52 protein-coding genes and 2 tRNA genes (1 of these 54 running past the window's edge) are annotated in these 57,671 nt (G+C 42.8%); 14 read left to right on the top strand and 40 right to left on the bottom strand.

The window, feature by feature from the left end:
• The first annotated feature begins 43 nt into the window (after positions 1–43).
• The 7 genes from rsxA to nth are packed head-to-tail and all read left to right on the top strand — an operon-like array spanning position 44 to position 5,863.
• Positions 44–625, top strand: coding sequence for an electron transport complex subunit RsxA (gene rsxA / locus HUJ19_RS00265; RefSeq protein WP_018625604.1), 582 nt, complete (start codon positions 44–46; stop codon positions 623–625).
• An 8-nt stretch (positions 626–633) separates the two neighbouring features.
• Positions 634–1,221, top strand: coding sequence for an electron transport complex subunit RsxB (gene rsxB / locus HUJ19_RS00270; protein ID WP_290621572.1), 588 nt, complete (start codon positions 634–636; stop codon positions 1,219–1,221).
• Positions 1,221–2,837, top strand: a complete 1,617-nt coding sequence (gene rsxC, locus HUJ19_RS00275) for an electron transport complex subunit RsxC (RefSeq protein WP_290621573.1) — start codon at positions 1,221–1,223, stop codon at positions 2,835–2,837. The genes rsxB and rsxC overlap by 1 nt, the downstream gene beginning before the upstream one ends.
• A complete protein-coding gene (gene rsxD, locus HUJ19_RS00280) occupies positions 2,834–3,910 on the top strand; it encodes an electron transport complex subunit RsxD (RefSeq protein WP_290621574.1) in 1,077 nt (358 codons plus the stop codon). Before rsxC ends, rsxD begins: the two co-directional genes overlap by 4 nt.
• Positions 3,900–4,541: an electron transport complex subunit RsxG gene (gene rsxG, locus HUJ19_RS00285; RefSeq protein WP_290621575.1), complete on the top strand. Its 642-nt coding sequence runs from the start codon at positions 3,900–3,902 to the stop codon at positions 4,539–4,541. The genes rsxD and rsxG overlap by 11 nt, the downstream gene beginning before the upstream one ends.
• Positions 4,534–5,235, top strand: coding sequence for an electron transport complex subunit E (locus HUJ19_RS00290; protein WP_290621576.1), 702 nt, complete (start codon positions 4,534–4,536; stop codon positions 5,233–5,235). Before rsxG ends, HUJ19_RS00290 begins: the two co-directional genes overlap by 8 nt.
• Positions 5,228–5,863 carry an endonuclease III gene (gene nth, locus HUJ19_RS00295; protein ID WP_290621577.1) on the top strand — a complete coding sequence of 212 codons (636 nt, stop codon included), beginning with the start codon at positions 5,228–5,230 and terminating at the stop codon, positions 5,861–5,863. Before HUJ19_RS00290 ends, nth begins: the two co-directional genes overlap by 8 nt.
• A 355-nt stretch (positions 5,864–6,218) precedes the next feature.
• On the opposite strand, the gene HUJ19_RS00300 is transcribed toward nth, so the two are convergent.
• From HUJ19_RS00300 to uvrB, 26 genes are all read right to left on the bottom strand, one after another.
• Positions 6,219–6,295 (bottom strand) — tRNA-Val (locus HUJ19_RS00300).
• Positions 6,296–6,347: 52 nt separating this feature from the next.
• Positions 6,348–6,944, bottom strand: a complete 597-nt coding sequence (gene cysC / locus HUJ19_RS00305; RefSeq protein ID WP_290621578.1) for an adenylyl-sulfate kinase — start codon at positions 6,942–6,944, stop codon at positions 6,348–6,350.
• Positions 6,945–6,959: 15 nt separating this feature from the next.
• On the bottom strand, positions 6,960–8,378 hold the full coding sequence (gene cysN / locus HUJ19_RS00310; RefSeq protein ID WP_290621579.1) for a sulfate adenylyltransferase subunit CysN: 1,419 nt from the start codon (positions 8,376–8,378) through the stop codon (positions 6,960–6,962).
• The gene (gene cysD / locus HUJ19_RS00315; RefSeq protein WP_290621580.1) at positions 8,378–9,283 is read right to left on the bottom strand and encodes a sulfate adenylyltransferase subunit CysD; all 906 of its coding nucleotides are present in this window, start codon (positions 9,281–9,283) and stop codon (positions 8,378–8,380) included. The genes cysN and cysD overlap by 1 nt, the downstream gene beginning before the upstream one ends.
• A gap of 179 nt (positions 9,284–9,462) precedes the next feature.
• Positions 9,463–11,406 (bottom strand): nucleoside-diphosphate sugar epimerase/dehydratase, encoded by a 1,944-nt coding sequence (locus HUJ19_RS00320; RefSeq protein ID WP_290621581.1) that lies wholly within the window; start codon positions 11,404–11,406, stop codon positions 9,463–9,465.
• 74 nt (positions 11,407–11,480) lie between these two features.
• Positions 11,481–12,032: a sugar transferase gene (locus HUJ19_RS00325; protein WP_290621582.1), complete on the bottom strand. Its 552-nt coding sequence runs from the start codon at positions 12,030–12,032 to the stop codon at positions 11,481–11,483.
• Positions 12,026–12,955, bottom strand: coding sequence for an NAD-dependent epimerase/dehydratase family protein (locus HUJ19_RS00330; protein ID WP_290621583.1), 930 nt, complete (start codon positions 12,953–12,955; stop codon positions 12,026–12,028). Before HUJ19_RS00330 ends, HUJ19_RS00325 begins: the two co-directional genes overlap by 7 nt.
• Before the next feature lie 6 nt (positions 12,956–12,961).
• A complete protein-coding gene (locus HUJ19_RS00335; RefSeq protein ID WP_290621584.1) occupies positions 12,962–14,164 on the bottom strand; it encodes a glycosyltransferase family 4 protein in 1,203 nt (400 codons plus the stop codon).
• 1 nt (position 14,165) lies between these two features.
• Complete coding sequence (wecB, locus tag HUJ19_RS00340; RefSeq protein ID WP_290621585.1) at positions 14,166–15,302, bottom strand: non-hydrolyzing UDP-N-acetylglucosamine 2-epimerase; 1,137 nt, start codon at positions 15,300–15,302, stop codon at positions 14,166–14,168.
• Positions 15,299–16,405 (bottom strand): NAD-dependent epimerase/dehydratase family protein, encoded by a 1,107-nt coding sequence (locus HUJ19_RS00345; RefSeq protein ID WP_290621586.1) that lies wholly within the window; start codon positions 16,403–16,405, stop codon positions 15,299–15,301. Before HUJ19_RS00345 ends, wecB begins: the two co-directional genes overlap by 4 nt.
• Before the next feature lies 1 nt (position 16,406).
• The gene (locus HUJ19_RS00350) at positions 16,407–17,441 is read right to left on the bottom strand and encodes a polysaccharide biosynthesis protein (protein WP_290621587.1); all 1,035 of its coding nucleotides are present in this window, start codon (positions 17,439–17,441) and stop codon (positions 16,407–16,409) included.
• An 8-nt stretch (positions 17,442–17,449) separates the two neighbouring features.
• Positions 17,450–18,016 carry a CatB-related O-acetyltransferase gene (locus HUJ19_RS00355; RefSeq protein WP_290621588.1) on the bottom strand — a complete coding sequence of 189 codons (567 nt, stop codon included), beginning with the start codon at positions 18,014–18,016 and terminating at the stop codon, positions 17,450–17,452.
• On the bottom strand, positions 18,013–19,179 hold the full coding sequence (locus HUJ19_RS00360; RefSeq protein ID WP_290621589.1) for a glycosyltransferase family 4 protein: 1,167 nt from the start codon (positions 19,177–19,179) through the stop codon (positions 18,013–18,015). Before HUJ19_RS00360 ends, HUJ19_RS00355 begins: the two co-directional genes overlap by 4 nt.
• Positions 19,176–20,465 carry a hypothetical protein gene (locus HUJ19_RS00365; protein ID WP_290621590.1) on the bottom strand — a complete coding sequence of 430 codons (1,290 nt, stop codon included), beginning with the start codon at positions 20,463–20,465 and terminating at the stop codon, positions 19,176–19,178. Before HUJ19_RS00365 ends, HUJ19_RS00360 begins: the two co-directional genes overlap by 4 nt.
• Positions 20,462–21,667, bottom strand: coding sequence for a lipopolysaccharide biosynthesis protein (locus tag HUJ19_RS00370; protein ID WP_290621591.1), 1,206 nt, complete (start codon positions 21,665–21,667; stop codon positions 20,462–20,464). The genes HUJ19_RS00365 and HUJ19_RS00370 overlap by 4 nt, the downstream gene beginning before the upstream one ends.
• Positions 21,664–22,740, bottom strand: coding sequence for a DegT/DnrJ/EryC1/StrS family aminotransferase (locus HUJ19_RS00375; protein WP_367273944.1), 1,077 nt, complete (start codon positions 22,738–22,740; stop codon positions 21,664–21,666). The genes HUJ19_RS00370 and HUJ19_RS00375 overlap by 4 nt, the downstream gene beginning before the upstream one ends.
• Positions 22,741–22,749: 9 nt before the next feature.
• Entirely contained in the window at positions 22,750–23,337 is a 588-nt protein-coding gene (locus tag HUJ19_RS00380; protein ID WP_290621593.1) for a DapH/DapD/GlmU-related protein, read from the bottom strand.
• Complete coding sequence (locus tag HUJ19_RS00385; RefSeq protein ID WP_290621594.1) at positions 23,334–24,284, bottom strand: Gfo/Idh/MocA family oxidoreductase; 951 nt, start codon at positions 24,282–24,284, stop codon at positions 23,334–23,336. The genes HUJ19_RS00380 and HUJ19_RS00385 overlap by 4 nt, the downstream gene beginning before the upstream one ends.
• A gap of 2 nt (positions 24,285–24,286) precedes the next feature.
• Complete coding sequence (tviB, locus tag HUJ19_RS00390; RefSeq protein WP_290621595.1) at positions 24,287–25,564, bottom strand: Vi polysaccharide biosynthesis UDP-N-acetylglucosamine C-6 dehydrogenase TviB; 1,278 nt, start codon at positions 25,562–25,564, stop codon at positions 24,287–24,289.
• 10 nt (positions 25,565–25,574) lie between these two features.
• Positions 25,575–26,546 (bottom strand): Wzz/FepE/Etk N-terminal domain-containing protein, encoded by a 972-nt coding sequence (locus HUJ19_RS00395; protein WP_290621596.1) that lies wholly within the window; start codon positions 26,544–26,546, stop codon positions 25,575–25,577.
• Positions 26,547–26,756: 210 nt separating this feature from the next.
• Entirely contained in the window at positions 26,757–28,211 is a 1,455-nt protein-coding gene (locus HUJ19_RS00400; protein WP_290621597.1) for a capsule assembly Wzi family protein, read from the bottom strand.
• 52 nt (positions 28,212–28,263) lie between these two features.
• On the bottom strand, positions 28,264–30,861 hold the full coding sequence (locus HUJ19_RS00405; protein WP_290621598.1) for an SLBB domain-containing protein: 2,598 nt from the start codon (positions 30,859–30,861) through the stop codon (positions 28,264–28,266).
• A complete protein-coding gene (cysQ, locus tag HUJ19_RS00410) occupies positions 30,854–31,660 on the bottom strand; it encodes a 3'(2'),5'-bisphosphate nucleotidase CysQ (RefSeq protein WP_367273945.1) in 807 nt (268 codons plus the stop codon). Before cysQ ends, HUJ19_RS00405 begins: the two co-directional genes overlap by 8 nt.
• Positions 31,661–31,836: 176 nt before the next feature.
• A complete protein-coding gene (gene rfaH, locus HUJ19_RS00415; RefSeq protein WP_290621600.1) occupies positions 31,837–32,340 on the bottom strand; it encodes a transcription/translation regulatory transformer protein RfaH in 504 nt (167 codons plus the stop codon).
• Positions 32,337–32,975: a phospholipid-binding protein MlaC gene (locus tag HUJ19_RS00420; protein WP_290621601.1), complete on the bottom strand. Its 639-nt coding sequence runs from the start codon at positions 32,973–32,975 to the stop codon at positions 32,337–32,339. The genes rfaH and HUJ19_RS00420 overlap by 4 nt, the downstream gene beginning before the upstream one ends.
• 845 nt (positions 32,976–33,820) lie before the next feature.
• Positions 33,821–35,809 carry an excinuclease ABC subunit UvrB gene (uvrB, locus tag HUJ19_RS00425; RefSeq protein WP_290621602.1) on the bottom strand — a complete coding sequence of 663 codons (1,989 nt, stop codon included), beginning with the start codon at positions 35,807–35,809 and terminating at the stop codon, positions 33,821–33,823.
• A 124-nt stretch (positions 35,810–35,933) separates the two neighbouring features.
• On the opposite strand from uvrB, the gene HUJ19_RS00430 reads away from it, so the two are divergent.
• Together HUJ19_RS00430 and HUJ19_RS00435 are read left to right on the top strand one after the other, a co-directional pair.
• The gene (locus HUJ19_RS00430; RefSeq protein ID WP_290621603.1) at positions 35,934–37,112 is read left to right on the top strand and encodes a pyridoxal phosphate-dependent aminotransferase; all 1,179 of its coding nucleotides are present in this window, start codon (positions 35,934–35,936) and stop codon (positions 37,110–37,112) included.
• 92 nt (positions 37,113–37,204) lie between these two features.
• Positions 37,205–37,280 (top strand) — tRNA-Asn (locus tag HUJ19_RS00435).
• A gap of 176 nt (positions 37,281–37,456) precedes the next feature.
• Here HUJ19_RS00435 and HUJ19_RS00440 read toward each other — a convergent pair.
• Together HUJ19_RS00440 and HUJ19_RS00445 are read right to left on the bottom strand one after the other, a co-directional pair.
• Entirely contained in the window at positions 37,457–38,308 is an 852-nt protein-coding gene (locus tag HUJ19_RS00440; RefSeq protein WP_290621604.1) for a universal stress protein, read from the bottom strand.
• 21 nt (positions 38,309–38,329) lie between these two features.
• Positions 38,330–39,820 (bottom strand): SulP family inorganic anion transporter, encoded by a 1,491-nt coding sequence (locus HUJ19_RS00445; protein WP_290621605.1) that lies wholly within the window; start codon positions 39,818–39,820, stop codon positions 38,330–38,332.
• A gap of 647 nt (positions 39,821–40,467) precedes the next feature.
• Here HUJ19_RS00445 and HUJ19_RS00450 point away from each other — a divergent pair.
• Positions 40,468–40,857, top strand: coding sequence for a helix-turn-helix domain-containing protein (locus tag HUJ19_RS00450; RefSeq protein ID WP_290621606.1), 390 nt, complete (start codon positions 40,468–40,470; stop codon positions 40,855–40,857).
• Positions 40,858–40,956: 99 nt separating this feature from the next.
• On the opposite strand, the gene HUJ19_RS00455 is transcribed toward HUJ19_RS00450, so the two are convergent.
• Both HUJ19_RS00455 and HUJ19_RS00460 read right to left on the bottom strand, forming a co-directional pair.
• On the bottom strand, positions 40,957–41,343 hold the full coding sequence (locus HUJ19_RS00455) for a hypothetical protein (RefSeq protein WP_290621607.1): 387 nt from the start codon (positions 41,341–41,343) through the stop codon (positions 40,957–40,959).
• A 486-nt stretch (positions 41,344–41,829) separates the two neighbouring features.
• On the bottom strand, positions 41,830–41,985 hold the full coding sequence (locus HUJ19_RS00460) for a hypothetical protein (protein WP_290621608.1): 156 nt from the start codon (positions 41,983–41,985) through the stop codon (positions 41,830–41,832).
• A gap of 296 nt (positions 41,986–42,281) precedes the next feature.
• Between HUJ19_RS00460 and rrtA the strand changes: the two genes are divergently transcribed.
• Positions 42,282–42,827: a rhombosortase gene (rrtA, locus tag HUJ19_RS00465; protein WP_290621609.1), complete on the top strand. Its 546-nt coding sequence runs from the start codon at positions 42,282–42,284 to the stop codon at positions 42,825–42,827.
• Positions 42,828–42,898: 71 nt separating this feature from the next.
• Here rrtA and HUJ19_RS00470 read toward each other — a convergent pair whose 3' ends face one another.
• The 8 genes from HUJ19_RS00470 to hisC form a co-directional block, all read right to left on the bottom strand.
• Positions 42,899–43,210 carry a helix-hairpin-helix domain-containing protein gene (locus HUJ19_RS00470; protein ID WP_290621610.1) on the bottom strand — a complete coding sequence of 104 codons (312 nt, stop codon included), beginning with the start codon at positions 43,208–43,210 and terminating at the stop codon, positions 42,899–42,901.
• Between the two features lie 81 nt (positions 43,211–43,291).
• Positions 43,292–43,987: an orotidine-5'-phosphate decarboxylase gene (pyrF, locus tag HUJ19_RS00475; RefSeq protein WP_290621611.1), complete on the bottom strand. Its 696-nt coding sequence runs from the start codon at positions 43,985–43,987 to the stop codon at positions 43,292–43,294.
• 4 nt (positions 43,988–43,991) lie between these two features.
• Positions 43,992–45,167, bottom strand: a complete 1,176-nt coding sequence (lapB, locus tag HUJ19_RS00480; RefSeq protein ID WP_290621612.1) for a lipopolysaccharide assembly protein LapB — start codon at positions 45,165–45,167, stop codon at positions 43,992–43,994.
• Position 45,168: 1 nt separating this feature from the next.
• A complete protein-coding gene (locus HUJ19_RS00485; protein WP_290621613.1) occupies positions 45,169–45,462 on the bottom strand; it encodes a LapA family protein in 294 nt (97 codons plus the stop codon).
• Positions 45,463–45,503: 41 nt separating this feature from the next.
• Entirely contained in the window at positions 45,504–45,806 is a 303-nt protein-coding gene (gene ihfB, locus HUJ19_RS00490; RefSeq protein WP_290621614.1) for an integration host factor subunit beta, read from the bottom strand.
• 174 nt (positions 45,807–45,980) lie between these two features.
• Positions 45,981–47,648: a 30S ribosomal protein S1 gene (gene rpsA, locus HUJ19_RS00495; protein ID WP_290621615.1), complete on the bottom strand. Its 1,668-nt coding sequence runs from the start codon at positions 47,646–47,648 to the stop codon at positions 45,981–45,983.
• Positions 47,649–47,780: 132 nt separating this feature from the next.
• Positions 47,781–48,467 (bottom strand): (d)CMP kinase, encoded by a 687-nt coding sequence (cmk, locus tag HUJ19_RS00500; RefSeq protein ID WP_290621616.1) that lies wholly within the window; start codon positions 48,465–48,467, stop codon positions 47,781–47,783.
• 7 nt (positions 48,468–48,474) lie between these two features.
• Positions 48,475–49,575, bottom strand: a complete 1,101-nt coding sequence (gene hisC, locus HUJ19_RS00505; protein ID WP_290621617.1) for a histidinol-phosphate transaminase — start codon at positions 49,573–49,575, stop codon at positions 48,475–48,477.
• A gap of 220 nt (positions 49,576–49,795) precedes the next feature.
• Between hisC and HUJ19_RS00510 the strand changes: the two genes are divergently transcribed.
• Entirely contained in the window at positions 49,796–51,994 is a 2,199-nt protein-coding gene (locus HUJ19_RS00510; RefSeq protein ID WP_290621618.1) for a S9 family peptidase, read from the top strand.
• A gap of 67 nt (positions 51,995–52,061) precedes the next feature.
• Here HUJ19_RS00510 and serC read toward each other — a convergent pair whose 3' ends face one another.
• Both serC and gyrA read right to left on the bottom strand, forming a co-directional pair.
• Positions 52,062–53,147 carry a 3-phosphoserine/phosphohydroxythreonine transaminase gene (gene serC, locus HUJ19_RS00515; protein WP_290621619.1) on the bottom strand — a complete coding sequence of 362 codons (1,086 nt, stop codon included), beginning with the start codon at positions 53,145–53,147 and terminating at the stop codon, positions 52,062–52,064.
• 53 nt (positions 53,148–53,200) lie between these two features.
• Complete coding sequence (gyrA, locus tag HUJ19_RS00520) at positions 53,201–55,852, bottom strand: DNA gyrase subunit A (protein WP_290621620.1); 2,652 nt, start codon at positions 55,850–55,852, stop codon at positions 53,201–53,203.
• Positions 55,853–56,112: 260 nt separating this feature from the next.
• Here gyrA and HUJ19_RS00525 point away from each other — a divergent pair, with 260 nt between their 5' ends.
• Together HUJ19_RS00525 and ubiG are read left to right on the top strand one after the other, a co-directional pair.
• Positions 56,113–57,453 (top strand): TRZ/ATZ family hydrolase, encoded by a 1,341-nt coding sequence (locus tag HUJ19_RS00525; protein WP_290621621.1) that lies wholly within the window; start codon positions 56,113–56,115, stop codon positions 57,451–57,453.
• Positions 57,450–57,671 carry the 5' portion of a bifunctional 2-polyprenyl-6-hydroxyphenol methylase/3-demethylubiquinol 3-O-methyltransferase UbiG gene (ubiG, locus tag HUJ19_RS00530; RefSeq protein ID WP_290621622.1) on the top strand. It continues 498 nt past the right edge of the window, so the window shows 222 of its 720 coding nt (coding positions 1–222); the start codon lies at positions 57,450–57,452; its stop codon lies off the right edge, out of view. The genes HUJ19_RS00525 and ubiG overlap by 4 nt, the downstream gene beginning before the upstream one ends.

The following is a 57,671-nucleotide window of genomic DNA, read 5'->3' on the forward strand; positions in this document are numbered from 1 at the left end:
ACTCCGTCGCGAAAATTGCGCAAAAACAAGGTGTTATCAGCTGATGGGCGAGTATCTGCTACTCTTTATCGGTACCGTTTTGGTCAATAATTTTGTTCTGGTGAAGTTCCTCGGGCTTTGTCCGTTCATGGGTGTCTCCGGAAAACTGGAAACAGCCATTGGTATGTCGGTGGCGACCACCTTTGTTTTAACGCTGGCTTCAGCGCTGAGCTATATCGTTAATACCTTTATCCTTGCCCCTCTTGGCATGGAGTACTTGCAAACACTTTCCTTTATTTTGGTCATTGCTGTAATGGTGCAATTGACGGAAATGATTATTCATAAGACCAGTCCTATTCTGTATCGACTGTTGGGTATTTTCCTGCCTTTAATCACCACTAACTGCGCGGTACTCGGTGTCGCACTACTCAACGTTAACGAAGCCCATAACTTTGTACAGTCGGTAATTTATGGTTTCGGTGCTGCGGTGGGCTTTTCACTAGTTCTAATCTTATTTGCCGCTATGCGTGAACGTTTAGCAGCAGCGGATGTGCCACTCCCCTTCAAGGGCGCGTCCATTGCAATGATCACTGCGGGATTGATGTCACTCGCCTTTATGGGCTTTTCTGGCCTCGTTAAGCTGTAAGGTAGCGCATGGATTTATTGGTAGCAGTTATTATTCTTGCTGTGCTTGGTCTGATTTTCGGCGCTATTCTTGGCTTCGCCTCGGTGAAATTCAAAGTTGAAGGCGATCCGATTGTTGATCAGATCAATGACATATTGCCACAGACTCAATGTGGCCAATGCGGCTATCCGGGCTGTAAGCCTTATGCAGAAGCCATTGCCAATGGCGATGCTATTAATAAGTGCCCTCCAGGTGGCGAAGCGGGTGTAAAAGCTCTCGCAGACCTTCTGGGTCGAGAAGTGATTCCACTCGATGAAGAACGCGGTGAAGAAAAACCTCCACGCGTTGCCTACATTCGCGAAGACGAGTGTATTGGCTGCACCAAATGTATTCAGGCCTGCCCTGTCGATGCCATTCTGGGCGCTCCGAAATTAATGCATACCGTTATTATCGACGAATGCACCGGCTGTGATTTATGCGTTGAACCCTGCCCTGTGGATTGCATTGATATGATCGAAATCCCGCAGACAGTTGCCACCTGGAAATGGCAACAGCCTGAACAGATGGAGTTAAACCAGATTCCAATCAAGCAGATTTTTAGTAAGGAGAGCTCATAATGGAACGCTCCAACTACAAATCTGAAATTCCAATTTTTGAGTTCCACGGCGGCATTCACCCGAAAGAACACAAACTTGAATCGAATCAGACCCCGATTCAAAATATTCCACTACCAAAACAGCTGATCATTAATCTCAAAGGTCAGGCTGGCAACCGATCACTGCCAGTTGTGAACGTTGGTGATAAGGTCTTAAAAGGCCAGGTCATCGCCGAAAGCGATGGTATTTTCAGCACATTCCAGCATGCTCCGAGTTCAGGTACTGTGGTTGCCATTGAAAAACGGCCCATTGCCCATCCATCGGGCCTTGATGATTTATGCGTGGTGATTGAAACCGACGGCAAAGATCAGTGGTGCGACTTAAAACCAAAATCTAATGTTATAGATTTAGAGCGCAACGAAATTCTCGCACATATTTGTGAAAGTGGCATCGTAGGGCTTGGCGGCGCTTCCTTCCCGACACATATCAAACTGAAAAAAGAATCAGGCATTCACACCCTTATCATTAATGCAGCTGAGTGCGAACCCTATATCACCTGTGACGATCGCCTGCTGCAGGAACATGCAGTCGAAGTTCTAAAAGGCGCGGACATTATTAGTCAGCTCTATGATGACCTTAATATCATTATTGGTATTGAAGACAACAAACCTAATGCCATTGATGCCTTAGTCGCTGCGCGCAAAGAGCTGGGAATGGATGCGGTTAAAATTGCAGTGGTACCAACCAAGTACCCTAGCGGCGGTGAAAAGCAACTCATTCAACTCTTAACCGGCAAGGAAGTTCCACATGGTGGCTTACCCGCTGATTTAGGTTTGGTCATGCACAATGTCGGCACCTGTTTCGCTATTTACGAAGCCTTCGAGTTTGGTATGCCATTGATATCTCGCGTTGTCACCCTGACCGGTGAAGCATGCCAGAAGCCCGGCAATTACAAAGTTCCTTTTGGAGCTCCTGTTGAGCACCTGATGACTTTCTGCGATGCCCAAAACCCAGGTGTTCTGGTGATGGGCGGCCCCATGATGGGTTTTGAATTGCCGAATCCCAGCGTTGGTATTGTCAAAGCCACCAACTGCATCATCATGGCTGCGCCTAAAGAATTAAAGCATGATCATCTGGCTCTGCCCTGCATACGATGTGGTGCCTGTATGGATGCCTGCCCTGCCTCATTACTGCCGCAGCAACTTTATTGGCACGCCAAGGCTGATGAGTTTGAAAAAGCGGAAGAGTACGACTTATTTGATTGCATCGAGTGTGGCGCCTGTGCTTATGTTTGCCCTAGCGATATCCCATTGGTGCAATATTATCGCTACGCCAAATCGACCATTCGCAACCAGAAAGTCGAAAAGACCAAAGCAGACAAGGCTCGCTTACGCCATGAAGCACGACAGGAACGACTGGAGCGTGTGAAGCGTGAGAAAGCTGAGAAACACCGCAAAGCGGCAGAAGCCAGACGCAAAGCAGCCGAAGCGGCTGGCGAAGATGATGCCAAGAAAGCAGCAGTTGCCGCAGCGCTGGCACGAGTCAAAGCGAAAAAAGCGCAGCAGGACGACGAGCCAGCAAGTGCCGACAACAAAGCTGACAACAGCACCACCGACAATAAGGACTCTGACGCATGAGCCTGATTTCCTCGCCATTTGCTAAGAAGCCAACTTCTGTCACGGAGATGATGTTATGGGTGATTGGCGCAACCTTGCCGGGCCTGTTCGCGCTGGTCTATTTCTTTGGTATGGGCGTTATCGTCAATCTCATTATTGCCAGCATCACGGCATTAGTGACCGAAGCACTTATCTTAAAAGTTCGTCAGCGCCCCATTCTGCCCATACTCTTTGATGGTAGCGCTCTAGTGACCGCCTGGCTATTGGCTCTTGCGCTACCACCGCTTCTGCCCTGGTGGATGACAGTTGTGGGCGTATCATTTGCCATCGTTTTTGCCAAACATGTTTATGGGGGCCTGGGTAATAATCTGTTTAACCCGGCAATGGTGGGTTATGTTCTATTGCTGATTTCCTTCCCATTAGAAATGACCTCATGGCTGCCGCCTGCAGAACTGGCGCAGAACCCGGTCAGCTTAATGGATGCGATATCCTACATTTTCACTGGCACCAGCATGAGTGGCGAACCAATCACTGCCGCACGCATGGGAGTTGATGGATTTACCATGGCTACTCCTCTCGATCACGTAAAAACCGAGTTGGCTCAAGGCTATCGTCTGGCGGAGATTGAGTCGCATGCGGTCATTAACGGTTTGTCTGGCTCTGGCTGGCAGTGGGTTAACATTGGCTTCCTAGCCGGTGGGTTATTTTTGATGTTCCGTAAAGTTATCGGCTGGCAACTTCCAGCTGGTGTACTTCTAGGCATGATGCTGATGTCATTCATCATGTTTGCCATGGATTCCGATCATTACCTGTCACCCAGCTTTCATCTGTTTGCGGGTGCAACAATGTTAGGAGCCTTCTTTATTGCCACTGACCCGGTAACCGCCTCTACTACTCCAAAAGGTCGCTGGATATTTGGGCTGGGCATTGGTGTGATAACTGTCATCATCCGAACCTTTGGTGGCTACCCCGATGCAATTGCTTTCGCTGTCTTGCTTATGAACATGACAGTGCCGATGCTCGACTACTACACCAAGCCCAAAGTCTATGGGCACAAGGCAAAACGCTCGCAAGGAGACTCTGATGCTCACTAAAATGATCAGTAGGAACGGATTGATTCTGGCGATTTTTGCTGCAGTGTGCGTAGGCCTTATTGCCGTAACTTACTACATTACACGCGATACCATAGCTGGCGAGATGGAAGCTGCTCTGGCACGCACCTTGAACCAGCTGGTGGCACAAGAGGAATACAACAATGACGTTTATCATGACTGTACTCTGATAGCCGATGCCAGCGAACTTGGTTCGGATAGACCTTTGAAGGCTTATCGTATGCGTCAGGATGGAGAGCCAGTTGCAGTGGTCATGGAATCAGTGGCACCCAATGGCTACAGTGGCAAAATCGCCATGGTAGTCGGCATTTATGAGGATGGAACAATCGCTGGAGTCCGCGTGACCGATCACAAAGAAACACCAGGACTCGGCGATAAAGTTGACGCCAAGAAAAGTGACTGGATATTAAACTTTGCAGGAAAGTCATTGAGCAACCCAGAGATAGAAGAATGGGCAGTTAGCAAAGACGGCGGCCAGTTTGACGCTTTTACCGGCGCAACTATTACCCCGCGAGCCGTTATCCAGCAAGTGGCAAAAACATTGGTCTTCTTCGAAAACAACAGGCAACAGCTGTTCGAAGGGCCGCAAAACTGTGGAGGAACGAATGATTAATTCCGAACACAAAACCATCATTAAAAATGGTCTTTGGGACAATAACCCAGCACTGGTTCAATTACTTGGCCTGTGCCCATTACTGGCCGTCAGCAATACCTTCATTAACGGTCTTGCGCTAGGTCTTGCCACCACCTGGGTATTGGCTGGCTCGAACGGCTCAGTGTCACTAGTTCGTAATTATATTCCCAAAGAAATTCGAATTCCGATTTTCGTGATGATGATTGCTAGCTTTGTGACCAATGTTGGGCTTATCATGAATGCCTTTACTTACGATCTGTATTTGACACTCGGCATCTTCATTCCGCTGATCGTCACCAACTGCGCCATCATTGGACGCGCTGAAGCCTTCGCATCTAAAAATAAATTTTTCCCATCACTGCTTGATGGCGTCATGCAAGGCTTAGGCTTTACTGCTGTATTGTGTACCCTGGGCGCGCTACGCGAAATGATTGGTCAGGGCACCCTCTTCTCAGGTGCCGAACAATTGTTTGGCGAATGGGCCAGTGATTTAACGATTTCGTTTTACCTGACTGACTCAACATTCTTGTTCGCCATCTTGCCGCCAGGTGCATTTGTCGGGCTCGGAATTTTAATCGCCATCAAAAACGGCATTGATAACAAACGCGCCGAACAGGCAAAAGCCAGAAAAACCTCACCCATACACAGTGGAGAAGCTTTGAGTCATGAATAAAGCAAAGCGCCAGGAAATATTCGAGCGACTGCGAGACAATAACCCCAATCCAACCACCGAACTGGAATATAACTCAACCTTTGAACTGTTAATTGCAGTAATACTCTCTGCCCAGGCAACTGATGTTGGCGTAAACAAAGCCACCCGCAAGCTGTTCCCGGTCGCCAATACCCCTGAAGCTATTTACGCACTCGGTGAAGAAGGTCTCAAGGAATACATTAAAACTATCGGCCTGTTTAATAGCAAAGCAAAAAACGTCATCTCCTGCTGCAAAGACCTCATTGAAAAACACAACTCAGTAGTACCAGACAACCGCAAAGATCTTGAAGCACTGGCAGGCGTAGGCCGCAAAACCGCCAACGTAGTGCTCAACACAGCTTTCAGACAACCCGCCATGGCCGTAGATACCCACATATTCCGAGTATCCAACCGTACCAAAATCGCCCCCGGTAAAAATGTCCGCCAGGTCGAAGAAAAGCTCCTCAAATTCGTCCCCAAGGAGTTCCTGCTCGACGCCCACCACTGGCTAATCCTACATGGACGCTATACCTGTCTCGCCAGAAACCCCCGCTGCGGTAGCTGCATCATCGAAGACTTGTGTGAGTTTAAGGATAAAACTAGTGACTAATATCTAACTAGTCATTAAGAGGAGCTTAGCGACACGGTAACCTCGTTACTTTTCCCCCCCTGTACGGACAACTCACTCAACCTCACGTACGGACAACTCATGAGTTGTCCCTACAGCCACAACCCTACAAAGCCACATGAATTTATTACAAGCACAAAAAATGCCGCATCAAGCGGCATTCTTTTGAATTTGGTAGTCGCGAGTGGACTACTCGGGCTATCCTGCCCTCGCCCTTCGGGCCAGACTGAAGTCTGTTCAAAATTGCTCCCGGCAATTTTGTCAAACCACCTTCGGTGGTTCTTGTCCAAGTCTTTCAAATACAAAAAAACCGTGACAAGCACGGTTTTTTTATATTTGGTAGTCGCGAGTGGACTCGAACCACCGACCCCCACCATGTCAAGGTGGTGCTCTAACCAACTGAGCTACGCGACTATTTTGAGAGCGGGAATTCTACCATATTCTTTTTGCGGTTCAAGCAATTATTTTAGGATATGAAGCCGTTATCTCTTAAATGCTGAAGAACCTGATGTGCAAGCTCATCAATTGAATGTTCGTCTGTCTTGAGGTGAATTTCTGGGGTTTGAGGTGCTTCGTAGGGCGAATCCAGTCCCGTAAAGTTCTTGATGTCCCCAGCTCGTGCTTTTTTATACAGCCCTTTGGGATCTCTTTTTTCACAGACTTCTAAAGGCGTATCGACAAACACCTCAATAAATTTTCCGGACTCATGTAGATCACGGACTTGTTGTCGGTCAGCGTTAAAAGGGGAAATAAAAGCGGATAATACGATTAAGCCAGAGTCAGTAAAAAGCTTGGTTACTTCACCAATGCGGCGAATATTCTCAACACGATCCTCTTCACTGAATAACAAGTCTTTATTAAGCCCATGACGAACATTATCCCCATCTAACAGGTAAGAGTGGTTACCATTTTCGAATAAAAGAGACTCAACAGCATTGGCCACTGTCGACTTACCTGAACCAGATAAACCAGTAAACCAAAGTACACAAGGTTTTTGATTTTTCTGCTTGCAGCGGTCTTCATGAGTCACATTGTGATGGTGCCAAACGATATTCGAGTTCATATAAATCTCTATCACTTATTGTTTCGAAATATCCTTAACGTTCCAATGAGGGTAAAGCTTTCTTATCATCTTGTTAAGCATCTTTTCAATACTACTTACTTTATTCTTACCTAGCCCCTCGACACTTTCAACAAGAGGTTGCTCAACCATTCCAGCACCAACAGTATTATTAGTGAGCTTATCAATAATTATAAAAGCCCCAGTTTTATCAATAAATTTGTAACTATCGTATATAACTGGTTCATTCATATATATATCAACCAGACCAATTTCATTAAGCTCCAGTTGACCAGCTGGATGCTCAACCATTGTATTCACATCTATGCGGTGATGAATCTTGTCAAACTCACCAGTGGTCAGCTTACTGTTGAACTTAATATAGTATTCTTTGTGCTCGGTTAATGGCTGCTCGTGCATCCAGACAACCTTGGCACGCATCCGAGACGACACGTGTGGTAGGTTGTCTTTCTTAACGATCATGTCACCACGGCTGATATCAATTTCATCATTCAGCGTTATAGTGACAGCCATTGGCGCAGAAGCTTCCTCAATCTCGCCTTCGAAAGTAACGATTGATTTCACCGTTGATAACTTGCCGGAAGGCAAAGCACGAATAGTGTCTCCGACTTTAATGGAGCCCGATGCAATAGTTCCCGCATAACCTCTGAAATCCAGGTTAGGTCGGTTGACGTATTGAACAGGGAAGCGGAAATCTTCGGTATTAATATCGTGAGCAATCTCGGTGATTTCAAGATAATGCATCAATGGTGAGCCGCGGAACCATTTCATGTTCTCGCTTGGATTCACCACGTTATCGCCATCCAATGCCGAAATAGGCACAAAGCGAATATCAGGAATATCCAGAGTTCCAGCTAATTTTAAATAATCGGCCTGAATGGATTTATAGACATCTTGTGAATAATCTACCAAGTCCATTTTATTCACTGCAACGATGACATGCTTGATGCCTAGCAAGGAACAGATAAAGCTGTGGCGTCGTGTTTGAGTTTGAACGCCATAACGCGCATCAATCAGAATAATGGCCAAGTCCGAAGTCGAAGCTCCGGTCGCCATGTTGCGCGTGTACTGCTCGTGTCCAGGAGTATCTGCAATAATGAACTTGCGCTTATCGGTTGAGAAATAACGATAGGCAACATCGATAGTAATGCCCTGCTCCCGCTCCGACTGCAAACCGTCAACCAATAATGCCAAGTCAACTTTATCGCCGGTGGTTCCTGACTTCTTACTATCTTCGGTAATGGCCGCTAACTGATCTTCAAAGATCATTTTGCTGTCATGCAACAAACGACCAATTAAAGTACTCTTTCCATCGTCAACGCTACCGCATGTGATAAAGCGCAGTAGCTCTTTATTTTCGTGCTGCTCAAGGTAGCTTAGGATATCTTCTTGAATCAAAGGTGATGCGTGTGACATTAGAAGTACCCCTCAATTTTTTTCTTTTCCATCGAGCCTGAGCTGTCACGATCAATAACACGCCCCTGACGCTCTGAGGTTTTAGATAGTAACATTTCCTGAATAATCGCTGGCAGAGTATCGGCTTCTGATTCAACCGCACCAGTTAATGGGTAACAGCCTAAAGTGCGGAAGCGTACTTTTTTCATTATGGGCTTTTCGCCCTCTTCCAATGGCATGCGGTCATCATCGACCATAATCAATGTACCATCACGCTCAACTACAGGGCGCTCCTTGGAGAAATATAAATCAGGAATTTGGATATTCTCCAAATAGATATATTGCCAAATATCCAGCTCTGTCCAATTAGATAAAGGGAAGACTCGAATGCTTTCGCCTTTATGCACTTTACCGTTATAGATATTCCAAAGTTCAGGTCTTTGATTTTTAGGATCCCAGCGGTGCTTTTTGTCACGGAATGAATAGACGCGCTCTTTGGCACGAGACTTCTCTTCATCACGACGTGCTCCACCAAATGCGGCATCAAACTGATAGTGGTCAAGAGCCTGCTTTAAGGCTTGGGTCTTCATGATATCCGTATGAGTCGCACTGCCATGAGTGAAAGGCCCTACGTTCATCGCCAGACCTTCTGGGTTTTGATGAACCAGCAGCTCAAAGTCATATTCCTTAGCCATGCGATCGCGAAACTCAATCATTTCACGAAATTTCCAAGTGGTATCAACATGCAATAATGGGAATGGAATTTTACCCGGCGCAAAAGCTTTACGCGCCAGATGAAGAAGAACTGATGAATCTTTACCCACAGAATAAAGCATTACCGGTTTATCAAACTCGGCAACAACTTCTCGCATAATGTGGATTGACTCATATTCGAGTTGACGGAGGTGAGATAACGAAATGGTCATAATGAATGCTTAGCCCTATCTGGAATAGATACTAAAACACCCCTATAGAGGGGTGTCAACAAACATTAAATTATAATGGAGTGGTTTGTGTCAATTAAATAACTAGAAGTGATACCTACTTAATGGCTGGATATGAAAAATCAATCTTGTATGTGTAAGACTCTAATAAAGGCATATGCTTACTGCTTTAGTTTTACAACTTTTGAATCTGCTAAAAGGGGTTCTGTTGGATTCTCCCATAAAAAATCCTCAATCTCAGAACTAGGGTTATAATCAGCTGGTGCCTCTAAAAGTATATCTCTTATTCCTTGAATATCACCTTTCATACAGCAGGTCTCAAGTTTACTGATAATAGATGACATTTCATCCCATAAGAGATACTTTTCGCTAGCTGTCATGATCCTTGGATGAACCGTACCTTGAACGTTATTACCTATTAATAACTCCTCATATAATTTTTCACCCGGTCTTAACCCTGAGTATACGATCTCAATATCACCATCAGGATTAGTTTCACTTTTGACTTCTAAACCCATTAGCAGAATTAGCTTTTTTGCCAGTTCAACAATTTTTACAGGATCACCCATATCCAATACAAAAACATCACCGCCTTTTGCCATCGCACCAGCTTGAATAACAAGTTGAGCGGCTTCGGGTATTGTCATGAAATATCGAATAATATCGGGATGAGTAACAGTAACTGGACCACCATTTTTTATCTGCTTTTTAAATGCAGGGATCACTGAACCAGAAGAGCCCAAAACATTACCAAATCTAACCATGCTAAAGCATGTCTCACAGCTTTTGGTTGCAATAGCTTGGCAAACCAACTCTGCAAAACGTTTAGTTGCCCCCATAACATTTGTTGGTCTGACTGCTTTATCGGTCGATATCAGAACAAAACTTTCAACATCAGCCTCCTCTGCCGAGCAAGCAACATTAAGAGTACCAAAAATATTATTCTTAATACCTTCAATGACATTATGCTCAACCATAGGCACGTGCTTATAGGCGGCAGCATGATAGACGGTTTGAACCCTAAAATGCCTTATAACTTTACTAACTTTATTTTTGTCTAATACAGTGCCAAGAATTGGCTTGATTACTACATTCAACTTTCCACTTACAATCGTCTCATTTAGCTCTTTATCAATTTGATAGAGTGCAAACTCTGATACATCAAATAGAATTAATGCCTTGGGTTTAAGCATTACAATTTGTCTGCATAATTCAGAACCAATAGAGCCGCCAGCACCAGTTACCAGAATGACCTTATTAGAAATATTCTTTTTAAATAGCTTTTTAACTGGAGGAACAGGATCCCTTCCTAAGAGGTCTTCAATTTCAACATCTTGAAATTCGTCAATTTTCATTTTCCCTGCAACAATATCTGCCATACCGGGAATTGTTTGAACTGCAACACCTGCTTCTTCTACTCTACCAATGATAATCTTCCGTTGAGCACGCGAAATACTAGGCAATGCTAACAAAACTTTTTCAACATCATAGTTTTGAACCAAATTATTAAGCGCATATGAGCTATAAACCTTAAGCCCTTGAATTACAACCCCATCAATAGATTTATCATCATCAACAAAAGCAACGGGATAATATTCTGTACCATTAAATAAACTAGTGGCTAACTGTCTCCCGGCTGACCCCGCTCCATATATTACGACACGTTTCTTTTGCGTATTGTACCTTGTGCTAAAATATGATCTTACTAAAAGCCTGGAAGCTCCTAGTAGAATGCATAAAACTGTACCATAAAGCACTGCCGATGAAACAACAACATAGTCAACATCTAAGAACGAGCCGAGCAGATAATAACTCCCACCGGATAAACTTGATGCAAGAGATACTGCAATTAAAATCTTCAAACTAATATATCGATTTACAGCCCTATAAAACCCTAATGTAGCCAAGAATGTAATCGATATAAAAATCGTAATTGTTGAGTGAATGTAAAAATTGTTATCTATAGTGCTAATATTAAAGCTTCTGAATGTCAAATACAGTGCTAAAAAATAGGAAAAAATGTGGATGCCAAAATCAACCACATAAGTAATTATTCTCTTTACTGGCCTTGGTGCTGAGAGTAATTTTTCTAATATACCTTCCATTTTCTATCTCCTATTGTAGTCAGAATATCACCAATAAAAAGACCATCGGAATAACGATAAAATATCCTATACTTTTATTTAACTCTATCACCAGAGCCTTTGCCCACTACAGTCATAAAAATAAACTTAAAATAATTAGCCAAAGTTAGATTTTGTATCATTTCTGCATCTGTTTTGGCCAGTAATTCGGGGGTAGACATATCGATCTCTTTCACCTGTGCTAAGCCGGTAATGCCTGGTCGAGCTTTATAAACATTATACCTGTCTCTGGCCTCCGTCAATTCCTGCTGATTAAACAACCCAGGTCTTGGCCCAACAAGACTCATTTCCCCTTTTAATACATTCCAAAGCTGAGGTAACTCATCCAATTTTGTGCTACGCAAAAAACGACCAAATGGAGTGATCGAGCTAGCACTTGCTAAATGGCTGGCTACGCTTATTGTATCGACTTTCATAGTTCTAAACTTAACAAGTGTAAATAGCTTTTTATTATACCCCACCCGTACCTGTCGAAAAATTGGTGAACCAGTATCAAAAAAACCAATAACAGTAATAATAATCAACACTGGCAATCCGAGTACTAAACCGCACAAGGCAAAAATAACATCTATAAAACGAATCAACATAATTCCTCTTCAATAAAGCAGCGCTTAATTCCCTCATCAAGGCTTATAGGAGGCCTCCAGTTAAGCGTTTCTTTGGTATGCGTTATGTCTACCTCTAAGTTTCCACACAACCTATCTATGACTGCTTGTTTCCCAATTAGCTTTGCAGCAAACCTCAACCAGCTTACTGACACCGGCAACAGTCTGGGCTTATGTCCTGCTGCACGTGTTAACATTTTAAGTAAGTCGGTAGTCGAAACATCATGACCGTCGCTGACTAAAAAAGTTTGGTTTGCTGCATTGGGGTGCTCAATGCAGGTAACTATTAAGTCAATTAAATTATCAATCGCAACTAGACTGCGTTTATTATCAATTGCACCAAATGGTAACGGTAGATTTTTCTTAGCAAGCTTTATCAGCTTTCCAAAGTTTCCAGGAGCATTTGGCCCATAAACAAGCGGAGGTCGGATAATAACTACTTCCATACCAGTTTCTTTTGCAATTGCCTTTAACCTTCTTTCAGCTTCAAACTTTGAAAAAGCATAAGGCTCCACAGGAGAGGGCTTATCTAGATATGTGAACGGAGATTTATTACAGACACCATTAACCCCAACCGTACTCAAAAAAATAAATCTTCTTGCTCCTGCAGCTGCAGCTTCATATGCAACTGAAACAGTAAAATCAGAGTTTGCTTTTATTAAATCTGACAAAGGTTCATGTTTCCCACCATTTAACACATGGGCCCTAGCTGCAAGATGCACTACAACATCAATGTTATTATCTTTTATCTCATTAATATAAATTGAATTTTCAACAGAAGCCGCTTTATCTCTTGTTAATCGAATACAAGAAGAACCATGATTGACTAAAGATCTCACAAGATGTCGGCCTATAAAACCACTTGCACCTGATATTAATAAATTTTCTGAAGACCTATTTGACATTCTCTCTCAACTTTTAAACATTTTTTCTGCTAACTTCAAATACTGTCCGAGTGAATTTTTTTCAGAAAAATTCTCAATCAGGGTTGCTCTTGGAGAGTAGAGTACTTTAGTTCTGCTAAATTGCTCACAAATCTCATCAATTTTAGTTGCCAAAAGCGATGCAGAACCACTTTTGCAAAACCAGCCTAAATTATAATCTCTAAGCAGTAATTCGAGCTCTGAGCCCTCATCCGCAACCAACAAAATAGGTTTGTCGGCGGCCATTGAAAAGTATGCCTTGCTAGGGACGCCGAGTCCGAACATTCCTTTATTCAAGGTAACAAGGGCAACATCTCCAGAGCCCAGCCCCAAGTCGTTATCTTGCAAAGATAATTCACCATAATAGTATGTATTATAGTTATCCGAGTCTGAAACAAACTTTCCGACTAAATCCTGTTCAGCTCCGCCACCAATAAATAAAAACCGCGCATTCTTCGATTTAACTTTTCTTATCGCTTCTAGTAACATAGGCACACCCTGCAGTCGACCTATATTTCCAAAGTAACAAAATACTACGTCGTTCTCCCAACCGAGGTCTTTTATGATTGGGTTATTCACTTTTGAACAAACCTCTATTTTTTCATGATCAGCCCAGTTTGGGATAACATGCACTCTGTCTTCGGCCACTCCTATATCCACTAATATTTTTGCCATATCCCTACCTATTGGAGCAATAGCATCGGGTTTTGTATAAACCACTTTAAAAATTTTCTTCAAAAATTCATACAGGAGATTAGGTCGCATTACGCCCGAAGGAATAAGATTGTTAGGGAAAATATCATGGCATAGTACTAACCACTTAAACCCTTTATACTTCTTCAACAAAGCCATAAATAAAGCCCCAATAATGGGGTTCGTCCCACTAAAGACTAGATCATCTTTCGTTACTAAAGAAACAACTGTTCTATTTAGCGACCAACTGTAGTTAAGTTGACCCATTACTCTAGTTAGCAACCTATTTTTGTTGAATTTATTACCTTTAACATAAGCGACCTTGATACCAGTTTCTTCAAAAAAAACTTCAGTGTAAGAGTTTTTTGGGCAAATTACTTGTAAATCAAATGTTGAATCGAAGTACTGTGCTATTTTTGCCCAATAATAAGCGGTTGAATTATGGTTAAGACCAATATATTCGGTAACAATAAACACCTTTTGTTTAGCGACGGACACTTTAATACTGTTTCCAAACAACACGCATTATATAATCACGATAACTGTGTAGAATTCTGACAACTTTATCTGACACATTTGGCATACTATAGTCATAGACAGGTCTTAACAAACGAACTTCACCACATGGCTGGCTTTCTAAGACCTCAAGAGCCTGCAATACTCTCTCCACTTCTAACCCCACCATCATGACAGAGGCCTCCTCAAAAGCCTCTGGCCGTTCATGCGCCTCCCGGATGTTCAACGCTGGGAAATTCATAATAGAAGACTCTTCACTAATTGTACCGCTATCTGACAATACTGCTTTAGCTGATTTTTGAAGCTTGTTGTAATCGTGAAAACCTAGAGGCTTTAATAACTGGACAAGTGGATGAAAACTTAGTCCTTGTTCTTCAATTCGTTTTCGTGTACGAGGATGCGTAGATACGATTACAGGTAGTTGATATTTATCAGCTAGCTCATTTAGAACTACGGCAAGCTTATGCATGTTCTTTGGTGAATCTACATTTTCTTCTCTATGTGCACTAACCACATAAAACTTTCCACTTTGTAATTCAAGGCGGTCCAAAACGTCTGATGCATCAATCTGTCGCATATAGTAGTTCAGTACCTCAAACATTGGACTACCTGTTTTAATTACTCTATCGGCAGGTATTCCTTCTGATAGTAAATAATCACGAGCTATCGTGCTATAGGTTAAATTTACATCGGCAGTGTGGTCGACAATACGACGGTTTATCTCTTCCGGCACACGCATATCAAAACAACGATTACCGGCTTCCATATGAAAAGTCGGAATTTTACGCCGCTTTGCAGGAATAACCCCCATACAGCTATTTGTATCACCCAGTACCAACATAGCGTCTGGATTAACATCTGCCAGAACTTTATCAACCGCAATAATGACATTGCCAATGGTTTCAGCACCAGTGCTACCAGCTGCATTTAAAAAATAATCTGGTTTACGCACGCCTAAATCGTCAAAAAAAACCTGATTTAATTCAAAATCGTAGTTCTGACCAGTATGAACAATAATATGTTCGCAGTGGCTATCCAGCGCAGCGATCACACGCGATAGTCTGATAATCTCAGGTCTAGTGCCTACTACCGTCATTACTTTTAACTTTTTACTACTCATACTAAAGGACTCGCTATAGTATCTGGGTTATTTCGATCAAAGATTTCATTCGCCCACAACATAACTATTAACACTTCGTCTCCCACGTTAGTAATATCATGGCTCCAACCTGGAATAGTCTCAATAATGCGATGTTCGGTTGAGTCAGTTGTGAGCTCAAAAAACTCATCCGTGATAATGTGTTTAAAACGATAACTAGCTTTACCTTTTATAACTAAGAATTTCTCGTTTTTACTATGATGATAATGACCACCGCGTGTTACTCCCGGGTGTGCAGTAAAAAATGAAAACTGACCTGTATTTGGGGTTTTAAGCATTTCCACAAAGGTACCACGTGGATCTGTATAACCAGGTATAAGATAAGAGAACTGCTCAGGTGAGAAATAACTTAGATAAGTCGAGTACAACGCCCTAGTTAAACCCACACCAACATCTTCAATAACGAGATTATCTCTGCTTTGTTTAAATTTCTGTAGCGTTTCTACTACACCACCAACTGTAGTCTGGTAAACAGGGGTAACATTCTTATAACCACCGTTCTCTTTATCACCCAGCAAGCTTATAATGGCATCGCAAACATCATCAATATAGACTAATGATAACGCAGCGTTTTTATCATGGACAGTGATAGGTAAGCCCTTGACGATGTTATGGCAAAAGGTTGCTACAGCCGAGTTGTAGTTAGGCTTACACCACTTACCAAATACGTTTGGTAATCGGTACACGTATGCTGGAGCATCAGTATCTTGCATGTAACCTAACACCAATTTTTCAGCTTCCAGCTTGCTACGACCATAAGCATTGTCTCGTTCTGCTTGAATAGAAGATGTAAACACCAGCGGAATTCGTCGTTGTGTTTTCTTAAGAGCGTCTACTAAGTGCGCGGTGAGGTCAGTATTGCCCTGTAAAAACTCCTTGTCATCTTTAGGTCGATTTACACCTGCAAGGTGAAAAACAAATGCAACATCAGATAAAATACTTTGTAGGTCGTTTATGGAATGGCTCCTATCAAAGCGAACGATATCGGTATAGCCATGCTCTGCTAAACGTACAATCAAGTTTTTTGCAATAAATCCCTGTGCACCCGTAACTAAAATTTTCATGCTAATCGTCCAGTTCGAATTCTTCGCCAGCCACTATCGCTCGTATAAAATCAAGCTTTAACAATAATTTTTGCATTCCATCAACATCAAGCCGCTCAGTATTGTGTGAATTATAATCTTCCAGTTCGTTTATCTTCTTATCTCCCTGCTCAAAAAACTTGTCGTAGTTTAAATCGCGGTTATCTGGGGGGACACGATAGTAGTCGCCCATATCAATAGCGCACGCACGCTCTTCGCGGCTAAGCAACGCTTCAAATAATTTTTCTCCATGGCGGGTGCCAATTACATTTACAGGGTGCTCAGGCTTCTGCATTAACTTCAGTAGCGCTTGAGTAAGTATGTCTATGGTTGCTGCTGGTGCTTTTTGTACGAAAATATCTCCATTATTACCATGCTCAAAAGCGTATAACACTAGATCTACTGCGTTTTGCAGTGTCATCATAAATCGAGTCATGTTGGGATCAGTAATGGTTATGGGCTTACCTGCCCTAACTAAATCAACAAATAGGGGAATAACAGAACCACGCGAAGCCATGACATTACCATAGCGGGTGCCACAAATAACTGTTTTGGTAGAGTTTAAATTGCGGGCTTTTGCAACCATCACTTTTTCCATCATGGCTTTTGAAATACCCATCGCATTAATTGGATAAACAGCTTTATCTGTACTTAAACAAACAATGCGTGACACACCATTAATTATCGCAGCTTCAAGCACATTCTCGGTTCCTTGAACATTGGTTTTCACCGCTTCCATCGGATAGAACTCGCAACTTGGTACCTGCTTGAGTGCCGCTGCATGAAAAATAAAATTCACACCACGGGTCGCATTAAGAATGCTGTTATAATCGCGAACATCACCAATATAGAACTTTAATTTAGGATGATTGTATTTTTTGCGCATATCATCCTGTTTCTTCTCATCTCTACTGAAAATTCTGATTTCTTCAATATCACTCTCTAAGAATCGGTTAAGAACAGCATTTCCGAATGAGCCTGTTCCACCGGTTATTAGTAAAATTTTACCTTTAAACATTATTTGCACTACTCTTTTTTATCACAAAATTTTCCACGGAAAATCTTTCCAGCAAGCATCTCATCGTGAATCTCTCTTTCATCTTCACCAAACCTAAACTTCAATACTCTCGCCGGAATACCTGCACATATTGAATACGGAGGAACATCCTTTGTTACAACTGATGATGCTGCAATGACTGCACCTCTTCCAATCGTTACACCTGCCATAATCACAGCACCAAAACCTATCCAAACATCATCTTCAATAATGGTTTGACCTAATTCGGGCCGCCCTGAAAAGATTATAGGAACCCCTGGTATTGTGAACTCATGATCACCACCAACAATACTGACTTTAGGTCCGAACATAACATAATTACCTATTATTACCTTAGGCCCAATCCTACAATCTTCAGCAACAAAACTATACTCGCCAGCCTTGAAGTCCTTTGATATTATGCTTTTGCCTGACATAAAGAAAGTGTTAGCAACACTACTTAAACCATACCTCTTTCTTTTATACCACATGACAAGTCGTCGATATCCAGCATACAGCTTATCATTACTTCTTAAACGGGCTAACAAAGCACTCATTCACTTATCTCCTGATAGAATTTAGAAGCTATGACCTGCCAACTAAAATTGTCATCCATTATTTTATGCGCTACAAATTTAGTTCTTTCTCTAAGTTGACTGTTGCTAAATTTAAGAATAGTTTTCTTCAAGCTCTCAATATCGCCCTCAACATAATCTGACCCAAATCCATTCCATCGCTCAACAGCACTCTCTCTATTACTCATTATAACTGGCAAACCACAAGCTGCGGCATCTAATGTACTTGTTGTTAAGGATTTAGGCCAAACCGCAACATCAGCTAAGCGGTAGTATGCCGGCAGTTCATCCCAAGGTAAAAAGTCAATTACCGTAGATGCTGTATAATTGTCCAAGATATGCCGATGACTGCCACTTCCTATAAACAAAGCCTTAATACTGGGGTCATCTCGATTTAACTGCTCAACAGCTTCGGCTAAAATCTCAACTCCTTTTTGCTTGGTAATCCTGCCCGTCCAAATGCAAATTAGATCATTTTTCTCAAATCCCATTTCTTTTCTTAACGCTAATCGGCTCTGAACCAGTTCTAAACCAAGAGCAGGGGAGAACATACTTGTATCCACACCCAAGGATATGACTTTAGTTTTTGACTTTGGTACCCCATAGAATTCAATAGCAGCCTTTGCACAATCATCAGTTGACGCAATACACTTTTTTATAAATAAACTGAATAAATAGCCAGGTACTTTCCTGCTTATAAAATGAATTGCTTTTTTCCAGTTAAATAAACTCGTTGAGGACAACTGATCATTTATTGCAGAGTAAGCAAGTCCAGTCGAAGTTATTATATTGTACTTTAAAGTCAGTTTGCTAATTATAACCTGTGCAAGCACTGGGGAAGCCAGACCTCTAACAATCACCACATCAGGCTTTAGTTGAGATAATAAGGACCTTAATTTCCTGAAAAGAATTCGATTTGCTATTTTTATTGTAGGAACAGTGTGGACTGTAACCTTATCCATAATCTTAGTGCCGATAATTAGATCTGCATCAACGACACTTTGCTCTTTGTGTTGATAGTAAGCTGGTAGTCCAGCTGTAATAACATCAACTTTATTATTCTGTTTTGCAAGCCACTTAGGTAGTACGTTATCAATATAGCCCAAACCCTCGGTATAGGTCTCAACAATATAAGCAATTTTCAAATTTTGGTCCTTTCGTGAGAGGAAAATAAAAATAGAATTACAAAGAATGCTCCACCAAATGTGGTAATCGATGTTGGTAAAGAAGAGTTAGACAAGGAGACCACGAACACAGAAATTGACAATATGACCATCTTACCATCATGGCCTTTAGCTAAACAGTCGAATATATAGAAGAAACTTGAGAAAACCAACGCCATACTTAGCATACCGATATACCCAGCACTTGCCAACCCATCACTAACATAATAAGGCGCATTAAAATTTCCGAGCCCGTAATAATCGTCCAGTACCAATGGTATCTTCTGGTTATAAGGGTAAGTGACAAACTCATTGATCACAGACACGTGTGAAAAATAAGTAAACTCATGATTGAAGAAATAGTCACTATAAATCAAGGGCGATAATCCCTGCACTAAAAAGACTCTCATAGATATTATGCCCTCATAAAGAAAAGCCAGGTCTTGGAGCTGACTCAAATGAATTATGATAGGAAATAACAACATTCCAGAAAACAAGATGGGCAGGACAGGAAACTTAGTGGGTAAATACTTTAAATATAAATAGCTTAATACGAAATAGCCCGGTGCCAGCAAATACAGCTTGGCTCCAATTGTAAAAAAAAGAAATAAGTAAATAACAAAACCAAATATCAATAGCAATCTTCTTTTTTTTATAATAGCTCTAGCAATCAGAATCGGCGCAAAAAAGTTAGAAAGCCAAACAGGTAGGTATGCAGCCTTGCCAAGCTCTATATCATGCAGAGCATCCCTTTTTTCATATATATCACTCAAGCCTATGATAGAAAAATTTTGTGATAAATAGATGACAACAACAAAAAATAATAAAACCGCAACAGCACTAACCAAGTCATAAACGTTCAAGCTTAGGTTTAACCTAATTTTCGATACATTTAATAATGGTATTCTTGTAGCTATAACATTTATGATAAAAGAGAGAAACAAAATAAAGCTTAAAGCTCGCTTCTCAATATAAAGTGTAATGCCAGAATCGTTTATAATAATCAAACTTGGCAAATATATTATGAGATAAATAATCATGACTATATATGAGCTAGGTCTGGCATTATTAAGCGGTATTATAATTGCCGGTATCAATCCATATATTATAATTGAAACCAAGTCGACAAAAGATGGGGCTCCGTCACCGTAACCAAAGTAATGAAAGTTTTTTACTGCCACACTTGAATAAGCATAATATAGTGAAAGGCAATAAACTAATATTGAAACAATGAAAACTAATCTTTTATGAGCTAGCAACAAACTCATTTCCCACTTGCTTCATTATAAGCTATTAAATAATACACCAAAAAGGATGCAGACAAACTTATCATGGATGCAATTGTTATACTAATATCATTGTCATAAATTAAATATGCAGCTAATAATGACATGGATACTAGAAGTAAACGAAAGACCTGCCAGACAAAGTCCTTATGCTGAGCTCCTGTTATCATCATTGTGTAAGTAATAGGTGCAAGAGAAAACTGTAAAATAAACATAGGCAGTAAAATCTTAATATAGCTTGATACATTTAACCACTCTGCACCTAAATATAATGAAATGAGCAAATCTGAAAATAAAAACAAGAATACAAACCCGACTAACCCTATGATAAAAGAATAAGAAATGGTTTTTAAAAAAACCTCTCTAAAGCTGCCTTTCTCTAGATAGTCCTTAAGTGCAGTAACACGAAAAACCTCACCGATTGATCGACCAATTATTACTGTCGGAGCACCAGCAATTCTTATTGCAAGACTGTAATATCCCGCATAAACATTACCATAGAAAATAGAAAGGAAGTAAATCGGCATATTAGATGAAAAATAGTTTATCGCTGTACCTGGAAATATATACTTCGGGTATTCTGAGTATTTCTTTTGAATAAATAAGACCTTTTTATTCAAAAATAAACTTATTTTTTTTGGTGCAATTATACATATATAAATATTGGCAAATACAAAGCCAATTATCATCCCAAGATAAGCCCCAATATCGATACTTAGAAAATATACAATTACAAGCTGAAGTATTGAGCAAATCCCAGAGTTAATAATTCTGGCAATAGCCATATGTTTAAACATCGAGTGATAGTTGACATATGACTGAAGCCCTTGATTTATACTGAAGAGCAATACTGAAAACGGCAACAGCAACCACTCAGGACTTAAAACTTCGAAATAAATTAAAGTTGTTACAATTAACCCTAAAACCACAAAAAATATTAAGTTTAAGTCTATGGTAAGCACAGTTAATAACCATGACTCCTGCTTGTTTTTAGATGCATTAATTGCATACTCGTACCTAAGAGAGCTAATAGACCCTAGCATCATGGTAGACACAAAAAACAATGAAAACCTTCCAAAAGACTCTTGACCTAATCCTAGTGTCAAAAAAGGGAGTACAACGAAAGGCAAAATCTGAGCAACAACAGTCCCACCAGTTAGACTAATGATATTTCTTAATTTCAAATCAGATTACTTAGATATGCATGCATTGGTAAGCTAAAAACTTCTTTTGATAATCTTGTTGCAACAGGATAGTCGTTATCAGAGTATCCTAGGTATTCAAAGGCAGTTTGTTGATGCATACAAGTACCATAATAAATCATAGTGGGCATACTCTTTTCCTGAAACTGCCCCATAACCACTTCACGATTCTCTGACTGAAGTGTATATTGAGCCCAGGAGCTAAAATAACCTTCAGGAACAAATGGTGTTTTGTATCTGCCTTTGAACTCAGCGTTGTATTTGTCTGCAGCAACATTGCGCGCCTTTAACTCGACCGGGAACTCTTCTAATTTTTCAAGCAGTATAGCTGCTTGAATTGTGTCGAGACGGCTATTCATTCCAATACGAACATTATCGTACTTGTCTTTACCCTGACCATGAACTCTATACGACTTAATCAATGCAGCAAAGTCATCGTTGTTGGTGAAAACTGCACCCCCATCACCATAACATCCTAGAGGCTTCGCAGGAAAAAAGCTTGTTGTAGCTATATCACCAAAGCTACCGGCTCGCTTACCATTAATCTCACCACCAAAACCCTGAGCAGCATCTTCGACTAGCTTGAGATTATATTTATGAGCAATAGCTTCTATTTCTGGATAATTTGCCGGTAATCCAAATAGATCCACAGCTATAATTGCTTTGGGGTTTAGCTCTCCTTTGGAAATTACTTCTTGGATTCTTTTCTCAAGATCTTTAGGGCAGATATTAAAAGTATCGGGATTGGAGTCGACAAATACAGGAGTCGCCCCCTCATAAGCAATCACTTCGGCTGTAGCAAAAAAAGTGAAAGTCGGACAAAAAACTGCATCGCCTTCCTTTACCCCCAAAGTCATCATGGCAAGTGTTAATGCATCGGTTCCATTTGCACATGTTATTGCATGTTTAGCTCCAACATAATCAGCCAGTTTTTCTTCTAACTCAAGAACTTCAGGCCCCATAATGTACTGACCATGCTCAAGTACTTTTTGAATTCGTTTATCTATTCTTTGCTTTAGATGTTTATATTGTGCTGCTAAATCAATAAATTGCATCATTCTTAGTTATACCTTTGAAGAAATCTTTTCAACAGTGGTTCCATTTAATACGTAACGGTCACCGGTATGTTCACAAACTGCTTCACCTTCACCGATGAGTGGTAAATCAAGTTGCTCACCATATTCACTCATCCAGCCACGCTGCTTAGCAGGAACCCCAAGCATTAAGGCATAAGCAGGTACGTCTTTATTCACAACTGCTCCAGCACCCACAAAAGAATACTCACCTATAGTTACACCACATACGATAGTACAGTTGGCTCCGAGCGTTGCTCCTTTTCTAACAATCGTATCTTTGTATTCATCTTTGCGTTCAATGAGTGAGCGAGGATTATATACATTCGTAAATACCATGCTTGGTCCGCAGAATACTCCATCTTCCAGGTACACATTGTCATAGACTGAAACATTATTCTGGATCTTGCAGTTATCGCCAATCTTGACACGATTGCCGACAAATACATTTTGACCCAGCGAAACACCTTTACCAATACTAGCGCCACCACAAACATGCACGAAGTGCCAAACTCGACTACCCTCGCCTATTTGTGCTCCTTCATCGACTATAGAGGATTCATGTTGGTAATAGCTCATGAGCTTATAACCTTTTCTAACAATGGGTGAATGTTGCTTGAGTTGGTTGTAATCGCAGCATCACGAATAACTTCAACAGTTTTTATGGCAGTTCTGTTATCTTCAACTCCATAACCTTTACCAGCGAGAATTCGCTGGTAGCTTTGTGTATGAAGGTCCGTAAAGCCGCCTGAGAACTCTAGCTCTTCTCCCTCAATATTTATACTTCGATAGGTCAGCTTTTCACCTTGTACTGCATTTTCAGGTAGGTTTTTTGCATCTATCGATAAAAACCATTTCACTCTGGCTCTTTCATACTCAAGATAGCCTGAAGCCGTTTTCTCGTCCCTGTAGTGCACTTCATTATGGGTTACATCACCAAATATAAAATGCAACATGTCATAGAAGTGAACACCTATGTTAGTTGCTACACCACCTGACTTTTCGTCGACACCTTTCCATGACTTTAGATACCATTTACCACGTGACGTTAAGTAAGTTAATTCAACATCGAAAACTTTATCTTTAGGAGCGGCCTGAACCTTTTCCTGCAAAGCAATAATTGAGGGATGAAGACGCAACTGCAAAATGGAATTTATTCGTGCTTTATATTTTTTTTCGTAAGACAACAGGCTATCCAAGTCCTTGGTACTCAAAACCAATGGCTTCTCACAAATAACATCAATACCATTTTTTAAAGCATATTTTATATGAGGGGCATGCAAGTAATTAGGAGAGCAGATAGATATATAGTCCAATTTTTCCCCGTTCATTGCACTATCTTCAACAAAAGCCTCAAAAGCCTCAAATTCGGTGAAAAACTCAGCATCAGGGAAATAAGTATCCATAATTCCCACTGAATCATTAATGTCCATTGCGACGACAAGATGATTCCCTGTATCTTTAATGGCCTTCAAATGGCGGGGGGCAATATAACCTGCGGCACCTATTAATGCGAACTTTTTCATTCTTATAACCTTAAATCTGATTCTTCTTTCGGCAATACATGCTTTACATCGTATAAAACATGAAGCTGCTTCCCTAACTTTCTAATAGTTTCGGCTCCCATTTCTTTAAACTGACTATGATCTACTGCGATGACTATTCCATCATAATAATTTTCTTTTAGTTCATTAATTAGTTCAATACCGTACTCTTGTAATACCTCTGATGGGTCTGCCCAGCCATCGTAGATGTCAACACTCATATTAAAATCTTTTAACTCAGTAACAATATCAATGATCTTAGTATTCCTTACGTCAGGACAGTCGCCCTTGAAGGTAAACCCTAAGATTAGAACTTTTGCCTCGTCGATATGTATTTTTTTACTCGAAAGCTTTTTAACTAACTGAGTTGCGACATATTCTCCCATTCCATCATTTATTCTGCGACCAGCTAAAATAACTTCAGGCCTATAACCGACTTCTTGAGCTTTATGAGTCAGATAATAAGGATCTACACTGATACAATGCCCACCGACTAAGCCAGGTTTAAATTTTAAGAAATTCCATTTAGTACCAGCTGCGTTTAAAACTTCCTCAGTATCTATATTTAACTTGTTAAAAATTTTTGCAAACTCGTTTATAACCGCAATATTCAGGTCTCGCTGGGTATTTTCAATTACCTTAGCAGCTTCTGCCACTTTGATAGAACTAGCCTTGTGAGTTCCAGCTGTAATAATTGAGCCATAAAGTTGATCAATAAACTCAGCAACCTCAGGTGTAGAACCAGAAGTTATCTTTAATATTTTGGTGAGTGTATTAACCTTATCACCAGGATTTATTCGCTCGGGAGAATAGCCTGCATAAAAATCTTTGTTATATTGCAGACCTGAATATTTCTCTATAATAGGTATACACACTTCTTCTGTTGCTCCTGGATAAACTGTTGACTCGTAAATAACGATATCGCCATGGTTTATACAGCTTGCAAGCATTTTGCTAGAATTTTCTAAGGGCCTTAAATCAGGTGCATTATTTTCGTCTATTGGTGTAGGGACTGTAACTATATAAAGATTACAGAGCTTTATATCTTCTATATTACTCGAAAACTCAAGATGCTTAGCGGTTCTAAGCTGTTCATCACTGACTTCCAATGTATAGTCATGCCCAGAAACGAGTTGCCGTACTCGACTTTTATTTATGTCAAAGCCAATTACCTCATATTTTTTACCAAGTTCTACAGCCAAAGGCAGGCCAACGTAGCCCAATCCAATAATCCCTATTTTAATACCCTTAAGATCTAACATGACATGAAACCTATTTTTTTCTTATGAAATTGAGTACAAAGACGAATACAACACTCAGGAAGCCACCTAGAAATATGCTCAGCAAAACAATTAAAGTCCTTTTGGGTTTGTCTTTCTCTTCTGGTATTTTTGCTTCACTGACGGTTTTAAAAACATATTCGTCTGACACTTGAGCAAGCATCTTAGTTTTGTGTTGTTCTTGAATGAGCTCACTAAATACAGTACGTATCTCAGCCACAGATGTCTGGTTTATTTGCTCTTCCAGATATTTAATGCTTTCATTTGCTTCGTGAAGAGCTCTTCCTTTCATGTGACTATTGATTTCTTTTACTAACAAGTCGGTCCATTGCTTTGCAATAACTGGAGAGTAGTGAGTTACAGAAATACTAACCAAGCCGGTCTCTTTGTCTTGACTTATCGATAGTCTCTCTTTGAACTGCTCATAAAGCTCCCAGCTTGTTGGTTCTACAGTCTTGCCTTTAGGAGCTTTTCTTATCCATTTATTTTGTTGCGGATCATATAGGTCTTCGTCAATCACAAGTTTATTTGTTGATTGAGTCCATTCTTCAGCAGCAAATAGAGGAACTGCTAAGTCGTGTTTCTTGATAAATTGCTCTGCGAAGCCCCAGCTTTTCATGATTTCCATCGCTATTACGGCATCTGTTGACTCGCCAGCTCCTAAGTTAATTCCAGCTAAGGATGCTAAGCCGCCAAATTGGCCAGCTAGTGATGCTAGTTTTCCACCGCTACCACTATCATTTGGTTGTACTAAAGCGGTTGCTTTGTATTCGTTTGGAAGTGAGAGTGCAATGAATACCGAGCCAACAGCGAACACAAATGTTATTGCTATGATTAACCACTTGCCTTTCCATATTATCGAGAAGAGTTCACGAAGATCAATTTCGTCTTCTTGGTATTGTGGCTGAGGGTAATAGCCTTGGCTTTGTGGTTGTACGTTTTGTTGGTTGTTTTCTTGATTCATAATTTAATTTCTTTATTCTGGCAGGCACATTGGCCTGCCCCTACCTATTGCGTGATTGGGAAAAGTACTGTTGGGATTCACACCGTTGATCCTACCCTAGCAGTACATAACCAACCTACTAAGCTGCCTCATTTCTACTTTATCGGGCAATTCGTGAATTGCCTCTACGCATGCCGTTAAACACTTGTATTGACCTTATCAATTGATGCCTTATAGTTCCATGGTCCAGGATATTCCAATGTTGTATTTGTCCTGTTGGTAGCCGTAAGAGTCGATCAGTTTGTCTTTAACATCGAGCTCAATTCCTAGCAGACCATATCGGGTTGGGTGCTGATACTTAAGTTCAATTTGGTTAAAGCTAATAGCTGCTTCGTTTATGATATGTGTACCGGTTCCATCGCTATTTAAATCTACTTTGGCGAAACGGAGTTTATACCTGTCACCGTTTTTATGGGTCGCTAAAAACCCAAGTGCCAAACTTTGAGTATCGTTATCGTAAGTGGAGCCGATACTTTTTAGCTCAGTACGATAACCTGTTTGGTAAATGCTATGTTCATAGGTCACATTTGGACCGTATTCATTCTCTGTATCACCATATTCTAAGTATCCAGTTACCGCAAAGTCACTGATATAAAAGTTTGCGCTATATCCTAACTGGTAGAACTTTCTCGAAGGAGCATAACCTGCTTCATCTTCACCAATCAATTGACCATATACACTTCCAATATAACTTTTGGTGGGTAAGCGCCAATCAAAATCTATTCCTGCTAGTTGGTTACCTGCTTCATTTGAGTTCAGCCGGTCACCACATCCATCATCGATTTCATCACAATTTGTTCTTCCTATTACGAGGTCAACTAAACTTGATAATGACTCTGGTCGGCCTTCACCGCCCCACTGGGCAGTTCTTCTAAGTCCAATTTCTAGGGATTCAAACGGTTTGAAGGTTACGCTCATACCCAATAACTTAGCATGTGGAATAAAACGATCACTTTCTAACTGGCCTGCAAATGCATTTAGGCTCCAAGGACCTATCCATGATAGCCATGGCGTTTCAAATGGGTCACTGTAATTTCTTTGCAGAGAAATTGCCGGTACTGGGCGAGCATTGTTACTCAGAATCAGGGAGCTGTCCCAGCCTGGCCCATACCACCTTTCCTGAGAACCTGCCGAAATGATCCAGTTACCCCAGATTGTCGCAACATAAGAATGATCAAGCCTTTCTTCTTCACCGTCTAGAGGATCGAATGCTTTTGTAGCCTCAATATTCCATGCAAAGTTTTTGCTAACACCAGTTAATCGGCTACTAACTTCAGCCTTTTCCCGTCGGTCATCCCCGAAGTGGCGCAACAGCTTTGACTGATTACCTGCTTTCAATGATAAACGTTTATAGGTTTCACTATCCGTTTCAAGTCTTGCTTTACGCTTAACACGAAGAAATACCGGTAAAATATTATCATCTAAGTCAGCTCTTGAAGCCGCTTCGAGATCTTTTATTATAGGTGCCCACGGCAATGGCCAAGTCGTAATTGGTGTTTTGATAATTCCTTCGTTAGCTAAAACTTCAATGTCTGCTCGTAGCCAAACATCACGAGTATCCAGCCAAGGCTCAGCTTTAGATATAGATGCGCTAAGTAGTAATAATGTTATTAGAGTTTTTTTCATCAATCTTTATACAGGGCAAACCTATTGGTTTGCCCTAGAATTTAAAACGTTATTAGAAACTATTGATAGCCGCTGCACCTAGAGCCATCTGATAGACTATTTGACTGACTTTAGTCCATAGCTCCAAGCTATCCACTCTGTCAGTGTCCAGAGGCACAACAATGGTATCTCCTGGCTCGATGTCGGCTTCACTATGCGTTAACCAGGAAGACTTGTTTGGTAACACCACCGAGCCATCTGCTTTTACTATATAAATAGCTTCACTGTTTGAGGTCTCTTTCTCACCACCACTTCTTTCGATATAGTCTATGAAGTCCAAATTGGAGTTGTATAAATGCGATGTTGGTACCTGTACTTCGCCAACAACCGTAACTTCCTGTCTAAAGGCAGGAACAATTAACTTATCCCCATCTTTTAAAACCACGTCTGTGACTGAGCCTTCCAGAACCGCATTTACATCAATCACCAATCGCCCAGTAGCTTCTGTAGTATCAAGAACATCTAGCAAGGATTCGGCTTTTGCAACATCTGCGGATTTGCCAAGGTTTGATTGCTCAAGTTCGGTTGCTGCGATTTCTTGACGAAGTCTATCTTGCAAAAGTTTGATTTGTTCCTGCTCCCTTTCTCTCAACTCCTTTCTTGAAAAGATTGTCGCTTTCACGTGTGCAAATTCTGAGAAACCACCCACTCTTTTTATCAATTGCGATAAGGTTTCACCACGACGAATGGTGTACTGCCCCGGAAACTTTACTTCTCCAAGAACCTCCACTCTGGCCACATCCCTAAATTCAGGTGTTGCTTTAATCGTCACCTGATCGTGCGGTTTTAATTCAAGTTGAACCGTCCCTAAAAACTCTTGTTGCAAGTCAATAAGCATGTGGTGAACATCTGCTTGCTGAGGGTTGGTTAAATCTTGGCGAGTAACTTCAGCTTCTAAAGTATAAGCTGATTCCGCAAACCCTCCTGCTAATTGAATAAGGTCAACTATAGTCATGTCTTTTGATAGAGGATACTGTCCGGGGAACTTAACCGGCCCATCAATTGAAACAACTTTGGCTGGAGAGTTAAAACTGGCTTGATTGACCAGTTCTACATTAATCGACTTCAATACTTCCATCCTAAGTTCTTGAGTCAGCTCCGCTTTTAAGCTCGTTAGCTCTTGCTCAGTAAGGTAACTCTTTCCTTTTTCTTCCTTTTCAAAGTATTCCTCTAACTTCTTCTCCAAATCGTCCCTTTCTACAACATTAGGCAATACTACAAACCGATCTCTTGGTTCAAGCGAGAGGTTCTCCTTACTTGTGGGGTTTTGGAGTACTTCTCTTAGATTGACTTTTAGGGGCTGCAGATTACCTAAGGAATTAGTCTCACGGATAATCAGGGCTGCATCAATATTAGCATTCTGCTTAAGGTATTGAGCACTCGGCACTAAGTCACTAATGCGCATCCCTTTTTTCCATGCAACCAAGCCAGGACGCAGTACGTGACCTAAAAGTTCAACCACATTTTCATTTTTATCTGCAACAGGATAAATCTTTAGGAAATCACCATTTTTAATTGCAGTAGACTTTCCAGCTATTGTCATTAAGTCGATATCAACAGCTGTTTTTCTGTTTTTCTCATCTATTCTTTCAATTCGAACATCTTGCGCGTAAGCAGTTGGCAATAAACCGCCCGCCAGTTCTACCAATTCAGAAACTGTCTTTTCATCATTTATTTCATAAATAGCAGGGCGGACAACTTCACCGGCAATCGAAGCAGTCTTTTTTACTGAAGGAATAAAGATGACATCGCCAGATTGTAGGCGGCGATCTGCGCGTGTATCGCCTTTCAACAGGAAGTCATATAAGTCAATTGTACTGACAAGCTGTCCATTTCTTTTTAGTTGAATATTTCTTAATGAACCAACTTCTTTAACACCACCACTGACATACAGCGCATTCATAACGGTAGAGAGTGATGAAACTGTGTAAGCACCCGGCTTGTATGACTCACCAAGTATGAATACTTGGATTGATCTTAGCTCGCCTAGACTGATATTTGATTTGACCCCAATAAATTGTTCGCTAATTTGTTGTGTTAAAGATTCTTTTAATTCGGTGTAAGATAAGCCTGCTACATTAATTGGGCCTAATTGAGGAAATTGTATATCTCCACTTCGTGAAACGGTCAGCTCATAACTATTGTTTTCTTTACCATAGAGCTGAATCTTGATGACATCGCCAGGGCCAACAACATAATTTGATGGCACGGGGATATCGGTTACTGGTGTATAAGTGGTGGGCACACCCGCGAATAAATCATAACCGAACTTTTCAAGCTTTTGTTCAATCTTAGGTTTTTTTTCCGTCTCTTGCGTATCTTCCCCTGAGTCTTTAAGTTCTTTTTCTAAAGGAAACTGTTCTATTTCTCTGGGCAGAATGGAGCTTGCATTTTGTTGCTGACCATTACTACTAGAAGTCTGGTTCTTTAAAGACGCACAAAGAGCATCGACATCATAGCCAGCCGCTCTTGCCATCTCTCTTTGTTGTGCCGAAGCGTTCTCACATAGTTGCTTTGCTTGCGACAAATCTTGAGCTGCAAATGTTGATTGTGACAGTAATGCACTTAAAACAAATACAAAACCCAATGATATACCCAGTAACTTATTCATTGATAACAGGCCCTTTAACAATAAAGTATGGATTTAATAAAGACTCTTTGGTGTTATAGGTCAGGTCTTTAGTTTCCGAATTAGTATTTTCATCAAATATCACACAGCGACCACCAGCTGCATTTACTACTGCATGTGCAGCAGCTGTATCCCACTCGCAGGTGGGTCCTAAGCGAGGATACAAGTCTGCTTTACCTTCTGCAACAACACAAAGCTTTAGTGAACTCCCCATTGGAACCACTTTATAATCTGGAAATTGCTTTAAGTAACCAGCCATTGCATCTGACTGGTGGGATCTGCTGCCAACGATTCTAACGGGAGTTTCTGGGCGATCAGCTACCTTAATCTGCGCTAAATACCCTGCTTGTTGCATCCAGGCGCCTATTTCAGTCGTTGCATAATAAAGTGTATCGATCACTGGTGCATAGACCACACCAAGCACAGGTTCATTTTCATGGATAAGCGCAATATTGACGGTAAACTCACCGTTTTTCTTTATGAATTCTTTGGTGCCATCTAATGGATCAATAAGCCAATAGGTTGACCATGTTTGACGCTCTTGCCAGCTTATCTCAGCAGATTCCTCCGAAAGAATCGGATATCCAGCATCTAATTCCGCAAGCTCGTTCATAATATACTGATGGGAAGCCAGATCGGCCTCAGTGAGAGGAGATTTATCCTTTTTTTCGTAAACATCAAAGTCCTTTTCGTAGATAGCCATAATTTTTTGTCCCGCATTTATGGCTATCTCGTTAATTTTATTAATAAATTCCTGTTTTAAAAAAGATTGATTATCCATTTTATCCATATCATTCGGGTACGCTACCGCCCGTGGGTTTTGGTTCCCAAAGCACCATAGCAGCCAGCCCATCTGTTTGTTTTTTGTCCGCTTTTTTTACAAATTCTCAAATCGCGCGCTATTATAGTCAAATAGCTCACAATTGTAACCGCAAGATTTAATTAATTTCCGTCCATTTAGACTTTTTTTAATTTTGTATTCTCCAACTCCATCTCAGTCACCTTACCTAGGATCGTGAGTAGGACGATCGAACGTTCTTCACCGTTACTGATTTTGAAAACACCTTCGAGGTCTTTAAAAGGTCCATCAGTAATGACAACCTTATCGCCGGTTATAGGCGCATTGGTTTCAAGCTTAGTTTGTGTGGTATCGATTAGTTTCAGGTGTTCCAACACTGCTGGAGGCACTCTACCCGGCACTCCTCCAAATCGAACAAAGTCACGCACACCACGGGTAGAGCGGATTTTTGACCAATCCTGCCCATCCGTCTGCAGTTCAACGAATAAATAGCCGGGGAATAGTGGCTCTGAGACTTTTTGTCTTTTGCCTCGAATGATCTTCTCAACCTCTATCAAGGGCAAGACACAGCTAATCTTTTGATTTTTAAGGTGCTCTTCAGCCCTGAACTCTTGGCGTGGTTTAGAATGAATTAAATACCAGCCTGTTTCACAATCTATCACTTTCTAGCAACCTTTAGTTTTTTGTTAAATTCTTGATTTTTATTATTAAGGTCGGCTAAAACCCCTTCCAGACCTTTCTGATCAAAGGTTGTCTGGAAGTAATTCTGCTTCATTTTAACAAAGCTAATGCCTTGAAAACTAAAGTCATAAATAGTCCATGACCCGTCTTCTTTATAGATTTTCAGGTCAATGGCGAGATCTGGTAATGAGGGGCTGTCTAATACAACGGTTAGCCAGCCCTTATTTTGCTTAGCGTTCAGTCTAATGGAGTCTACCGTGGCAATCTGCCCCTGGTATTGACTCATGACTTCATAAAGATAACGACGCATGGTTTGCTCATAGGCACGAATCAGTTGCGACTCTTGCTCGGGATTTAATTGTGACCAGCGTTTAGCACCCAGCATGGCGCGAATAGTATTTTTCGCTGACCAGACTGTCAGTAAGTCATTATCAACAAACGCCATTAAGATCGAAGGGTTATGCAGGGCTTTTTCATGATTTTCCTGCATGAAAAGATTTATATTGTCTAATTTATGCTGAAAAAACTGCTTCAGGCCTTGTTTATCAAGGCTCGCCAGCGCTTGTTGACCGAAGAACAACAAAACAAGCAAGCTGTATCTGACTGTCTTTGTCATTAATACTCCCAGACCTTCACCTGTAAAATCAAAAACTTAAACAATATTATAAAATTATCGAACTACTATAGCCGTGTTTAATTAACCTCGGCTTAATGCTCTATTTTCAGTTGGCTATACAACCTTGAGCTTAGCGCCACATTGTAGCATCTGAGCAAGGAGTTAAACAAAGGTTCAATAAGCCTATTTTATTTTGTGAAAGGGTTTTCTTTTTATATTAAGGAACTTAGGGCGAACGCAGTTCGCCCCTACAGAGAGGGTGGTAATTTAGATTTTAGGTTGGTGATGCTCCCAAGAGGTGGAGAGCCAAACCCGCCCTCTGGTAGGTGCGACGAAGTAAATCCCAGCGAAGCCTTCTCTCTGAGTGCAGCAAAAAACGAGATGGGTTACGGCCAAGGCCTAACCCATCCTATATTGATATTCCACCTGTAAGATCTGAACACAAAATAGGGCCACGTTGATGGCGAATGCCATTCTCGACATACTTGTCATTCCGTACTCCGATACGGAATCTGCTCTTGGCTCTTAACGATCCGTAGACGGGTGATGCACCCAAAGGGCAGCCCCTGAGAGATCCCCACGATTTTAAAGCACGCATCTGCATTAATTTGGCAGTACAAAATTTAAAAGCAGATTCCCTAAAGGGATTCCCTTCGGTCGCCAGACTTTCGTCAGGCAGGCAATTCTCCAAGAATTGCCACTGCATTTCCCACATCCTTGTGGGTCAGATGACAGGTTTTGAGGTGAGCAGTTTGCTGGTGGCAATGGTCTTTTGGTAGTGTACCCTAGGGCAGGAGCAACGAAGAGAATCCAAGCGAAGGCTGCCCTTCTAGGTGCGGAATAAATCAGCTGGCCAGACTCGCTTCTCTGAGCTTTTGTATCTCGTCGCGAAGCTTAGCGGCTTTTTCAAACTCGAGGTTTTTGGCCAGCTCAAGCATCTGCTTTTCCATCTGGGCGATTTCTTTTACCGCATCAGCGAGTGATTTGACTTTGTATTGGCCCAGCTTTTCTGCCACTTTGCGACTTTTTTTGCTATGGCCTGTGTCCATGACATCGGTGATTTTCTTGCTGACACCAATAGGGGTAATGCCATGCTTTTCATTATATTCCTGCTGAATCGTGCGACGGCGGTTAGTTTCGCCAATGGCTCGCTCCATGGAGCCTGTAATTCTATCGGCATACAAGATAGCTTTACCGCTAAGATTACGCGCAGCACGGCCAATGGTCTGAATCAATGAACGCTCTGAGCGCAGGAAACCTTCTTTATCGGCATCAAGTATCGCAACCAAGGATACTTCTGGCATATCGAGACCCTCCCTCAGCAGATTGATACCGACCAGTACATCAAACTCGCCTAGACGTAAATCGCGAATAATCTCCATGCGCTCTACCGTGTCGATATCCGAGTGAAGATAACGCACGCGTACACCGTGTTCGGACAAATAGTCGGTCAGATCTTCCGCCATCTTCTTGGTCAGGGTTGTCACCAGCACACGCTCATTTATTTCTACTCGAAGGTGAATCTCAGAAAGTAGATCATCCACCTGGGTTCCGACTGGCCGCACTTCAACTTCTGGGTCAATCAGTCCCGTTGGACGCACCACCTGTTCGACAATTTGTCCGGCATGCTCTTCTTCATATTTACCGGGCGTTGCCGACACAAAAACAGTCTGTGGCGATATTCGTTCAAACTCTTCAAATTTTAAAGGTCTGTTATCCAGAGCCGCAGGCAGTCGAAAGCCGTAATTAACCAGAGTTTCCTTACGAGAACGGTCACCTTTATACATGGCGCCGATTTGCGACACTGTTACGTGGGATTCGTCGATAATCATCAAAGCATCAGGCGGTAAATAGTCCAATAAACAAGGCGGTGGCTCACCAGGCTGTGCGCCGGACAGATAACGTGAGTAGTTTTCGATGCCTGAGCAATAACCCAGCTCCTGCATCATCTCAATGTCAAACTTCACCCGCTGCTCAAGTCGCTGCGCTTCAACCAGTTTATTCTGCTCGTAAAACTGGGCGAGACGTTCTTTCAGATCCACCTTAATCTGCTCAATGGCGTCCAGAATCGTCTGGCGCGAAGTAACATAGTGGCTTTTCGGGAAAACGGTCACGCGAGTCAGACGCTTCAATACTTCACCCGTTAGCGGATCAAAGGTTTGAATGGTTTCCACTTCATCATCAAACAGCTCAATCCTTATTGCATGTTTTTCCGATTCGGCAGGGTAAATATCAATCAGATCACCTCGCACACGATAGGTAGCGCGCTGCAGGTCAAATTCGTTACGGGTGTATTGAAGCTCTGCCAGACGTCTAAGAATGAATCGCTGGTCAACCGCATCCCCTACTTTCAGGTGCATCACCATGCTGTGGAAAGCTTTCGGATCACCCAGACCATAAATGGCGGATACCGAGGCAACGATAATGGTATCTCGACGCTCTAATAAAGCTCGCGTCGCCGAAAGTCGCATTTGCTCGATGTGCTCATTGATCGACGAGTCTTTTTCGATAAAGGTGTCCGAAGCGGCAACATAGGCTTCCGGTTGATAATAATCGTAGTAGGAAACGAAGTATTCCACCGCGTTATTAGGGAAAAACTCCTTCATCTCGCCATACAGCTGTGCTGCCAATGTTTTATTGGGCGCCATAATAATCGCCGGGCGACCGCTTTGCGCAATCACATTAGCCATAGTGTAGGTCTTGCCAGAGCCAGTTACCCCAAGCAGTGTCTGGTGTGACAAACCGTCTTCTAGTCCTTCCAGCAACTGCTTGATGGCTTTGGGCTGGTCGCCCGCTGGCGGGAACGGCGATTGGATATCAAATTGTTGGCTCATGACTTTTACTTATACACTCTATGTAAAACAACGCTGCTAAAACTTGGGTGGGCGAAAAAGTTGGAGTATCATTGCCAGATATTCTCGCACACTCAACATCGATCAAACAAATTAAGGGGATACGGTGGCTATTCAACTTTCCGAACGTGTAAAACTTGTTAAACCATCACCAACGCTTGCGGTGGCAGCTAAAGCTAAGGAACTCAAGGCTCAAGGCCGTCCAGTTGTTGGATTGGGCACCGGTGAACCTGACTTTGATACACCGGAGCATATTAAGCAAGCGGCTATTGAAGCCATCAGAGGCGGCGCAACCAAATACACGCCAGTGGATGGTACACCTGAGCTAAAGCAGGCTGTTATCGACAAGTTCAAGCGTGATAATAACCTTGACTATCAAGCCAACCAGATCCTTGTATCATGTGGGGGCAAACAAAGTTTTTACAACCTTTGCCAGGCTCTAATCAATGACGGCGATGAGGTTATTATTCCTGCTCCCTACTGGGTTTCCTATCCCGACATGGCCATCCTGGCAGGCGGCAAGCCGGTCATCATTGAAACCACCATTGAGCAACACCTGAAAATCACCCCAGAGCAGTTGCGAAACGCCATTACTGACAAAACCAAATTGTTTGTCATCAATAGCCCTAGCAATCCGACCGGTGTTGCCTACAGCAAAGAAGAACTCAAAGCCTTGGCTGACGTTTTGCTTGAGTACCCGAATGTTGTAGTGGCCACTGACGATATGTATGAGCATATCCTTTGGACCGAACAACCTTTTGTGAACATCTTGAATGTCTGCCCTGAACTGTATGATAGAACAGTGGTTTTAAATGGTGTGTCCAAGGCTTATGCCATGACTGGCTGGCGCATTGGTTACGCTGGTGGCCCAGCAGACCTGATTGGCGCCATGAAAAAGATTCAGTCGCAAAGCACTTCGAATCCTGCTGCTCCGAGTCAGGCAGCGGCCACGGCAGCACTAGCCGGTGATCAGTCCTGCATTAAGCCAATGCTTGAAGCTTTCAAAAAGCGCCATGACTACCTGGTTCATGCTTTGAACAGTATCGAAGGAGTCACCTGCCTACCAAGCGACGGCACCTTCTACGCCTTCCCGAATATGCAGGGTTTAATCGACAAGCATGGCTGTGAATCTGATCTTGATTTTGCTGAGCTGTTGATTGAAAAAGTGGACCTGGCACTGGTACCTGGTTCGGCATTTGGCGCACCAGGCCACCTGCGTTTATCCTATGCTGCAAGCATGGAAACGCTTGAGGAAGCTATCGCAAGACTCAGAAAAATGGCCTAAATTTAAAAAAATTATCACTTGGGTGTTGACCGTTAAGCGAAATATGTCTATTATCTCGCCCCGTTCAGCACACAAAGTGATGAACGCAAAATTCCCCCTTAGTTCAGTTGGTAGAACGGTGGACTGTTAATCCATATGTCGCTGGTTCAAGTCCAGCAGGGGGAGCCATATTTAAAAGGCCTTACAGCAATGTAAGGCCTTTTTTGTTGCGCAATATAAAAGTTGTGTAGACGTCATGTAGGCGGCAGAAAAAATGTGCTCAATTGTAATGCAGGGAAGTTATTCGGCAAACGCTACTCACTTATGCAAGTAGCGTTTTCAGGGATGGTTTAACGCAACAGATTTTATCTCAACAGAATAAGTGGAATATTACTGTTGCTAATCATGGTTTGGGTATTACTGCCAACGAAGAATTGGCGAACGCGGGAATGCCCATAAGCACCCATGATCATCATTTCAATACCAACCTTATGGCGATAGGCTTTCAATGCTTCGATAACCTCGCCTTCAACTAATGCTGACTGGACAGTGTGGCCATGCTTTTTCAAAATCTCAGTGGCTTGGTTTAGGGCCTGATTATTTTTTTCGTTATCATCACCGACCATCACAATATGCCCTTCCAAACCTTTCAACAAAGGACTCGCGGCGACGCGATCAATAGCTTTGTTGGCAGTATCGCTACCATCATAAGCAATCATGTAGTTCTTCGGAGCTTTGAACTCTCCTACCGCAACCAGAATCGGCACATGCATGGCGCGGATAACGCTTTCCAGCTGCGAGCCAATAGTATGGGCTGAAATATCATGATCTTCGCCCAAGCGCCCAATAACCAATAAACGCATACTGGATTCGAGTTCTGTTAATGACTCAAGCAGACTGCCATGACGCTGTTGCATCAGGACATTAGTAGCACCCTGCTCCACAGCACGCTGACGTGCATCTTCCAGCATATGCTTACCATGCTCCAACGCAATCCGGCTACGCTTCTCATCAAGCTCGGTTAGCTGCTCTAGCAGGGATTCTCGAGCACCCAGTCCAATTGAACCAGAAAGGTTTTCATTTTCAGGGCTGACTGTTTTTTCCAGTACATGGAGCAGATTCAAAGGTGCTTCCAGCTTTTTGCTCGCCCAGACCGCTGCGTCACACACCGAAGCTGACATGGCAGAGCCATCAATACAGGCAATTATATTTTTCATATCATTCTCCTCAGGTGCAGACTAGTGTCCAGACATCAGCTTTTCAACCTCTTCCGGTTTATCATAAATACTAAACTTATCGACAACCGTTTTTGAGGCTTCATTCAGTCCAATTACATTAACATGAGTGCCCTCACGACGGAACTTGATAACGACCTTATCCAACGCACCAACCGCAGTGATATCCCAGAAGTGGGCATGCGTCAGATCAATGGTGACTTCTTCAATGGCTTCCTTAAAGTCGAAAGCACCAATAAACTTCTCCGAGGAAGCAAAGAACACCTGACCAACCACCTCATAGTAGCGTGAACTCACGTTTTGCTCATTCGTACGTTTAATGATCATAAAGCGGCCAATTTTATTGGCAAAGAATAGCGCCGCCATCAAGACACCAACGAATACACCGATTGCCAGATTATGAGTTGCGACAACCACGACGACGGTTGCTACCATCACCAGATTGGTAGACATCGGGTGTTTTTTGAGATCTTTAATAGATGACCATGAGAAAGTACCGATTGAGACCATGATCATTACCGCAACGAGTGCGGCCATCGGAATCAAGCTAATCCACTCATCCAGAAAAACCACTAAAACAATAAGAACAGAGCCTGCAATAAAGGTCGACAAACGCCCACGACCACCTGACTTAACATTAATCACAGACTGACCAATCATGGCACAGCCCGCCATACCGCCCATCAAACCGGCACCAATATTGGCAATACCCTGACCTTTACACTCGCGATTCTTATCGCTCGGTGTATCGGTTAAATCATCGACAATGGTAGCTGTCATCAACGATTCTAGAAGACCGACTACAGCCAATGCCGCCGAAGTTGGGAAAATAATCATCAATGTTTCCAGGTTCAGAGGAACATCAGGCCACAAGAAGATTGGTAAGGTATCAGGCAATTTACCTTTATCTCCGACCGTCGGTATATCCCAACCCAGCGCCACTACAGCGATAGTAATTCCGACAATACAAATCAAAGGCGACGGAAGAATTTTTCCGATAACAGGGATCAGAGGAAATAAATAGATAATGGCCAAACCTACCGCGACAAAGAAATACACATGCCAGGTAACATCAATCAGTTCGGGAATCTGCGCCATAAAAATCAATATCGCCAGAGCATTAACAAAACCAGTAACCACCGAGCGGGAAACAAAACGCATCAGCCCATCAAGACGAAGATAGCCTGCAGCGATTTGTAAAATACCGGTAAGAACCGTAGCAGCCAACAAATATTCAAGTCCATGCTCTTTGACCAGCGTCACCATAAGCAAAGCCATAGCGCCGGTTGCTGCCGAAATCATGCCCGGACGACCGCCAACAAAGGCAATGATAACCGCGATACAGAAAGAGGCATAAAGGCCAACCTTAGGGTCAACTTCAGCAATAATTGAAAAAGCGATAGCCTCTGGGATTAAAGCCAGAGCAACCACTAAACCGGCAAGCAGATCGCCTCTGATGTTTGAGAACCAGTCTCTTTTGATAGTTTGTAACATTGTAATAACCGTAAAATATGAATCACGACTGTTAAGCCGTATTTAAAAACAAGCAGGAAATACTCGCAGCCAGGGGCGAGCCAATTGATAACTAGAGGTGTTATCTAAGGGAATAAGTGTGCGCTATGGCGGACTAATGAGCATTAAAACTCGGTTCTGGCTAAAAGGAGCGCGGAGTTTACCAGCGAGGATAGTCAATTACAAATTAACTTGATTGCCTCAGGAGCTAAGATTAGTAATGTCGGTAGCCGCTTGGCTGGGTCTCCCCCTTCGGGGATTTCCGACCTACGGAGTGAAGCATGAGCAATTGTTGGGATTCACTCTGTTCATCCCCACCTACATCCACCCAAAGTACTTTGGCCTGCTACAGGCATGATCGTCCACTCTAAAGTGGCTAAATATTTTGGGCAAAAAAAAAGCCGAGAACGAATCTCGGCCAAATCCCACCATATAGCTGAAGGAAAACTGATTAGGGGTATGCCCTATTTCTGAAATGGAAACTTTTGCTTCAATACGATTCAATACTTTATTTGTCTTCCACTCTGTGATACAAATAGCTATCGAATGCATTTCAGAACTTGGTTTAAATAATAATGCAAATATGCATACAAATCAAACCGAATTTGCATCTTTTTTAGGAAATCTGAATGAGCGAAATAATTGATCAACTAAAACAGCTTATGCAAAGCCTTGGAGAAACGGATTATTCCATGCAGCATAAGGCTCACATCAGCCAATCGACCATTTATCGTATTTTAGAGGGGAAAACATCTGATCCAGGTGTTCATAAAATCGATGGTTTGGCTAGAGCGCTTGGATATAGGCTGGCTCTGGTTCCAATGAGCGAATACTATACTCAGGTAGATTATGGTGCAGAGGTTGACACACTTGGCAAAATCATCGCCTTAGTAGAGTCACTATCAACAACTCGCGGTATTAACCTTACTCCTGAAGAGAAAGCAGAATTAATCCTCCAAAACTATCGTGCTAATAGCAGTAAAGAAGAACTTGGGGTTAGAATCGCCAATTTGAAGTAGCTTTCTATTAGCTATTAGAGTTAGCCAAAAGAATTTTAAACAGATAAACCAAAGGCCTGCAATTGCAGGCCTTTTTTGTACTTTGAAAAATTATTGGTATTAAGTTCTAGTGAACTCTGTTGGCGCTTTAGTGCTTTGTAGCTGAATAGGCTTTAAGAAACCACGTGATTGAATAATACGTCGATTATTGGTTTCAAACTCCTGTAGCTTTTGGTTCCACAACAGAATCTCACGCAACTTATCTTTCTCAGGTAAGTTGCTAGACTCAATCTGTGAATATTCCTGGAGCAAACGCAAACCAATCATATCAGCTCGTTGGAAAGCTGATAGATCTATAACGTTGCCATTAGACTCATATTCGCTATCTAGCGAATACTCATCATAAGGAACGTCGATTCGTCCGCGGTAAGCTTTCAGGATTAGCCAAAACAGCGCTGCTGCGAACGCTGCTAACACTAAACCGTAGGCCAAAAATAGTAATGCCATTGATTTTTCTTCCTAATGTTACCACCAGCTGTTTAGCCACTGGTGTTAATAAAGCTAATATGATGCAGATGTTTACGGCATTCAGCGTATAGCTTTGTATGCCTTTTATTATTTCGAAATCTGTATAGTGTCTTTCTATAAAACGGATTAAGTGAAATCCAATTGCAAGAATAGTTAGCACACTTACTGCAAACTCTTCTTTTAAAACTCTACCAGTGGTCACTGCTCTATAAGCCACATAGAGTAGTATCAATATATCTGTGACCATCCACGATATATACCATATAAACTTTGCTTCTGTATGATTCCAAAGAATTGGAGTAATAATCCAATTTATAAACTGAATTACAACAATTGCCATACAAAACTGAACAAGCCTTGAGTTCTTTGTAAATGCCAAATGCAAAATTAAACACCCCACAAGCGATAAAGTAAAAATATCGCTCGTGAGGTCAAGTAAGTTATACTGATTTACAAAGTTTTGAATCAATTCTCTTTCTCTTTATTTGGGTTATCACCTGGGTCACCACCACCACCACCAGTGAAAACATGCACTATTGGTGTTTCTTCAAACGCAGGCGCTTCAAAATTTTGTGGTTCTGAGATAGATAAATAGCAGATCATAGCGATAGTTTCAAACATAATATTTTCCTCTTAAGTAGATGATTTAGTAAAAAAAAGCCTATAGAATTTACTCACATAGCATTTAGAAAAACAAATTGCACGGGGAACGTTAACTAACTCATTGCTTTTAAAAGAATTTCCTAACAGCTCTCATTTTTGCAATCCATTTACTCTGTACAAATTTTAGCCACAGTTGATTATTAAAAGTGTGAACTAAATTTTACATTTGATAAAAATATTTTATGAGTCGATTTCTTAAAAAATACGCATTCGCATTACTCTTAAGTCATATTTGCATTATTAGCTACCTACTTTTGCCTCAATCTAACTTATGGATGGCTTATGATCGACCCCTTGTCGAAAATGGACAGTGGTGGCGCTTTATTACAGCAAACCTGGTTCACCTTGGTGGCTGGCATACCATTATGAACTTAGCCAGTCTTTGGCTGATTAGCTTTATCTTTCAGCCACTGTTAAAAATGTCTCACTGGATTGGTTGGGTGCTACTGCTTTACTTTGTTAACATCTTGGCGATGCATCTATGGACCCCACATATTATTCACTACGTTGGTATGTCCGGGGCTCTATACGGATTGATTGCGGCATGTGCGACTGCAGAGCTAAGACTTGGTGTAAAAATCAGTGGTGTACTGCTGATTATCGTCGGCATAAAAATCTTTTTGCCACAAATTGTTGGTGTTGAATCTGAATATGATGAATTTTTAGGTGGGGCAGTGGTTGAAGAGTCTCATATTATAGGCTTTATTCAGGGGATCATTCTCGGTCTCTTGTGGCCTAAGCAATTACTGAACGGGCCAGTGCTTCAGTCAATCCTCAAATCAAACAAGTCTAAAGAATAATTAACAACTCATCTGTATTCTCACAAACCAATAAAAAAGCCCAAATCACTTTGGGCTTTGATAACGAATATTTAGAGCTTAATTTTGCTTTTGTTCTTATCGACCGTTTTCTGGCCAATGCCTTTCACTGCTGTCAGCTCATTGGCCGATTTGAATGGACCAAACTTCTTCCGGTAATCGATAATGGCCTCAGCCTTCTTTTGACCTACACCAGTTAATACTTTTGAAAGCTCTTTGGCATCGGCAGTATTAATATTGACTGTTGAGACTTGCTCAGAGGCTCCCTTGCCATTGGCAGCAGCCAAACCGCCTGGTTCCTTGGCGGCTAATGTTTGTGAGCTTACAGCTAATAATAGTGAAAGAATTAAAGCGAGTTTTTTCATGGTTATCTCCTTGTTTTTAATATCCTTTTGTCGCTTTGATGCGACAGGGTGGAGAATATTATTTAGAGATAATGATTACAACTAGCTTACGATGCTTTCAGAAATATCGTACAGGGCTTTTAGCGGATCGCTAGCTTTTGTTATTGGGCGACCTATAACTAGATAGTCCGAACCAGCAGCTACCGCCTGCTCAGGGGTCATTATGCGGCTTTGATCACCGATTTCACTGCCTGGAGGGCGAATACCTGGCGTGACTAACTTAAACTCTTGCCCCAGCTGCTCTTTGAGTCGCTTTGCTTCCCAGGCAGAACAAACCACACCATCCAGACCAGCGGATTTTGAGATACTTGCCAGATGCTCTACCTGTTCCGGCAGATCGCGCTTGAAGCCTATTTCACTATAGGCAACTTCATCCATACTGGTTAAAAGAGTTACCGCTATCAACAGTGGGCGGTTGTCGCACTCTTCTATGGCCTGACAAGCGGCGTGCATCATTTTACTGCCGCCTGAGGCGTGAACGTTAACCATCCATACCCCAAGCTCAGCAGCGGCCTTACAGGCCTTTGCAACCGTATTCGGAATATCGTGAAACTTGAGGTCTAGAAAGACCTTAAACCCTTTACCAACCAATTGCTTAACAAACTCGGGGCCAAACAGGGTAAACATCTCTTTGCCGACTTTTAAGCCACACAGCTCGGGTTTTAACTTATCAACTAGTTCAAGTGCCTCTTGCTGATTATCGTAATCCAGCGCAACCAGAATTTTAGGATCGGACATTGTATTACTCGCCTTCTATACCTTTAATGGGTTTAACAGAGCTCCACTCTTTACAGCTTGGGCATTGCCAGTAGATCGCTTTGGTGTGGAAACCACAGTTCTGGCACTCATAACGGGGCTTTCTTTGCAACAATTTTTCAACGATACCATCCAATAGTTGTAAACTTGGCTTTGCTGTATCCTGAGCATGCTCAATATGTAATGAAATCAGCCGGTGCAAGCCTTTCAATGAGGGCTTCTCCTGCAAATAATGGCCAATTAAGAGGGCTGCCGCCTTATCCCCCTGCTCCTTTTGGACAATCTTTGACAGCTCAATAAGTAAAGAAACACCGGCGTCCTGCTCGAGACTTTCATTCAGGAACTGTTTATAGCCTTTGTCATCATGCTGCGCGCTGTAAGCCTCAGCAATTTTTGGTAAGGCTTCCGGTAAAAAGGCAATGTCCTGTTTAAGAATACGCTGGTAGGATTTAATGGCCTGCTTATAGTTATTTTGCTGTAGGTAAATATCACCTTGCAGCATACTGGCCCGGACTGAGTCGGGATTGATGGATAATGCTTTTTTCAGATTTGCCAGCGCGGCCTTGATGTCTCCTTCTCCTCGTTTCTGATCAGCCAGCTCGCAATAAAAATGGGCCAGAGGCTTGGATTGCTCTTCCCCCATCGAAGATTGGAGCTGTTCGGCTATTTTAGCCGCCTGGTCCCAGTCTTTAGTTAGCTGATAGATGTTCAGGAGTTGATGCAGAGATTCAGACTTATGCTCAGGGTCGGATAATAGCTCGTTAAACAGGCTTACTGCCCTGTCATACATTCCGACAGCATTGTAATCGAGTCCTAGCTGATACAGAGCCGTGTTGCGATCTTCGGTTTTAAGCTGAGGACGTGCAATGAGGTTTTGATGTAGACGAATGGCACGGTCAACCTCACCTCGTTTACGGAAAAGATTGCCCAGTGCAAGATGCGTTTCAACTGTATCAGTATCAACTGTAAGCAAGTCTATAAAAGTATCGACCGCCTTATCTGCCTGCTCGTTCAGGAGATAGTTTAAGCCTTTGATATAATTACTGGACAAGCTGCCGTTGGAGCTGCTCTGTTCTTTACGTTGCTTACGGCCGAGTCGGTAGCCTGAAAATGCGGCAATGGGAAGTAGCGCCAGCACCCCATATAAAAACCAATCATTCATCTCAAACCGTATCCTTGACCGGCGCAGTCCTCAAGTTTTTCAATTCCTGTTCAGCTTTATTTAGCCGGCTCTGACAACGCTTCAGTTTAACTCTCAGCTTAAATACCGCAATAGTCATAGCCAGAACACCCAATACCAAGCCTATTAAGGCTACCCAGAAGATAAGGGTAGAAAGGGCAAGCTCAGACTCAGCAAAAAGATAATCAACCACAATCGGCTGATTATTATTAAGTGCGAAGACGGTGCTCAGGATCAACAGAGCAATGAAGAGTATTATCGCGAAGAGTTGTCGCAAGGTATTCTCCGTTTTGTCAGAAATGCTTATTTAAGAGGTAATTAAGGCTTTATCGGTTTATCCTGGCCATCGTTCACACGCTCACGCAGCTCTTTGCCTGGCTTGAAGTGTGGAACATATTTACCATCTAACTTGACCGACTCACCCGTTTTAGGATTACGGCCTACGCGTGGCGCTCTGTAGTGCAGCGAAAAGCTACCAAAGCCACGGATCTCAATGCGGTCTCCGTCAGCCAGAGATTCCGACATTTGATCTAACATGGATTTCACTACCAGTTCGACATCACGTACTGATAGCTGTGGATTCTTATCCACTAAGCGCTCTATCAATTGCGATTTTGTCATGGGCATTATCCTTACATCGTTAAACCTGATGGTTACAGTATGGTGGATTTTACCTGAAAATGCACCTAACTGTTTTAATTATATGATCTTTTTTACACTTTTTCTAAGCACAAAAAAGCCCGACCTGAGTCGGGCTTGATTTGGATCATGATGCTATAAGCAATCAATACGCGATTATTCGTCGCCTAATTGCTCTTTCAACAAGTCACCCAAGGTCGCTGGAGCAGAAGAATCATTGCTGAATTCTTTGATTGCAGCAGCTTCTTCAGCAGCATCTTTCGCCTTAATAGAAAGGTTCAAGTTACGGTTTTTCTTGTCAACACCCATGAATTTGGCTTCGATTTCGTCACCAACACTCAGGTGTTTGCTAGCATCTTCAACACGATCAGTGCTGATGTCTGAAGCACGCACGTAGCCGTCAATGTTGTCAGCCAATTCAATCAATGCACCTTTCGCATCAACTTCTTTAACCTTACCTTTAACAAGACTACCTTTTGGATGTTCAGAAAGGTACTCAGCTAATGGGTCTGAATCAACCTGCTTGATACCTAGAGAGATACGCTCACGCTCAGCGTCAACGGCTAGAACAACCGCTTCAACTTCGTCGCCTTTCTTGTAGTCACGAACGGCTTCTTCACCTGGAACTGTCCAAGAAATGTCAGACAAGTGAACAAGACCATCGATACCACCGTCAAGACCGATGAAGATACCAAAGTCAGTGATAGACTTAATGCTACCAGATACTTTGTCGCCTTTGTTATGAGTTGCAGCGAATTCGTTCCAAGGATTTGGTACGCATTGCTTGATACCTAGAGAGATACGACGACGCTCTTCGTCGATATCAAGAACCATAACTTCAACTTCATCACCCAAGTTAACCACTTTAGATGGGTGGATGTTTTTGTTAGTCCAGTCCATTTCAGAAACGTGAACCAAACCTTCAACGCCATCTTCGATTTCAACGAAGCAACCGTAATCAGTAAGGTTGGTTACACGACCTTGTAGACGTGCACCTTCTGGGTAACGGTCATTGATATCAACCCATGGATCTGAACCCAATTGCTTGATACCTAGTGATACGCGGTTACGCTCACGGTCAAATTTAAGAACTTTAACGTCGATTTCGTCACCAACCTGAACCACTTCACTTGGGTGCTTAATGCGTTTCCAAGCCATGTCGGTGATGTGTAGCAAGCCATCAATACCGCCCAAGTCAACGAACGCACCGTAATCGGTAAGGTTCTTAACGATACCTTTAAGCTCTGAACCTTCTTCCAGATTCTCAAGAAGCTCTTCACGCTCAGCACTGTTTTCAGACTCGATAACAGCACGACGAGAAACCACTACGTTGTTACGTTTTTGGTCTAGTTTGATAACTTTAAAGTCAAGCTCAACACCTTCAAGGTGTGTTGTATCACGTACTGGACGAACGTCTACCAATGAACCTGGCAAGAACGCACGAATTGATTGAACGTCAACTGTGAAACCACCTTTAACTTTACCAGTGATAACACCTTTAATCGTTTCGTTCGCTTCATGAGCAGCTTCCAAAACACCCCAGGCCGCAAAACGCTTAGCGCGCTCACGTGATAGGCGTGTTTCACCAAAACCATCTTCAACAGCGTCTAAAGCAACTTGTACTTCATCACCGACAGAAACTTCCAGCTCACCCGAATCGCTTAAAAATTGATTACGTGGGATAACACCTTCAGATTTCAAACCAGCGTTTACAACAACTACTTCGTTGTCAATATCAACCACCACACCAGTGATGATTGCACCTGGACGCATTTCTATGTTTGCTAAACTTTCTTCAAAAAGTTGTGCGAAATTTTCGCTCATTCGTTAGTACCTGATATTCTTTGCCGGCAAAAACCGAACAAAGGCTTGTTTAAATCACCACACTATGGTCCTATAGTCATGGGTCAGTTAGTTAAGCCAGCTCAACCATCCTTGCAAGCCAGCGTTTAAAAATTATTCAGAAAATCCTATAAAATCAAGGATTTGCTGAACCACTTCATCAATAGATAATTGTGAGCTATCAATAACAAAAGCACCCTCTGCTGGCACCAGTGGGGCCACAGTTCGAGTGCGATCACGCTCATCTCTATCGATGATGCTTTTTAAAAGGTGCGAAATGTTAGCATCTACGCCCTTTTCGATCAACTGTTTATAGCGTCTTTCTGCCCGTATTTCGGGGCTTGCAGTCAAGAAAATCTTGTAGTCAGCATCGGTAAAAACTACCGTCCCCATGTCACGTCCATCCGCAACTAAACCCGGAGCCTGTCTAAACTGTCGCTGCCTGGTCAATAAAGCTTCTCTGACTTCTGGAATGGCTGCTACCTTTGACGCCATGGCACTCGTTTCATCGAGACGAAGTTTTACGCCTACATACTGACCATTGAGCAGTACCTTTTGCTCACCATCGGGATTCGGCTCAAACACCACATTAAGGTTTAATGCGGCATTGGCTACGGCCTGAGTATTTTCAGGGTCAATGCCCTGCTCGATAACCGAAAGTGCCGTAAGACGGTACAAAGCTCCACTATCCAATAAATGATAGCCGAGCTTTGTTGCAAGAATTTGACTGATGGTGCCTTTTCCGGAGCCGCTTGGCCCGTCAATCGCAATGACAGGCACCTGTTGATTAGTTTCACTCATTTGACAATTACTTAGTCATTTCACGCAGTACGCGAATGAACTTGGCATTTTCTTCTTCAAGACCAATACTGATTCGCAAGTGATTGGGCATTTCATAATTGGCCACGGGACGAACAATCACGCCCTGCTCCAGCATTTGCTGATACAAAGGTCCTGCTGCCTGTTTCATGTCGACTGTAATGAAGTTGGTTACTGAAGGAATATAGTCATAACCAAGCTCGTCAAAAGCGCTGATCAGCTGCTGCATACCGGATTTGTTAACATCCAGGGCTTTTTGCAAGTAAGCGTGATCATCCAGCACAGCTTCTGCTGCTGCCAAGGCTAATGAATTCATATTAAATGGCTGGCGCGGACGGTTGATCAGGCCAGTGATTTCTTCATTGGCAACCGCATAACCAGCACGAACGCCCGCTAAACCGTACGCTTTAGAGAAGGTGCGGGTCACGATCAGGTTCGGATATTCTTTAATCCATGGGATCGTTTGAGGGTATTCTGCATCTTCTACATACTCATAGTAGGCTTCATCCACTACCACGATCACATCTTCCGGAACCTTGTCCATAAAGGCTTTGAGGTCAGTTTTATTGACCCAGGTACCGGTTGGGTTATTAGGGTTAGCGATGAAAATCATACGAGTATTAGGTGTGATTGCCGCAGCTGTCGCTTCAAGGTCATGGCCCCAGTCTTTAGCCGGAATAACCACCTTCTTGGCACCAATAGCCTGGGTCACAATCGGATACACCACAAAGGCGTGCTGCGAGAAGATCACTTCATGCTCAGGCGCAACAAAGACACGAGCAATCAGTTCAAGTACATCGTTAGAACCGTTTCCCAGCGTGATTTGACTGATAGATACGCCCATGCGCTCAGCCAGTTTGGCTTTCAGGTAATAACCGTTGGCATCTGGATAGCGCGCCAGGTCAGCAAACTCCTTCTCCATGGCAGCTTTCGCTTTAGCACTGATACCAATAGGGTTCTCATTACTTGCCAGCTTGACGATATTGGTAATACCCAGCTCTCTCTCCAGCTCAGAAATCGGCTTTCCAGGCTGATATGGGTGCAGTTCCTGAACACCTTTATTGGCCAAAGCGATAAAATCACAACTCATAACTTACTCCAGTCTTTTATACTTTCAATCACGCTTAACACCGCATGCGTGACAGTCGATTCTTCGAAATGGCCGCCATTATCCTTGAAACTCACCAGATTTTCACCCCTTAAGCCTTAAAACATGGCTGCACTAGCTTGCGCTGGATTTTCGTGAATTTAATGGTATATAGTTAGTGCCTTAAAATTACGTATTATTAACAAACCACGGAAGACTCAAAATGAAGTATCTCATTATATTACTTAGTCTTATTCTGATTGGGGTGGGCATTTATTTCGCGACAACCGATAAAGCGCCTGATCCCGCCGAGCAAACCATAACCACTGAGACCGATGTGAACAACAATCAAGACAATCAGTCCCCACAGCCTCCTGTTGCTAAAAAAGTTACTCATGAGATGACCATTCATGGCGATACTCGCGTGGATAACTATTATTGGATGCGTGACGACAGTCGCACCGATCCTGAGATTCTGGCTCATCTTGAAGCAGAGAATGACTATAAAGAAGCCATGCTTGCGGATACCAAGAGTTTGCAAGAAAAACTTTATAACGAAATGGTCAGCCGTTTGGAAAAGGATAAGTCTACGGTTCCTTACCGGCAAGGCGACTACTTCTATTATGTTCGCTTTGAAGAAGACAGCGAATACCCTATTTATGCTCGCAAAAAAGGGTCAATAGATGCAGAAGAAGAGGTTCTGCTTAATGTTAATGAGCTTGCGCAGGGACATGACTACTTTAATGTAGCTGCAACTGAAGTTAGTCCTAACCAGAAACTGTTAGCTTACTCAGATGATAGTATTGGTCGCAGAGTTTACTCCATTCGGTTCAAGGATCTGACCACCGGAGAACTGTTAGCAGATACTATCGAGAACACTGAGGGCGGCGCAGTCTGGGCCAATGATAACCGTCATGTCTTTTACATCAGCAAAGACCCACAGACTCTTCTAGGTTACCAGGTCTATCGCCACAAGCTAGGTACAGAGCAGTCTGAGGATGTTCTGGTTTATGAAGAGGATGATCGCTCATTCTACACCGGCCTTACCAAAACTCTGGATGGTTCTCTGATTAAAGTTGGGCATTACAGTACGGAGACTAAAGGCGAAAGCTTGCTCGACGCTAATGCTCCAGAAAACAGCGAATTCAAACCTTTTTATCCGCTTGAAGAAGGGCATGAGTACTCGACTTATAAATCGGGCGACTACTTTTATGTTCTGACCAATAAGGACGCTAAAAATTTCCGCCTGATGAAAGTTCATCAAGACAAACATGATGATTTTTCTGCTTGGGAAGAAGTCATCCCACATCGTGAAGATACCCAAATTACTGCCGTTATCGCATTTAAGGATTATCTGGCAGTTACTGAGCGCAGCAATGGCTTAACCAGTATTCGTGTCATGGATTTTGCCGATGGTTCTTTCAAATCGGTCAGCTTTGACGATCCTGCATACGCGGCTCGTTTCTCCACCAATAAAAATTTCGACAGCAACACTTTAAGATATGCCTATTCGAGCATGACAACGCCTGACTCCATCTATGACTTTGATATGGTCACTGGAGAAAGCACTCTATTGAAACAGGATAAAGTGTTAGGCGATTTTGACAGCAATGACTATCAGAGCGAGCGCCTCTTCATTGAAGCCAGGGATGGAGCAAAAGTGCCCGTTTCACTGGTTTATCGTAAAGATCAATTCAAAAAGGATGGTACCAACCCGCTCTATCAGTACGGTTATGGCTCCTATGGCGCAACCATGGATGCCAACTTCCGTTCAAACTGGTTATCGCTGGTCGATCGTGGTTTTGTTGTGGCCATTGCTCATATTCGCGGCAGTCAGATGCTTGGACGTCAATGGTATGAAGATGGGAAAATGTTCAATAAAATCAACACATTTAATGATTTTATTGATGTTACCGATGGTTTGGTTAATCAAAAGTATGCAGCCAAGGATAAAGTCTTTATCGCAGGCGGCAGTGCCGGCGGTTTATTGATGGGCACCGTGATTAATATGGCTCCGGAAAAGTATGCAGGTGTCGCTGCGCATGTGCCTTTTGTTGATGTCGTCACCACCATGCTTGATGAGTCAATTCCATTGACCACTAATGAATATGATGAATGGGGCAACCCAAATAACAAAGACTCTTATGAGTACATGCTGTCCTATTCACCTTACGACAACATCAAAGCTCAGGACTATCCGAACATGTTAGTCACTACCGGATTGCATGATTCACAGGTTCAATATTTTGAGCCCATGAAATGGGTAGCAAAGCTTCGTGAATTTAAAACTGACAATAACAAATTGCTATTCCACACCAATATGGAAGCTGGTCATGGCGGTGCATCGGGTCGGTTTAAAAGACTTGAACAAACCGCAATGGAGTATGCGTTCTTTTTAGATTTACTGGGAATTAACGATTAGTAAGAAATGATTTAAGACAATGATTTAGGGCGACTATTCAGTCGCCCTTTTTTGTATGTCAATTGAGCTAAGATTTGCGCTCAAATTCCTTCATGAAGTCAACTAAGGTTTGCACACCTTCCAAAGGCATTGCATTGTAGATACTGGCTCGCATACCACCGAAGTCACGATGCCCTTTTAATGCCAGTAGACCTTGCTCTTTTGCTTGGTGTAAGAAAACCGAATCCAGTTCTGGATTACTTAAGGTAAAGGCCACATTCATCACTGAACGAGAATCTTTTGCGACTGGTGAGTGATAAAAATCTGAAGCATCTATGGCATCATAAAGCAGCTGTGCTTTCTGATGATTGACCTTCTCAATGGCTTCTACACCACCCTGTTCCAATAACCATTCGAATACCAGGCTGGCCAGATAAATACCAAAACTGGGCGGTGTGTTGTACATGGATTTATGCTGTGCCATCAGTGGGTACTGAAATAATGACGGCACTCGGTGGGTCTGCATTTGTTCGAATAAGTCTTCACGCACAATCACCACAGTCATTCCCGATGGGCCAATATTTTTTTGCGCACCGGCATAGATCAAGGCGTACTTTTCGATATCAATCGGACGCGATAAAATATCTGAACACATGTCGCACACAAGCTTCCCAGCAAACGCTTTTGGCTCGGTTTTGAACTGCACGCCGACAATAGTTTCGTTTGAAGTAAAGTGTAGATACTTTCCATTCTCATCCAGTTGCCATTCAGACTCGGGAACAATCGCTAAGCCTTCATTAGTTTGCTGAAAGCCCTGCTGAACATGGATATTGCCGAAGTTTTTCGCTTCCTGAATAGCCTTTTTAGACCAATGAGCCTGCTCAAGATAATTGGCAGTATCATTCGCAGCCAGAAAGTTCATCGGCACCATTGCAAACTGATGGGAAGCACTACCGTGCATGAATAATACGCGGTAGTGGTTGGGGATATTGAGGAGTTTTCTAAAGTCGGCTTCGGTTTGCTCAAGCAGCTCAGTGAATTCAGGCGTTCTATGGCCGAACTCCATTACTGAGCAACCATGACCATTCCAATCTAGCAGTTCTTGTTGCGCCCTTTCGAGCACTTCGGTCGGCATGGCCGCTGGGCCAGCACTAAAATTATAACCACGGTTCATGTCGTAGCCTGTTCTCTAACCTGTTAACAAAACAAAGGAGCAAGCGTTAAAGCTTACTCCTCATCACCTGCTTCGTCAGTCTCACTCTCAGTATGAGCCTCAGACTCGTCCGACTCAGGCGCTTCAGTCACTTCACTATCAAGCTCTTCACCGTCTAGGAGTTCGTCTTCATCATCTTCAATTTCAACGATACGCTGCAAGCCAACCAGAGTTTCACCGTCATCGAGTTTGATCAGACGTACACCCTGGGTGTTACGACCCATCACACGGATGTCATCAACACCGGTTCGAATCAAGGTTCCGCCTTTACTGATCAGCATGACCTCATCACCATCAATAACAGGGACAGCACTGACTACGGCGCCGTTACGCTCACTCATCTGAATAGAGATCACACCCTGGCCACCGCGACCTCGCAATGGATGATCTTCCATTGAGGTACGTTTACCATAACCATTCTCGGTTGCAGTCAATACAGAACCGTTTTCTTCAGCAACGATCATCTGAATAACTTTGGCACCTTCAGGCAATTTCATGCCACGAACACCACGAGCGGTACGACCCATTGGGCGAACATTGGCTTCATCAAAGCGAATCACTTTGCCGGCATCACTGAACATCATGATATGGCTTGATCCATCCGTTTCAACAACACTGATCAATTCGTCATCATCTGCAATAGTCAATGCGATGATACCGTTCGAACGCGGACGTGAGAACTGCTCTAGTGATGTCTTCTTAACCGTGCCATTGGCGGTTGCCATGAATACAAACTTATCTTCGGAGAATTCACGGATTGGTAGAATCGCATTAATGATTTCGCCTTCTTCCAGTGGCAATACATTAACGATTGGTTTACCACGCGAGCCTCGACCAGCGTTTGGTAATTCAAATACTTTGAGCCAATAAACTTTACCAGTTGAAGAGAAACAGAGGATGGTGTCATGGGTTGATGCCACCAGTAATTTTTCGATGAAATCTTCATCTTTCATCTTGGTTGCCGACTTACCGCGACCACCACGACGTTGCGCCTTATATTCTGACAGAGCCTGATACTTCACATAACCTTCGTGTGATAGAGTCACTACCACATCTTCTTCAGTGATCAGATCAGCAATAGTTAAATCGAGTTTGCTTTCCAGAATTTCTGAGCGACGTGCATCACCAAAGTTTTCTTTTACTTCTTCCAGCTCTTCACGGATCACTTCCAGCAATCGGTCAGTGCTCATCAGGATGCGCAATAATTCTTCGATAAGACCTAATAAGTCTTTATATTCACCAAGAATTTTGTCGTGCTCAAGACCTGTTAACTTGTGTAAACGCAAGTCAAGAATTGCTTGCGCCTGCGCTTCAGAAAGCTTGTAGAAACCATCATGGAAGCCAAACTCGGCTGCCAGCTCTTCTGGGCGACAGGCTTCGGTTCCTGCGCGCGCCAACATAGTGCTGACCTGGCCAGGTTCCCAGCTACGATTCATCAACTCTTCTTTGGCTTCTTTTGGCGTTGGTGACTGCTTAATCAGCTCAATCACTTCGTCAATATTGGCCAGCGCAATCGCCAGGCCTTCTAAAACGTGGGCTTTTTCGCGCGCTTTACGCAGTTCAAAAATAGTACGGCGAGTCACCACTTCACGGCGGTGAGTCACAAAGGCATCGATCGCTTCTTTAAGATTAAACAGACGTGGCTGGTTATTATCCAGCGCCACCATATTGATACCGAAAACATTCTGCATTTGCGATTGGGCATACAGGTTATTCAGCACCACCTCTGGTACTTCACCTTTGCGCAACTCAATCACCATACGCATACCATCTTTATCGGACTCATCGCGCAGGCCGGTAATGCCTTCAATTTTTTTCTCTTTGACCAGCTCGGCAATTTTCTCAATCAATCGAGCCTTGTTAACCTGATAAGGAAGCTCGGTGACCACGATGGACTGCTTGCCTGATTTCTCATCAGTTTCCACGTGACTTCGCGCACGCAGATAAATTTTGCCGCGGCCAGTATTGTAGGCATCAATGATCCCCGCTCGGCCATTAATGATCGCAGCGGTTGGGAAGTCGGGGCCTTTGATGTATTCCATCAACTCAGAAATGGTGATATCAGGGTTGTCGATTAAGGCCAGACAGCCATCAATGACTTCGGTCAGGTTGTGTGGCGGAATATTGGTCGCCATACCAACCGCGATACCGGAAGAGCCATTGACTAATAAATTAGGGACACGGGTAGGCAGTACAGTGGGCTCTGACTCAGAACCGTCATAGTTGTCTTCGAAATCAACGGTTTCTTTTTCAAGATCTGCCAGCAGTTGATGGGCCAGCTTATCCATGCGAACTTCGGTATAACGCATCGCAGCCGCAGAGTCGCCGTCAATCGAACCAAAGTTACCCTGACCATCAACCAGCATGTAGCGTAAGGAGAACGGCTGAGCCATACGCACAATCGTGTCGTAGACCGCGGTATCACCATGGGGGTGATATTTACCGATAACGTCACCAACCACACGCGCGGATTTTTTATAAGGCTTGTTGTAGTCGTTTCCAAGCACGTTCATGGCGTATAAAACACGGCGGTGAACCGGTTTCAAACCATCGCGGACATCCGGTAAAGCACGTCCGACGATAACACTCATTGCATAATCAAGATAGGAAGTTTTCAGTTCGTCTTCAATATTGATCGGGAGGATCTCTTTGGCAAGTTCACCCATTGTAAAAACCCTTTAAAATCTGATAGTTATAATTAATTATCACAAACAGTATGGTTTATGTTTTTAAGCGCAAAATTGTAACACAACGCCCTCTTTCAAGCTAATTTTATTCCATTAAATATCCAGCTATAAGCCCCGTCCTGACAGGATTTTGACGCGCTTTTCACTCTGACTGAAACAAACTGACTAAAAGGTGAGCTTTTAGCTCTTGTTAGGTATAATCCTGAACCCTAAGTCATTGAATTATTGAAGAGCTGGCTGTGAGTCAAACTGTTGAACAAATAATAAGCGCCAAATGGGTCATCCCGGTGAGCAAGGACGGTAAAAAGTCGGATAAGGTCCTTAATGACTATTCCGTGGTGATTGACAAGGGACGCATTCTGGAGCTGCTCCCAACCTCGGATGTGCTCGCTAAATACGATACCGACCAGCACTTTCAGCTGACCGATCATGCGTTGATACCTGGCCTGGTCAATATTCATACCCATGCTGCCATGAGCCTGTTCAAAGGGCTGGCGGATGATCTGCCTTTAATGATCTGGCTGGAAAACCATATCTGGCCAGCAGAGCGCGAATGGGTCAGTGACGAATTTTGTGAAGATGGCTTACAGCTGGCGATTGCCGAAATGATTCGCTGCGGTACTACCACATTCAATGACATGTATTTTCAGCCAAACATGACCGCCAAGGTAGCCCATAAACTGGGAATGCGCGCCACCGTGGGCATGCTGATGTTTGACTTCCCGTCGGTCTGGGGTAATGGCCCCGAGGATTATCTCAAAAAGGGTTTGCAACTGCGCGATGATTATAAACATCATGAGATGATCCAGTTTGCTTTCGCGCCACACGCACCCTACACGGTTTCCGATGAACCGCTGAAAAAAATTGCCACCTTAAGTAACGAATTGGGAATTCCGGTGCACATGCATGTCCACGAGACGGCTCATGAGGTTAAGGAAGCCCTGAAAGCCACTGGTAAGCGGCCTATCAAGCGCTTGCAGGAACTTGGTTTGATAACGCCAAACATGATAGCGGTGCACATGACCCAGCTACAACGCGGCGAAATGGAGCTATTAGCGCAAAATGGCGTTTCGGTTGCCCACTGCCCTCAATCGAACATGAAACTGGCCAGCGGCATCTGCCCAGTTCAAGAGCTGATGACCGCAGGGGTCAATATAGCGATAGGTACTGATGGCAACGCCAGCAACAATGACCTCAATATGCTGGCGGAGATGAAATCAGCCGCCCTTCTCGGGAAAGTCTTTACCGGCTCAGCCCAAGCCTGTTCGGCCCATGATATTTTACATGCTGCAACCTATGGCGGTGCCAAAGCATTGGGGCAGGAAGACATTGTTGGCTCAATCGAAGTTGGCAAGGCTGCTGACTTGACCGCCATCAACCTCAACACCATCGAATCGCAACCTGTCTATGACCCAGTCTCACAAATCGTTTATACTGCTGGCCGTGAACAGGTCAGCCATGTCTGGATTAATGGCGCGATTAAACTTAATAACCAGCAGCTGGTCGGAATCGATACTGATGAAGTGATTAATCGAGCCAACCACTGGAAGAACGCAATTCAAGGTCAAGCCAAGTCATGAGTAATACAACTGAAAAGCAAGCCAACGTCGATCAGCACGAAATCAACAAATTCGAACAGATGGCTTCCCGTTGGTGGGATAAGGAAGGCGACTTTAAACCACTGCATGATATCAACCCATTGCGCTTACAGTTTATTCTGGATAACGCCAACGGCTTGCAAGGCAAAAAGGTTTTAGACATTGGCTGTGGTGGTGGCATTTTAACTGAAGCGATGGCC

The sequence above is a fragment of the Kangiella sp. genome (assembly GCF_014762745.1).
Classification (GTDB): Bacteria; Pseudomonadota; Gammaproteobacteria; order Enterobacterales; family Kangiellaceae; genus Kangiella.

Bases quoted from the DNA above. Each gene is read 5' to 3' on its own strand.
- HUJ19_RS00470 (WP_290621610.1), bottom strand. From the start codon at position 43,210: ATGAAAAAACTCGCTTTAATTCTTTCACTATTATTAGCTGTAAGCTCA.
- HUJ19_RS00445 (WP_290621605.1), bottom strand. From the start codon at position 39,820: ATGTTACAAACTATCAAAAGAGACTGGTTCTCAAACATCAGAGGCGAT.
- rsxD (WP_290621574.1), top strand. From the start codon at position 2,834: ATGAGCCTGATTTCCTCGCCATTTGCTAAGAAGCCAACTTCTGTCACG.
- HUJ19_RS00420 (WP_290621601.1), bottom strand. From the start codon at position 32,975: ATGACAAAGACAGTCAGATACAGCTTGCTTGTTTTGTTGTTCTTCGGT.
- gyrA (WP_290621620.1), bottom strand. From the start codon at position 55,852: ATGGGTGAACTTGCCAAAGAGATCCTCCCGATCAATATTGAAGACGAA.
- ihfB (WP_290621614.1), bottom strand. From the start codon at position 45,806: ATGACAAAATCGCAATTGATAGAGCGCTTAGTGGATAAGAATCCACAG.
- rsxC (WP_290621573.1), top strand. From the start codon at position 1,221: ATGGAACGCTCCAACTACAAATCTGAAATTCCAATTTTTGAGTTCCAC.
- HUJ19_RS00290 (WP_290621576.1), top strand. From the start codon at position 4,534: ATGATTAATTCCGAACACAAAACCATCATTAAAAATGGTCTTTGGGAC.
- HUJ19_RS00320 (WP_290621581.1), bottom strand. From the start codon at position 11,406: ATGGAAGGTATATTAGAAAAATTACTCTCAGCACCAAGGCCAGTAAAG.
- HUJ19_RS00330 (WP_290621583.1), bottom strand. From the start codon at position 12,955: ATGTCAAATAGGTCTTCAGAAAATTTATTAATATCAGGTGCAAGTGGT.
- tviB (WP_290621595.1), bottom strand. From the start codon at position 25,564: ATGTTAGATCTTAAGGGTATTAAAATAGGGATTATTGGATTGGGCTAC.
- HUJ19_RS00395 (WP_290621596.1), bottom strand. From the start codon at position 26,546: ATGAATCAAGAAAACAACCAACAAAACGTACAACCACAAAGCCAAGGC.
- HUJ19_RS00380 (WP_290621593.1), bottom strand. From the start codon at position 23,337: ATGAGCTATTACCAACATGAATCCTCTATAGTCGATGAAGGAGCACAA.
- uvrB (WP_290621602.1), bottom strand. From the start codon at position 35,809: ATGAGCCAACAATTTGATATCCAATCGCCGTTCCCGCCAGCGGGCGAC.
- HUJ19_RS00355 (WP_290621588.1), bottom strand. From the start codon at position 18,016: ATGAGTGCTTTGTTAGCCCGTTTAAGAAGTAATGATAAGCTGTATGCT.
- HUJ19_RS00385 (WP_290621594.1), bottom strand. From the start codon at position 24,284: ATGAAAAAGTTCGCATTAATAGGTGCCGCAGGTTATATTGCCCCCCGC.
- wecB (WP_290621585.1), bottom strand. From the start codon at position 15,302: ATGAGTAGTAAAAAGTTAAAAGTAATGACGGTAGTAGGCACTAGACCT.
- rsxA (WP_018625604.1), top strand. From the start codon at position 44: ATGGGCGAGTATCTGCTACTCTTTATCGGTACCGTTTTGGTCAATAAT.
- rsxB (WP_290621572.1), top strand. From the start codon at position 634: ATGGATTTATTGGTAGCAGTTATTATTCTTGCTGTGCTTGGTCTGATT.
- cysC (WP_290621578.1), bottom strand. From the start codon at position 6,944: ATGAACTCGAATATCGTTTGGCACCATCACAATGTGACTCATGAAGAC.
- HUJ19_RS00400 (WP_290621597.1), bottom strand. From the start codon at position 28,211: ATGAAAAAAACTCTAATAACATTATTACTACTTAGCGCATCTATATCT.
- HUJ19_RS00450 (WP_290621606.1), top strand. From the start codon at position 40,468: ATGAGCGAAATAATTGATCAACTAAAACAGCTTATGCAAAGCCTTGGA.
- HUJ19_RS00405 (WP_290621598.1), bottom strand. From the start codon at position 30,861: ATGAATAAGTTACTGGGTATATCATTGGGTTTTGTATTTGTTTTAAGT.
- serC (WP_290621619.1), bottom strand. From the start codon at position 53,147: ATGAACCGTGGTTATAATTTTAGTGCTGGCCCAGCGGCCATGCCGACC.
- nth (WP_290621577.1), top strand. From the start codon at position 5,228: ATGAATAAAGCAAAGCGCCAGGAAATATTCGAGCGACTGCGAGACAAT.
- HUJ19_RS00455 (WP_290621607.1), bottom strand. From the start codon at position 41,343: ATGGCATTACTATTTTTGGCCTACGGTTTAGTGTTAGCAGCGTTCGCA.
- HUJ19_RS00510 (WP_290621618.1), top strand. From the start codon at position 49,796: ATGAAGTATCTCATTATATTACTTAGTCTTATTCTGATTGGGGTGGGC.
- rpsA (WP_290621615.1), bottom strand. From the start codon at position 47,648: ATGAGCGAAAATTTCGCACAACTTTTTGAAGAAAGTTTAGCAAACATA.
- cysN (WP_290621579.1), bottom strand. From the start codon at position 8,378: ATGTCACACGCATCACCTTTGATTCAAGAAGATATCCTAAGCTACCTT.
- HUJ19_RS00460 (WP_290621608.1), bottom strand. From the start codon at position 41,985: ATGTTTGAAACTATCGCTATGATCTGCTATTTATCTATCTCAGAACCA.
- cysQ (WP_367273945.1), bottom strand. From the start codon at position 31,660: ATGGATAATCAATCTTTTTTAAAACAGGAATTTATTAATAAAATTAAC.
- cysD (WP_290621580.1), bottom strand. From the start codon at position 9,283: ATGACCATTTCGTTATCTCACCTCCGTCAACTCGAATATGAGTCAATC.
- pyrF (WP_290621611.1), bottom strand. From the start codon at position 43,987: ATGTCCGATCCTAAAATTCTGGTTGCGCTGGATTACGATAATCAGCAA.
- HUJ19_RS00375 (WP_367273944.1), bottom strand. From the start codon at position 22,740: ATGCAATTTATTGATTTAGCAGCACAATATAAACATCTAAAGCAAAGA.
- cmk (WP_290621616.1), bottom strand. From the start codon at position 48,467: ATGAGTGAAACTAATCAACAGGTGCCTGTCATTGCGATTGACGGGCCA.
- hisC (WP_290621617.1), bottom strand. From the start codon at position 49,575: ATGAGTTGTGATTTTATCGCTTTGGCCAATAAAGGTGTTCAGGAACTG.
- HUJ19_RS00350 (WP_290621587.1), bottom strand. From the start codon at position 17,441: ATGTTTAAAGGTAAAATTTTACTAATAACCGGTGGAACAGGCTCATTC.
- HUJ19_RS00325 (WP_290621582.1), bottom strand. From the start codon at position 12,032: ATGTTGATTCGTTTTATAGATGTTATTTTTGCCTTGTGCGGTTTAGTA.
- rsxG (WP_290621575.1), top strand. From the start codon at position 3,900: ATGCTCACTAAAATGATCAGTAGGAACGGATTGATTCTGGCGATTTTT.
- HUJ19_RS00440 (WP_290621604.1), bottom strand. From the start codon at position 38,308: ATGAAAAATATAATTGCCTGTATTGATGGCTCTGCCATGTCAGCTTCG.
- lapB (WP_290621612.1), bottom strand. From the start codon at position 45,167: ATGAATGATTGGTTTTTATATGGGGTGCTGGCGCTACTTCCCATTGCC.
- HUJ19_RS00365 (WP_290621590.1), bottom strand. From the start codon at position 20,465: ATGAGTTTGTTGCTAGCTCATAAAAGATTAGTTTTCATTGTTTCAATA.
- HUJ19_RS00345 (WP_290621586.1), bottom strand. From the start codon at position 16,405: ATGAAAATTTTAGTTACGGGTGCACAGGGATTTATTGCAAAAAACTTG.